48 protein-coding genes (2 of these 48 cut by a window edge) are annotated in these 57,449 nt (G+C 61.3%); 24 read left to right on the top strand and 24 right to left on the bottom strand.

The window, feature by feature from the left end:
* Both cysS and JWU58_RS10525 read right to left on the bottom strand, forming a co-directional pair.
* Positions 1-1,097, bottom strand: the 5' portion of a protein-coding gene (cysS, locus tag JWU58_RS10530) for a cysteine--tRNA ligase (RefSeq protein ID WP_122612129.1). The gene continues 286 nt to the left of window position 1, outside the view; only the first 1,097 of its 1,383 coding nucleotides appear in the window; it begins with the start codon at positions 1,095-1,097; the stop codon falls past the left edge of the window.
* 18 nt (positions 1,098-1,115) lie between these two features.
* The gene (locus tag JWU58_RS10525) at positions 1,116-2,813 is read right to left on the bottom strand and encodes a glutamine--tRNA ligase/YqeY domain fusion protein (RefSeq protein WP_024013424.1); all 1,698 of its coding nucleotides are present in this window, start codon (positions 2,811-2,813) and stop codon (positions 1,116-1,118) included.
* Between the two features lie 251 nt (positions 2,814-3,064).
* On the opposite strand from JWU58_RS10525, the gene JWU58_RS10520 reads away from it, so the two are divergent.
* Together JWU58_RS10520 and lpxH are read left to right on the top strand one after the other, a co-directional pair.
* The gene (locus JWU58_RS10520; protein ID WP_038862220.1) at positions 3,065-3,571 is read left to right on the top strand and encodes a peptidylprolyl isomerase; all 507 of its coding nucleotides are present in this window, start codon (positions 3,065-3,067) and stop codon (positions 3,569-3,571) included.
* Positions 3,568-4,320 (top strand): UDP-2,3-diacylglucosamine diphosphatase, encoded by a 753-nt coding sequence (lpxH, locus tag JWU58_RS10515; protein ID WP_024013425.1) that lies wholly within the window; start codon positions 3,568-3,570, stop codon positions 4,318-4,320. Before JWU58_RS10520 ends, lpxH begins: the two co-directional genes overlap by 4 nt.
* Positions 4,321-4,437: 117 nt before the next feature.
* Here lpxH and JWU58_RS10510 read toward each other — a convergent pair whose 3' ends face one another.
* The 7 genes from JWU58_RS10510 to JWU58_RS10480 form a co-directional block, all read right to left on the bottom strand.
* Positions 4,438-5,967, bottom strand: a complete 1,530-nt coding sequence (locus tag JWU58_RS10510; RefSeq protein WP_206421885.1) for a DHA2 family efflux MFS transporter permease subunit — start codon at positions 5,965-5,967, stop codon at positions 4,438-4,440.
* Between the two features lie 219 nt (positions 5,968-6,186).
* Positions 6,187-7,389 (bottom strand): HlyD/EmrA/EmrK family protein, encoded by a 1,203-nt coding sequence (locus JWU58_RS10505; protein ID WP_016775298.1) that lies wholly within the window; start codon positions 7,387-7,389, stop codon positions 6,187-6,189.
* A 15-nt stretch (positions 7,390-7,404) separates the two neighbouring features.
* Positions 7,405-8,874 carry an efflux transporter outer membrane subunit gene (locus JWU58_RS10500; protein ID WP_206421884.1) on the bottom strand — a complete coding sequence of 490 codons (1,470 nt, stop codon included), beginning with the start codon at positions 8,872-8,874 and terminating at the stop codon, positions 7,405-7,407.
* Positions 8,864-9,346: a MarR family winged helix-turn-helix transcriptional regulator gene (locus JWU58_RS10495; RefSeq protein ID WP_016775300.1), complete on the bottom strand. Its 483-nt coding sequence runs from the start codon at positions 9,344-9,346 to the stop codon at positions 8,864-8,866. The genes JWU58_RS10500 and JWU58_RS10495 overlap by 11 nt, the downstream gene beginning before the upstream one ends.
* A 248-nt stretch (positions 9,347-9,594) precedes the next feature.
* On the bottom strand, positions 9,595-13,269 hold the full coding sequence (locus JWU58_RS10490; RefSeq protein WP_206421883.1) for a translocation/assembly module TamB domain-containing protein: 3,675 nt from the start codon (positions 13,267-13,269) through the stop codon (positions 9,595-9,597).
* Positions 13,266-14,993, bottom strand: a complete 1,728-nt coding sequence (locus JWU58_RS10485) for an autotransporter assembly complex protein TamA (protein WP_122703744.1) — start codon at positions 14,991-14,993, stop codon at positions 13,266-13,268. Before JWU58_RS10485 ends, JWU58_RS10490 begins: the two co-directional genes overlap by 4 nt.
* Positions 14,994-15,059: 66 nt before the next feature.
* A complete protein-coding gene (locus JWU58_RS10480; RefSeq protein WP_016775303.1) occupies positions 15,060-15,710 on the bottom strand; it encodes a GNAT family N-acetyltransferase in 651 nt (216 codons plus the stop codon).
* A gap of 322 nt (positions 15,711-16,032) precedes the next feature.
* On the opposite strand from JWU58_RS10480, the gene xthA reads away from it, so the two are divergent.
* Positions 16,033-16,845 (top strand): exodeoxyribonuclease III, encoded by an 813-nt coding sequence (xthA, locus tag JWU58_RS10475; protein ID WP_024013433.1) that lies wholly within the window; start codon positions 16,033-16,035, stop codon positions 16,843-16,845.
* 204 nt (positions 16,846-17,049) lie between these two features.
* Positions 17,050-18,384, top strand: a complete 1,335-nt coding sequence (locus JWU58_RS10470) for a substrate-binding domain-containing protein (RefSeq protein ID WP_206421882.1) — start codon at positions 17,050-17,052, stop codon at positions 18,382-18,384.
* Positions 18,385-18,522: 138 nt separating this feature from the next.
* On the opposite strand, the gene JWU58_RS10465 is transcribed toward JWU58_RS10470, so the two are convergent.
* The gene (locus tag JWU58_RS10465) at positions 18,523-19,752 is read right to left on the bottom strand and encodes an acyl-CoA dehydrogenase (RefSeq protein WP_016775307.1); all 1,230 of its coding nucleotides are present in this window, start codon (positions 19,750-19,752) and stop codon (positions 18,523-18,525) included.
* Between the two features lie 171 nt (positions 19,753-19,923).
* On the opposite strand from JWU58_RS10465, the gene JWU58_RS10460 reads away from it, so the two are divergent.
* From JWU58_RS10460 to JWU58_RS10450, 3 genes are all read left to right on the top strand, one after another.
* Complete coding sequence (locus JWU58_RS10460; protein ID WP_016775308.1) at positions 19,924-20,853, top strand: LysR family transcriptional regulator; 930 nt, start codon at positions 19,924-19,926, stop codon at positions 20,851-20,853.
* 199 nt (positions 20,854-21,052) lie between these two features.
* Positions 21,053-21,451, top strand: coding sequence for a MerR family transcriptional regulator (locus JWU58_RS10455; protein WP_039763349.1), 399 nt, complete (start codon positions 21,053-21,055; stop codon positions 21,449-21,451).
* A 145-nt stretch (positions 21,452-21,596) separates the two neighbouring features.
* On the top strand, positions 21,597-22,496 hold the full coding sequence (locus tag JWU58_RS10450; RefSeq protein WP_123442110.1) for a hydroxymethylglutaryl-CoA lyase: 900 nt from the start codon (positions 21,597-21,599) through the stop codon (positions 22,494-22,496).
* A 652-nt stretch (positions 22,497-23,148) separates the two neighbouring features.
* Here the strand turns inward: JWU58_RS10450 and JWU58_RS10445 are convergent.
* Complete coding sequence (locus JWU58_RS10445; protein ID WP_206421881.1) at positions 23,149-24,846, bottom strand: AMP-binding protein; 1,698 nt, start codon at positions 24,844-24,846, stop codon at positions 23,149-23,151.
* Positions 24,847-25,145: 299 nt separating this feature from the next.
* Here JWU58_RS10445 and JWU58_RS10440 point away from each other — a divergent pair, with 299 nt between their 5' ends.
* The 4 genes from JWU58_RS10440 to JWU58_RS10425 all read left to right on the top strand — a co-directional run bounded on the left by JWU58_RS10440 (position 25,146) and on the right by JWU58_RS10425 (position 30,796).
* The gene (locus tag JWU58_RS10440; protein ID WP_024013438.1) at positions 25,146-26,309 is read left to right on the top strand and encodes an isovaleryl-CoA dehydrogenase; all 1,164 of its coding nucleotides are present in this window, start codon (positions 25,146-25,148) and stop codon (positions 26,307-26,309) included.
* Between the two features lie 107 nt (positions 26,310-26,416).
* Positions 26,417-28,021, top strand: a complete 1,605-nt coding sequence (locus JWU58_RS10435; protein WP_024013439.1) for a carboxyl transferase domain-containing protein — start codon at positions 26,417-26,419, stop codon at positions 28,019-28,021.
* Between the two features lie 13 nt (positions 28,022-28,034).
* Positions 28,035-28,847 carry a gamma-carboxygeranoyl-CoA hydratase gene (locus JWU58_RS10430; RefSeq protein ID WP_123442106.1) on the top strand — a complete coding sequence of 271 codons (813 nt, stop codon included), beginning with the start codon at positions 28,035-28,037 and terminating at the stop codon, positions 28,845-28,847.
* Positions 28,847-30,796, top strand: coding sequence for an acetyl/propionyl/methylcrotonyl-CoA carboxylase subunit alpha (locus tag JWU58_RS10425; RefSeq protein WP_123442105.1), 1,950 nt, complete (start codon positions 28,847-28,849; stop codon positions 30,794-30,796). The genes JWU58_RS10430 and JWU58_RS10425 overlap by 1 nt, the downstream gene beginning before the upstream one ends.
* A gap of 42 nt (positions 30,797-30,838) precedes the next feature.
* Here the strand turns inward: JWU58_RS10425 and JWU58_RS10420 are convergent, their stop codons facing one another.
* Complete coding sequence (locus tag JWU58_RS10420; protein WP_038861876.1) at positions 30,839-31,498, bottom strand: LexA family protein; 660 nt, start codon at positions 31,496-31,498, stop codon at positions 30,839-30,841.
* A 130-nt stretch (positions 31,499-31,628) separates the two neighbouring features.
* Between JWU58_RS10420 and JWU58_RS10415 the strand changes: the two genes are divergently transcribed.
* On the top strand, positions 31,629-32,027 hold the full coding sequence (locus JWU58_RS10415; RefSeq protein WP_125927407.1) for a DUF6124 family protein: 399 nt from the start codon (positions 31,629-31,631) through the stop codon (positions 32,025-32,027).
* 104 nt (positions 32,028-32,131) lie between these two features.
* Here the strand turns inward: JWU58_RS10415 and JWU58_RS10410 are convergent, their stop codons facing one another.
* Entirely contained in the window at positions 32,132-32,308 is a 177-nt protein-coding gene (locus tag JWU58_RS10410; protein WP_206421880.1) for a hypothetical protein, read from the bottom strand.
* 137 nt (positions 32,309-32,445) lie between these two features.
* Between JWU58_RS10410 and JWU58_RS10405 the strand changes: the two genes are divergently transcribed.
* Complete coding sequence (locus JWU58_RS10405; protein WP_073471325.1) at positions 32,446-33,597, top strand: M14 family metallopeptidase; 1,152 nt, start codon at positions 32,446-32,448, stop codon at positions 33,595-33,597.
* 59 nt (positions 33,598-33,656) lie between these two features.
* Here JWU58_RS10405 and JWU58_RS10400 read toward each other — a convergent pair whose 3' ends face one another.
* On the bottom strand, positions 33,657-34,202 hold the full coding sequence (locus JWU58_RS10400) for a cytochrome b (protein ID WP_024013443.1): 546 nt from the start codon (positions 34,200-34,202) through the stop codon (positions 33,657-33,659).
* On the bottom strand, positions 34,199-35,305 hold the full coding sequence (locus tag JWU58_RS10395; protein WP_123442103.1) for a catalase family peroxidase: 1,107 nt from the start codon (positions 35,303-35,305) through the stop codon (positions 34,199-34,201). Before JWU58_RS10395 ends, JWU58_RS10400 begins: the two co-directional genes overlap by 4 nt.
* 156 nt (positions 35,306-35,461) lie before the next feature.
* Between JWU58_RS10395 and JWU58_RS10390 the strand changes: the two genes are divergently transcribed.
* From JWU58_RS10390 to JWU58_RS10375, 4 genes are all read left to right on the top strand, one after another.
* Complete coding sequence (locus tag JWU58_RS10390) at positions 35,462-35,968, top strand: RNA polymerase sigma factor (protein WP_016775320.1); 507 nt, start codon at positions 35,462-35,464, stop codon at positions 35,966-35,968.
* Positions 35,965-36,720 (top strand): anti-sigma factor family protein, encoded by a 756-nt coding sequence (locus tag JWU58_RS10385; RefSeq protein ID WP_206421879.1) that lies wholly within the window; start codon positions 35,965-35,967, stop codon positions 36,718-36,720. Before JWU58_RS10390 ends, JWU58_RS10385 begins: the two co-directional genes overlap by 4 nt.
* A gap of 97 nt (positions 36,721-36,817) precedes the next feature.
* Complete coding sequence (gene zapE / locus JWU58_RS10380) at positions 36,818-37,948, top strand: cell division protein ZapE (protein ID WP_206421878.1); 1,131 nt, start codon at positions 36,818-36,820, stop codon at positions 37,946-37,948.
* A 158-nt stretch (positions 37,949-38,106) separates the two neighbouring features.
* Positions 38,107-39,420: a protein kinase gene (locus tag JWU58_RS10375; protein ID WP_206421877.1), complete on the top strand. Its 1,314-nt coding sequence runs from the start codon at positions 38,107-38,109 to the stop codon at positions 39,418-39,420.
* A 102-nt stretch (positions 39,421-39,522) separates the two neighbouring features.
* On the opposite strand, the gene JWU58_RS10370 is transcribed toward JWU58_RS10375, so the two are convergent.
* Positions 39,523-40,227 (bottom strand): YebC/PmpR family DNA-binding transcriptional regulator, encoded by a 705-nt coding sequence (locus JWU58_RS10370; RefSeq protein ID WP_073471330.1) that lies wholly within the window; start codon positions 40,225-40,227, stop codon positions 39,523-39,525.
* Positions 40,228-40,448: 221 nt separating this feature from the next.
* Between JWU58_RS10370 and JWU58_RS10365 the strand changes: the two genes are divergently transcribed.
* Complete coding sequence (locus JWU58_RS10365) at positions 40,449-41,837, top strand: type VI secretion system Vgr family protein (protein ID WP_206421876.1); 1,389 nt, start codon at positions 40,449-40,451, stop codon at positions 41,835-41,837.
* 8 nt (positions 41,838-41,845) lie between these two features.
* On the opposite strand, the gene JWU58_RS10360 is transcribed toward JWU58_RS10365, so the two are convergent.
* The gene (locus JWU58_RS10360) at positions 41,846-43,237 is read right to left on the bottom strand and encodes an FAD-dependent oxidoreductase (protein ID WP_206421875.1); all 1,392 of its coding nucleotides are present in this window, start codon (positions 43,235-43,237) and stop codon (positions 41,846-41,848) included.
* A gap of 71 nt (positions 43,238-43,308) precedes the next feature.
* Positions 43,309-44,634: an MFS transporter gene (locus tag JWU58_RS10355; protein ID WP_016775327.1), complete on the bottom strand. Its 1,326-nt coding sequence runs from the start codon at positions 44,632-44,634 to the stop codon at positions 43,309-43,311.
* A gap of 271 nt (positions 44,635-44,905) precedes the next feature.
* Here JWU58_RS10355 and JWU58_RS10350 point away from each other — a divergent pair, with 271 nt between their 5' ends.
* Positions 44,906-45,778 carry a LysR family transcriptional regulator gene (locus tag JWU58_RS10350; protein WP_024013451.1) on the top strand — a complete coding sequence of 291 codons (873 nt, stop codon included), beginning with the start codon at positions 44,906-44,908 and terminating at the stop codon, positions 45,776-45,778.
* Between the two features lie 125 nt (positions 45,779-45,903).
* Here JWU58_RS10350 and JWU58_RS10345 read toward each other — a convergent pair whose 3' ends face one another.
* On the bottom strand, positions 45,904-46,770 hold the full coding sequence (locus JWU58_RS10345; protein ID WP_123442097.1) for a LysR substrate-binding domain-containing protein: 867 nt from the start codon (positions 46,768-46,770) through the stop codon (positions 45,904-45,906).
* 113 nt (positions 46,771-46,883) lie between these two features.
* Here JWU58_RS10345 and JWU58_RS10340 point away from each other — a divergent pair, with 113 nt between their 5' ends.
* Both JWU58_RS10340 and phnX read left to right on the top strand, forming a co-directional pair.
* The gene (locus JWU58_RS10340; protein ID WP_206421874.1) at positions 46,884-47,993 is read left to right on the top strand and encodes a 2-aminoethylphosphonate--pyruvate transaminase; all 1,110 of its coding nucleotides are present in this window, start codon (positions 46,884-46,886) and stop codon (positions 47,991-47,993) included.
* 141 nt (positions 47,994-48,134) lie between these two features.
* Positions 48,135-48,962: a phosphonoacetaldehyde hydrolase gene (phnX, locus tag JWU58_RS10335; protein ID WP_016770551.1), complete on the top strand. Its 828-nt coding sequence runs from the start codon at positions 48,135-48,137 to the stop codon at positions 48,960-48,962.
* Positions 48,963-49,046: 84 nt separating this feature from the next.
* On the opposite strand, the gene JWU58_RS10330 is transcribed toward phnX, so the two are convergent.
* Positions 49,047-49,388, bottom strand: a complete 342-nt coding sequence (locus tag JWU58_RS10330) for a hypothetical protein (RefSeq protein WP_016770552.1) — start codon at positions 49,386-49,388, stop codon at positions 49,047-49,049.
* On the opposite strand from JWU58_RS10330, the gene JWU58_RS27390 reads away from it, so the two are divergent.
* Positions 49,366-49,800, top strand: coding sequence for a collagen-like protein (locus JWU58_RS27390; protein WP_277425670.1), 435 nt, complete (start codon positions 49,366-49,368; stop codon positions 49,798-49,800). The two genes, JWU58_RS10330 and JWU58_RS27390, sit on opposite strands and share 23 nt — an antisense overlap.
* 141 nt (positions 49,801-49,941) lie before the next feature.
* Here the strand turns inward: JWU58_RS27390 and JWU58_RS10320 are convergent, their stop codons facing one another.
* Both JWU58_RS10320 and JWU58_RS10315 read right to left on the bottom strand, forming a co-directional pair.
* A complete protein-coding gene (locus JWU58_RS10320) occupies positions 49,942-50,865 on the bottom strand; it encodes a 1-aminocyclopropane-1-carboxylate deaminase/D-cysteine desulfhydrase (RefSeq protein ID WP_206421872.1) in 924 nt (307 codons plus the stop codon).
* Positions 50,866-50,990: 125 nt separating this feature from the next.
* Complete coding sequence (locus tag JWU58_RS10315; RefSeq protein WP_206421871.1) at positions 50,991-53,030, bottom strand: NADPH-dependent 2,4-dienoyl-CoA reductase; 2,040 nt, start codon at positions 53,028-53,030, stop codon at positions 50,991-50,993.
* A 207-nt stretch (positions 53,031-53,237) separates the two neighbouring features.
* Here JWU58_RS10315 and JWU58_RS10310 point away from each other — a divergent pair, with 207 nt between their 5' ends.
* Entirely contained in the window at positions 53,238-54,368 is a 1,131-nt protein-coding gene (locus JWU58_RS10310; RefSeq protein WP_206421870.1) for a nitrilase-related carbon-nitrogen hydrolase, read from the top strand.
* A gap of 3 nt (positions 54,369-54,371) precedes the next feature.
* A complete protein-coding gene (locus JWU58_RS10305; RefSeq protein WP_206421869.1) occupies positions 54,372-55,412 on the top strand; it encodes an AraC family transcriptional regulator in 1,041 nt (346 codons plus the stop codon).
* A gap of 387 nt (positions 55,413-55,799) precedes the next feature.
* On the opposite strand, the gene JWU58_RS10300 is transcribed toward JWU58_RS10305, so the two are convergent.
* Together JWU58_RS10300 and JWU58_RS10295 are read right to left on the bottom strand one after the other, a co-directional pair.
* The gene (locus JWU58_RS10300) at positions 55,800-56,654 is read right to left on the bottom strand and encodes a DUF2242 domain-containing protein (protein WP_206421868.1); all 855 of its coding nucleotides are present in this window, start codon (positions 56,652-56,654) and stop codon (positions 55,800-55,802) included.
* A gap of 746 nt (positions 56,655-57,400) precedes the next feature.
* Positions 57,401-57,449, bottom strand: the final stretch of a protein-coding gene (locus JWU58_RS10295; protein ID WP_110646902.1) for a SurA N-terminal domain-containing protein. Its footprint extends 1,823 nt past the window's final position; only the last 49 of its 1,872 coding nucleotides appear in the window; its start codon lies beyond the right edge, outside the window; its stop codon occupies positions 57,401-57,403.

Below are 57,449 nucleotides of genomic sequence, written 5' to 3'. Positions count from 1 at the left end.
TTGATCTCGCGCACCATCTCGAACAGCACGGCGCAGGCTTCAGGGGTGCCGAAGTCGTCGTTCATCACCGTGGTGAAACGCTCGACAAACGCTTCGCCGCCCGCCGGCGCCACGCTCGGCAGGCCTTTCAGCGCATGGTAGAAACGCTCCAGTGCGCCCTTGGCGTCCTTGAGGTTATCTTCCGAATAGTTGATCGCGCTGCGGTAGTGGCTCGATACCAGCAGGTAACGCACCACTTCCGGGTGGTACTTGTCGAGCACGTCGCGGATGGTGAAGAAGTTGTTCAAGGACTTGGACATCTTCTCGCCATTGATGCGAATCATCCCGCAATGCATCCACGCGTTGGCGTAGGTCTTGCCGGTGGCCGCTTCGCTCTGGGCGATTTCGTTTTCGTGGTGCGGGAACTCCAGGTCGCTGCCGCCGCCATGAATGTCGAAGGTCTCACCGAGGCAGCAGGTCGACATCACCGAGCACTCGATGTGCCAGCCCGGACGCCCGGCGCCCCATGGCGATTCCCAGCTCGGCTCGCCCGGCTTGGCAGCTTTCCACAGGACGAAGTCGAGCGGGTCTTGTTTCGACTCGTCGACTTCGATGCGCGCGCCAATGCGCAAATCTTCGATCTTCTTGCGCGACAGCTTGCCGTAGCCCATGAACTTGGCGACGCGGTAGTACACGTCGCCATTGCCCGGCGCATAGGCGTAGCCCTTGTCGATCAGGGTCTGGATCATTGCGTGCATGCCGGCGATATGATCGGTGGCGCGCGGTTCCATGTCCGGCTTCTGGATGTTCAGGCGCGCTTCGTCTTCGTGCATCGCGGCGATCATGCGCTCGGTCAGCGCTTCGAACGACTCACCGTTCTCGCGGGCACGATTGATGATCTTGTCGTCGATGTCGGTGATGTTGCGCACGTAGGTCAGGTCATAACCGCTGAAGCGCAGCCAGCGCGTCACCAGGTCAAACGCGACCATGCTGCGGCCGTGGCCGAGGTGGCAGTAGTCGTACACGGTCATCCCGCAGACGTACATGCGCACCTTGTTGCCATCCAGCGGCTTGAAGACTTCTTTGCTCTTGCTGAGCGTGTTGTAGATCGTTAGCACGTTAGTTCCTTGACTCACTCACTGGCCCCACGAATCACGCAGGGTCACGGTACGGTTGAATACCGGCTGACCGGGTTTCGAGTCCTTCAGGTCTGCGACGAAGTAGCCTTCGCGCTCGAACTGGAAACGGTCTTCCGGCTGGGCGTTGCCGAGCGATGGCTCAGCGCGACAACCGGTCAGCACTTGCAGCGAGTCAGGGTTGATGTTGTCGAGGAAGCTGGCGCTGTCTTCGGCCTTCTCCGGGTTCGGCGAACGGAACAGGCGATCGTACAGACGCACTTCGCACTCGACGCTGGCGGCGGCCGGCACCCAGTGGATCACGCCTTTGACCTTGCGCCCTTCCGGGTTCTTGCCGAGGGTGTCCGGGTCGTACGAGCAACGCAGTTCGACGATGTTGCCGTCGGCGTCCTTGATCGCTTCGTCGGCGCGGATCACGTAGCTGCCGCGCAGACGCACTTCACCGGCCGGTTCCAGGCGCTTGTAGCCCTTCGGCGGCTCTTCCATGAAGTCTTCACGGTCGATGTAGATTTCCCGGGCAAACGGCAGCGCGCGCACGCCCATGTCTTCTTTCGGGTGGCGTGGCAGTTCGAGGTTTTCGACTTGGCCTTCCGGGTAGTTGGTGATGACCACTTTCAGCGGACGCAGCACGCACATCGCGCGCGGGGCGCTGTGGTCGAGGTCGTCACGGATGCTGAATTCGAGCATGCCGAAATCGACCACGCCGTCGGAACGGTTGGTGCCGATCATTTCGCAGAAGTTGCGGATCGATTTCGGCGTGTAGCCACGGCGGCGGAAGCCCGACAGCGTGGACATCCGCGGATCGTCCCAGCCATTGACGTGCTTCTCGTCAACCAGTTGCTTGAGCTTGCGCTTGCTGGTGATCGTGTAGTTCAGGTTCAGACGGCTGAACTCGTACTGGCGCGGGTTCGCCGGCACCGGCAGGTTCTCCAGGAACCACTCGTACAGCGGGCGATGGCTTTCGAACTCGAGGGTGCAGATCGAATGGGTGATGCCTTCGATGGCGTCCGACTGCCCATGGGTGAAGTCGTAGTTCGGGTAGATGCACCACTTGTCGCCGGTCTGGTGGTGATGGGCGTGGCGGATGCGATACATGATCGGGTCGCGCAGGTTCATGTTCGGCGAGGCCATGTCGATCTTCGCCCGCAGCACGCGCGCGCCGTCCGGGAATTCACCGGCCTTCATGCGCGCGAACAGGTCGAGGTTTTCCTCAACCGAACGGTCACGGAACGGGCTGTTCTTGCCCGGCTCGGTCAGGCTGCCACGGTATTCCTTGGCCTGCTCCGGAGTGAGGTCGTCAACGTAGGCCTTGCCGGCCTTGATCAGCTCGACCGCCCAGTCGTGCAACTGGTCGAAATACTGCGAGGCGTAGCGCACTTCACCGGACCATTCGAAGCCCAGCCATTTGACGTCGCTTTCGATCGCGTCGATGTATTCCTGATCTTCCTTGGCCGGGTTGGTGTCGTCGAAACGCAGGTGCGTGACGCCACCGAACTCCTGGGCCAGGCCGAAGTTGACGCAGATCGACTTGGCGTGGCCGATGTGCAGGTAGCCGTTGGGCTCCGGCGGGAAGCGAGTCACGATCTGGGTGTGCTTGCCCGAGTCCAGGTCTGCCTGGATGATCGGCCGCAGGAAGTTGACCGGCACGGCAGGGCCGGACTTGGCATTCGAGGTAGGGTCGACAGTGGGCTTGCTCATAGGATCCTTGACGTACAGGTGCGCGGCCGCAAAGAGGGGCCAGACAAAACAAAGCCGCTATCATAGCCGATGCTGTCAAGGGCCTGACAGAGCAGCTCTTATAAAGGCACGCATTTAATCGCCGGGAAATGAAAAACCGCCTCGAAATTCGCGCCTGTCACGCTAAACTGCGCACCTTGGCCGAAGCAGGCTGAACCGGTTGTGGGGCTCAATGTCCCAGAACCACGAATTCCCTATGAAGAGTAATGACCATGACTCAAGTCAAACTGACCACCAACCATGGCGACATCGTCATCGAACTGAACGCTGAAAAGGCGCCGATCACCGTTGCCAACTTCATCGAGTACGTCAACGCCGGTCACTACACCAACACCGTATTCCACCGCGTCATCGGCAACTTCATGATCCAGGGCGGCGGTTTCGAGCCAGGCATGAAAGAGAAGAAAGACAAGCGCGCAAGCATCCAGAACGAAGCGGACAACGGTCTCTCCAACGACAAATACACCGTCGCCATGGCCCGCACCATGGAGCCGCATTCGGCATCGGCGCAGTTCTTCATCAACGTCGCCGACAACACCTTCCTCAACCACAGCGGCAAGACCACTCAGGGCTGGGGCTACGCGGTATTCGGTAAAGTGACCGCCGGCACCGACGTTGTCGACAAGATCAAAGGCGTGTCGACCACTTCCAAGGCCGGCCACCAGGACGTACCAGCAGACGACGTGATCATCGAGAAAGCCGAGATCATCGCAGCGTGATATTGCTGATTTCAGACTTGCATCTGGAAGAGGAGCGCCCGGACATTACCCGGGCGTTTCTGGATTTGCTCGCCGGACGCGCCCGCTCGGCGAGTGCGTTGTACATCCTCGGCGACTTCTTCGAGGCATGGATCGGCGACGACGCCATGACGCCCTTTCAGCGTTCCATCTGCCAGGCCCTGCGCGATTTGAGCGACAGCGGCACGGCCATATTCCTGATGCACGGCAATCGCGATTTCATGCTTGGCAAGGCCTTCTGCAAACAGGCCGGCTGCACCTTGCTGAAGGATCCGAGTGTCGTGCAGTTCTACGGCGAACCGGTGCTGCTGATGCACGGCGACAGCCTGTGCACCCGCGACGTTGGCTACATGAAGCTGCGCCGCTACCTGCGCAACCCGATTACCCTGTTCATCCTCCGCCATCTGCCGCTGAGCAGCCGCCACAAACTGGCGCGCAAGCTACGCAGCGAAAGCCGTGCACAGACGCGGATGAAAGCCAATGACATTGTCGATGTCACCCCGGAAGAGATTCCGCGAGTGATGCAGGCATTCGGCGTGAAGACTCTGATCCACGGCCACACCCACCGCCCGGCAATTCACAAGTTGCAGCTTGGTGAGCAGGCGGCGAAGCGGATTGTGCTGGGGGATTGGGATCGTCAGGGTTGGGCGTTGCAGGTGGATGAGAGCGGGTATGCCTTGGCGCCGTTCGATTTCGCCCCGCCACCCGCCCTGCCTGCCCCGAGCGCATGATCGTTCCTACGCTCCGCGTGGGAATGCAGCCCGGGACGCTCCGCGTCCCATCCAGAGCCGAACGCAGAGCGTCCGTTGAGGCATTCCCACGCAGAGCGTGGGAACGATCTTGCGCGATCAGTGCCCGCTGGCAGCAGGCCCTGCCTTGGCGGCAAACGGCGGCTTAGCCAGCCACACGATCAGAATCAACCCCATGAATCCCCAGCCCAGCAACGTGAAGTAATCCACGGTGGAGAGCATGTACGCCTGGCTCGTGAGGATCTGATCCATCTGCGCATACGCCGACTGGCTCGCCCCGCCCAATTGATTCAAGGTCTCGCGGGTAGCTGGCTCGAACGTGCTGATGCTCTCGCTCATATACGCATGATGCTGATCGGCCCGGCGAATCCAGATCCAGGTGGTCAGTGAGGCTGCGAAGCTGCCGCCCAGTGTCCGCAGGAAAGTCGCCAGGCCTGCGCCGTCAGCGATCTGGCTTGGCGGCAAGTCCGACATCAGAATGCTCAAGGTCGGCATGAAGAACAGCGCCACGCCGATGCCCATGAACAACTGCACCAGCGCAATGTGCTGGAAGTCGACTTCGTTGGTGAACTCGGCACGCATGAAGCAGCTCAGGCCAATCGCCAGAAACGCAATGCCGGCAAGCAGACGCAGGTCGAACTTGTGCGCGTACTTGCCGACAAATGGCGACAGCAACACCGGCAGAATCCCGATCGGCGCCACGGCAAGTCCAGCCCAGGTCGCGGTGTAGCCCATTTGCGTCTGCAACCACTGCGGCAGGATCAGGTTGATGCCGAAGAAGCCTGCGTAACCCAAGACCAGCACCAGCGTGCCGATGCGGAAGTTGCGATAGGCGAACAGGCGCAGGTTGACCACCGGATGGCGGTCGGTCATTTCCCAGATCACGAACACCGCCAGCGCCACCACGGAGATTGCCGCGCCGATGATGATGAAGTTCGATTCGAACCAGTCCAGGTCATTGCCCTTGTCGAGGATCACCTGCAACGCGCCGACGCCAATGATCAGTGTGATCAGGCCGACGTAATCCATCGGCTGGCGACTGGTCACCACCGGCCGTTTCGCCAGTTGCGAACGCACCACCATCACCGCAAAGATGCCGATCGGCACGTTGATGAAGAAGATCCACGGCCAGCTGTAACTATCGGTGATCCAGCCGCCGAGAATCGGCCCGGCAATGGGCGCAACCACCGTGACCATCGCCAGCAGCGCCAGGGCCATCCCGCGTTTCGCCGGCGGATACACCGCGATCAAGAGCGTCTGCGTCATCGGATACAGCGGCCCGGCTACCAAGCCTTGCAGCACGCGAAAGCCGATCAGCTCGGGCATCGAAGTCGAGATACCGCAGAGAAACGACGCCAGTACAAACAGCATCGTCGCCCACAGAAACAACTTCACCTCGCCGAAGCGGCGGCTCAGCCAACCGGTCAGTGGCAGCGCAATCGCGTTGCTCACGGCGAACGAGGTGATGACCCAGGTGCCCTGCTCCGAACTCACCCCGAGGTTGCCGGAAATCGTCGGCAACGCCACGTTGGCGATGGTCGTGTCGAGCACTTGCATGAACGTCGCCAGCGACAGGCCGATGGTGCTGAGCAACAGGCTGGGCGGCGTGAAAGAAGCGTTATTGCTCATTGTGAATCCTATGAAACCTGATGGTCGCTGCGGCCTGATGAACACAGCCGGCCCTGTGGTAGCAGGCCCTTGTGGCGAGGGGATTTATCCCCGCTGGGTCGCGAAGCGGCCCCTCTTTTGGCTCAGGAAAAACGGGCCTGCTGCGCAGTCCAGCGGGGATAAATCCCCTCGCCACAGATAACCCCTCACCACAGAGCCTGCTTCTGATCCGGTGTGCTCTCAGCGCTGTGCGGTCTTGCCTGCTGCTGCGCTGTTGTCGTGAATCAACTGGGCAATCATCGCGTCCGCCTCGGCCAGTTGGCGCTCGTAGACGTTGGTGCTGAACGAGGCTTTTTGCGGCGGTTGCTGGGCCAGCACCGGGCCGCTCTGGTCGTGCAGATTGACCTCGACATTGGTCGACAGACCGACACGCAGCGGGTGCTTGGCCAGCTCTTCGGCATTGATGTGGATACGCACTGGCACGCGCTGGACGATCTTGATCCAGTTACCGGTGGCGTTCTGTGCCGGCAGCAAGGCAAATGCGCTGCCGGTACCGGCGCCGAGGCTGTCGACGGTGCCGCTGTATTTCACGTCGCTGCCGTAAATGTCGGCCTCGATATCCACTGGCTGGCCGATGCGCATGTCACGCAGTTGGGTTTCCTTGAAGTTGGCGTCGATCCACAGCTGATCCAGCGGAATCACCGCCATCAGCGCGGTGCCCGGCTGCACACGCTGACCGAGTTGCACGGTGCGCTTGGCGACGTAACCGGTGACCGGCGCGATCAAGGTGCTGCGGGCATTGGTCAGGTAGGCCTGACGCAGATCGGCAGCGGCCGACATTACGTCTGGATGCGACGAGACCACGGTGTCGTCGACCAGTGCGCTGGTGGTTTTCAGTTGCTGTTTGGCGTTGGCCAGAGCGTTCTGCGCCGAGGTCAGGTCGTCGCGGGCGTGGGACAGCTCTTCCTGGGAAATCGCCCCGCCCTGGGCGAGATTTTTCCGCCGGTTGTAGTTGTCCTGGGCTTTCTGCACTTCGGCCTGCTGCGCATTGACCTGAGCTTTCATGCCGTCGACGTTGCTATACAGGCCGCGCACCTGACGCACAGTGCGCGCCAGTTTGGCCTTGGCACTTTGCAGGCCGACTTCGGCGTCGTTGGGGTCGAAGTTGACCAGCACCTGGCCTTCCTGGACCAGATCCCCGTCATCGGCGCCGATGCTGACCACGGTGCCGGTGACCAGCGGTGTGATCTCTACCACGTTGCCGTTGACGTAGGCATCGTCGGTGCTTTCGTTAAAGCGCCCGATGAATTCGTGATAGGCCCAGACGCCGGCAATGGCGAGCAGGACGACCACGGCGAGGGCCAGCAGCATCACCTTGCGTTTGCGCGGGTTGCCGGTGTCCGGGGTGTTGTCTTGAGCTTGGGTGTTTTCGGCAGTGGCCATGACAAATACCTTGAATTAGTAGTGCGACGAGGCGGGGCTGGCGTTGGCTGCGTTCAGGTTTTCACCCTGAAAGCCGCCGCCCAGCGCTTGCATCAGTTGAATCGACAGGTCGATCTGCTCGGCATTGAGGGTCGCCAGCTGACGCTGGGCCTGGAGCAATTGCTGCTCGATGCTGAGCACGTCCAGGTAGTTGCCGATGCCGGAACCGTAACGCTGGACGACGGTGTTGTAAGAGTCCTGAGCAATGTCGGTGGCGTGTTGCTGCGCGCCGATCTGCCGGCCGATATCGCGCAGCTGATTGATCGTATCGCCGACATCGCCGAGGGCTTTCACCAGGCTTTTGTTGTACTGCGCCACCGCCAGATCGTAATCGGCGTCGCGGGCATCGAGGTTGGCGCGCAGGCGTCCGCCATCGAAGATCGGCAGCGATACGGTCGGCGCGATGTTGAAGAAGCGGCTGGCCGAACCGAACATCGCATCACCCAGCAACGACTCGGCGCCGGCCGAGGCCGACAGATTGAGGTTGGGATAGAAACGGGTTTTCGCCGCATCGATGTCTTTGCTCGCCGCCTCGACACGCCAGCGCGCCGCGACCAGATCCGGGCGGCGTCCGAGCAGTTCCGCCGGCAACACCGACGGCACCGCCACGGCGCTGGCTTGCAGGACTTTCGGTCGAGCGATTTCGTTGCCACGATCCGGGCCTTTGCCGAGCAATACGGCCAAGGCGATTTTCGCGCTGTTCAAGCGTTTTTCCGCGTCGATCAGGCTGGCCTGAGAACTGGCTTCCAGACTCTGGGTTTGCTGGAACTGGTACTGGCTGTCGATTCCCGAACTCAAGCGGCGCTGGCTGAGGTCGAGCATTTGCCGGGTGCGCTTGAGGTCTTCGCTGGCGAGGTCGTAAACGATGTGCGCCTGACCGAGATCGCTATACGCACGGGCGACGTCAGCGGCAAGTGTCAGCTGCGCGGCCTGACGGTCGACTTCAGCAGCGCGAGCCTCGCCGAGTGCGGCTTCCCAGGCATCGCGCTGACCGCCCCACAAGTCGAAGTTGTAATTGAAACCGGCGCTGACATTGCGCACCGTCGCATAGGCGCCGCCCTGCCCCAGCGGATCCTGATCACGAGCCAGCCGCGAACGGCTGATGCCGGCGCTGGCGTCGAGGGTCGGATAACGCTCGGCATCGGCGGCATAGGCGGCGGCACTGGCCTGATGGGCGCGGGCTGCGGCGATCTGCATGTCCGGGCTGTCGTGCAGGGCTTCGCGGATCAGGCCGTCGAGCTGCGGATCGCCGAGGCTGCTCCACCAATCGCTTTTCGGCCACGCCGCTGGCGACAGGGTGATGCCATCGAGAGACTGCGCTGTCTTCAGGCTCTTCGCGTCGAGGCGCTGGCCTTCGGTGTCGAGGGCGCTGTAATTGGCGCAACCGGCGAGGATCATCGCCGATAGCAACAGCGTCAGGCTGCTGCGCAAAGTGTTAGCGCTCATTGTGATCACCTAGACGCTGGATGGTGATCGGATCACCGGCGGCCAGCAGGATTTTCTTCAGGATGTATTCCAGGGTTTTCAGCTCTTCGCGGGAGATCGCGCCGGCCAGTTCATTCATCGCATCGGCACCGATGTGCGGCAGACGATCAGCCAGTTGCTGGCCCTGCTCGGTCAGTTTCAGTTGCACCTGACGCCGGTCGCCTTCGCTGCGCTGACGAAGCAGAAAAGCCTTCTGCTCGAGACGATCGAGCATGCGCGTCATCGACCCGCTGTCCAGCGACAGATGCCGGCACAGCTCGGCCGGGGTGTCGACGCCGAACTGGGCCATGATGATCAACACCTTGAACTGCGCGGCGGTGATGCCGTGCGGTTCCATGTGGGTATCGATGATACGGTCCTTGAGCAACGCGGCACGACCGAGCAACAGGCCGAGGTGGCAATGTTTGAATTCTTCCGGGGTGAAATGCTTCATGGGTCGACCTGATAACTGCCTAGGCAGTGAATGTATGTCGAGATGTTACTGCTTAGGCAGCGAATGTCAACGCAATAGTTAGGGGGCTTGGTAATCAGTCGCTGACCGGTCACGCTGAATCGTTCCCACGCTCCGCGTGGGAATCCAGCCGGGGACGCTCTACGTCGATTTTTGAGAGCGGGGACGCAGAGCGTCCCTTGAGGCATTCCCACGCAGAGCGTGGGAACGATCATTGAAGGGAGCGAGAGCTAGAAATCCCGCTTGTAGAAGATATCCAGCGAGCTCGCCACGCCGCTCGCCGCTTCGACGTAGACCTTCTTGCTCAGCTTGTAGCGCAGGGCGATGGTGCTGGCCGGTTCGAATACACCCACTCCATAGCGCAGGCTGAGTTTTTCCGAGATGTTGCCGCTGGCGACGACGCTGGTGTCGTTGCCGCTGCCTTGGGTGTCGAGTTGGAAGTCCTGAATACCCAGATCCTTGGCCAGGCCGCTGGTGATCCCGGCGCTGCCCATCAGACCCAGACCCAATGCCGCTTGCGCGAGCATGTTGTTGTCTTCGCCGCTGGTGCTCAGCGGACGGCCCAGCACCAGGTACGACAGCGCCTGTTCCTGACTCATCGCCGGTTCGGAGAAGATCTGCGTGGTTGGCTGTTCGGCGCTGCCGCTCAGGCGAATACCGGCGATGACGTCGTCGGTCTGGCGGATCGCTTCAATGTCCAGATACGGCTGGTCGATGGGACCGGCGAACAACAGACGCGCGCGACGCACCGTCAGGCGCTGGCCGTAGGCGCGATAGCGGCCGTCGTTGAGCCAGAGTTCGCCACGGGTGTCCATGTTGTCGCCGATGTGCACCTGACCTTGCAGATTCGCGGTCAGGCCGAAACCGGCAAAGCTCAGCTTGTCCTGGCCGACGATTACGTCGATGTCCATTTTCATCGCGATCGGTGGTTTGCCCTCTTCGGTCTGCGCGCCAACGATGATCGTGTCGTCGGAGACTTTCACGGTTGATGGCGGCAGCTCGCGCACGGTGATTTCGCCTTTCGGCACCAGCACCTTGCCGGCAACTTTCAGCTCATCGCCGGCCATGGAAATCTTCAGATCCGGGGCCATTTCCAGTTTGGCGTAGGGTTCGACGCTGACCGGCAATTGCGTGCCCTTGAGCGCCAGATCGACCACCAGTGCCTGACCCCAGGCGACGTTGCCGTTGAGGCTGCCCTTGCCAGTCTTGCCGCTGTCCCAGCCACCGTCCAGGCGCACCGATTCGCCGGCGATTGCCGCCGTCAGTTGCAGATTCTGCAGCTCCATCGGCAGTTCGGCGCCGGACACTTCGCCATCGCTGAGCTGCACGGTGCCGTTGACCAGCGGTGCGAGCAGGCCACCGGAAATAGTGCCGCTGCCGTTGAGCCGGCCGGTGAGTTTTTCCACCATCGGCACGAACGGCCGCGCCACCGATAGATCGAGGCCGGAAAGGCGGAACGAGCCGCTCAGCGGTTTGTTTTTCGGCAGCGGATTGAGCTGCGCCTGGACCAGCAATTCGCCGAGTTTGCCGCCGACAAAATTGAGCTCGGTGTCGACGCGCTTCGGCGTGAGCTTGCTGTTGAGTTTGAGGGTCTGGTAGGGGAAATCCAGCCACTGATCCTTGTCGCGCACGCGCAGGGTGCCGCCGCTGGCATCGACACTGACCACGCCGTTCGGGCCGCTCGCCGGCAAGTCCAGTTGCAGATCGGCGTTGAGTCGGCCCTGCCAGGCGAAGTCCTTGGGCAGCCACTGCGCAAGGCTTTCGATCGGGAATTGCTTGAGGTGATAACGCAGCTTCGGCTCGGGCATCAGGCGCTGGTCTTCGCCACACAGGCTGGCGTTGCCGGACAGCCAGCAATGCGCGCCGAAATTGATCTGGCCGTCCGCCAGGCGTTCCAGCTTGGCCGGGCTTTGCAGCTTCCAGTCCTGGCCACCGGCCTGAATGTCGCCACTGGCCAAGCGTCCGCGCCAGTTGCCCTTGTCCAGATTGCCGTCCAGCCCCAGCGCCAGTTTCAGCTTCGGTCCGATCAGGTCGAGGTTGAGTTTCTGGCTTTTGATATCGCCCTGAGCACTGGCGGTCAGGGTGCCCAACGAGGTATCGCCAGTCTGAATGCCGCTGCCTTTGAGATTGATCTTCGCCCGCTGCGCACTGTCGAGCGTGGCGTCGAGGTTGAGGCTTTGCAGGCGATTGTCCTGGAAGGCCAGTTGCGAACCTTGCAGATCGAGCTTGCCTTGCGGCGCCTTCAGCGTACCGGCGACGTTGACCTGACCGTTGACCTGCCCGCGCAATTGCGGCCACAACTGCGCGAGACGCGGCAGCTTGATGTCGATCTGTCCGCCGAGTTTGTCCTGCAGGCTGCCCTTGCCATTGATGCTGTTGTCGCCGAGGCGGATCTGCAGGGCATTGAGGTTCCAGCGTTCGCCCGCGCCGTCAGCCTTGGCTTGCAGAATCGCCGGTTGGCCGCGCAATTTGCCTTTGAGGTCGAGGTCGGCGCTGAGGCTGAGCTGATCATTCTTCATCTCGCCTTTGCTCTGCAACGGCCCGGCCAGCGTGCCCGGCAGTTCGGCGACCCAGTACGCCGGGTTGAGCGCCGACAGATCCAGCGCGGTATCCCAGGCGATGCCGTCGGCGAAGCGCACATTGACGTGCCCTTCGGCCTTGCCCTGCCCGGCCTGCATGACCAGTTGCGGCAAGGCGATCTGTTCGAGGCTGCCGCTGAACGGACTGCTCAGGGTGAACGCCCCCGCCGGGCCATCCAGCGCGGCGTCGAAATTACCGAGGTACTGGCCGTCGGTGTAGGACACTTCGCCGGTAAAGGTGCGCAACGTCACTTGCGGCTCGTCGATTTCCGGATAGAGCCGGTGCCACGGGAAGTCTTGCCAGTTGATATTGGCCTGAGCGCTGAGGCCCTTGCTCCAGTCGACGTTGCCGGTGAGCTTGAGGCTTTGCGTGTCGTTGGCATTGAGGTCGAGGCCGGCGATCTGCGCGCCATTGGCGTCGACCTTGCCCTTGAGCAGCAGCGCCACTGGCGATTTTTCGGCGGGCAGCGTGGCGTTGCCGAGCAGTTGGTAACCGTTTTTCAGGTCGCCTTCGCCCGTGAGCACAAGCTGATTGAATTGCAGGGTGTCCGGCAGATCGGCGCTCGGCTTGAACGCGTCGCTGGTGATGCGCACCTTGGCCGGCAGGTTTTCCGCCAGCGCTTGCAGTTCTCCGTTCAACTGGCCGTCGAGGTAGCCACGGCTGTCGGCGTGCAGGTTGAGGGTTTTCAGCAGATCACCTTCAACTTTCAGCGCCAGCGTCCACGGCTCGCTGCCGGGAGACGGCAAAGTCAAATCGCCCTGAATCGTCAGCGGCCAGTTGCCGCTCGGTTGCAGCAGGCCGGACAGGTTCAGGCTGAGCTCCTCGCGCTGCAATTTCACGCTGTCGATCTGCAGGCCCTGAGCGGTCCAGTGCGCCGCCAGTTGCAAGCCCTTGAGCTGTTCGCTGCCGTTGAACAACAGGCTGCCGACTTCGACATCGCCCAGTTCAATGGCCAACGGCAATTGCAGGTCCGGCAGTGTGATCGGGCCGCTCTCGGTGGTTTCTTCGCTCGGCGGGAATTGCAGGATCACCTGATCGGCCTTGAGCTGATCGATACACAAGGTCATGCGCGTCAGGCACAGTGGCGACCAGGCGAAGATCGCCTTGTTCAGCTCGACTCGGCTGGTGTCCTGCTGCCACACCAGGTGATCGGCGCTCCATTGCCCAGCGAGGCGACCGTGGAAATTCTCCACGCTCAGACCCGGCACCAGGCCCAGCGCCCAACGACTGCCGGCCTGCGTGCCAAGCAGTGCGGCCAGGCTCAAGACGATCAACAAGACCAGCGCCAACAAAGTCAGCGCTGTTATTTTCAAACCACGCTTCACAGCTCAGGCCCCATGGAAAAGTGCAGCCGGATGCCGCCGTCGTCGTCCAGCGCGTGGGCCAGGTCAAGGCGGATCGGCCCGACCGGCGAGACCCAGCGCACACCCACACCGACCCCGGTCTTGAGGTCGGGCAGTTCGAGTTTGTTGAAAGAGTTGCCTTGGTCGACGAAGGTCGCGACCCGCCATTTTTCGGCGATCGAGTATTGATACTCGACGCTGCCAGCCACCATGTAGCGACCGCCAATCCGTTTGCCATCGGAATTTTTCGGCGACAGGCTCTGATAGTCGTAACCGCGCACGCTCTGATCGCCACCGGCAAAGAAGCGCAGCGATGGCGGAATAGAGTTGTAGCCGTTGGTGGCGCTGCCGCCGACCTGCACGCGGCCGAGCAAGCGGTGCTTGTCGAACACCGTGGTCAGGCCTTTGACCAGCGCGGTGCCATATAAAAGGTTGTTGTCCGAGCCGAGGCCTTCCTTGGCCACTTTGCTTTCGAAGCTCAGGCGATAGCCGTTGCGCGGGTCGATGCGGTTGTCGCTTTTGAGGTACGAATAACTGATGCCGGGCATCAGCAACGTGCTCAGGCCGGAGTCGTCGCCGAGTTCGTATTCTTCACGTTGCCATTTCAGCGAGATCACCCGCTGCCAGCCGCTGGGCAACTTGCTGTGCCATTCCGGGCCGAAGGTCAGCAGTTTGCTCAGGGTGTCGGAGCCTTCGATGTCTTCGAACTGATAGCCGCCGGCCCAGCGCAGTTTGTCGGTCAGTGGTGGGTCGAGCGGGATGTCGTAGAACAGCCCGACGTTCTGCCGGGGCGCCGAGAGTTCGGCCTCCCAGCCATAGCTGTCGCCCTGCGGGTTGACCCAGTGGCGCGTCCAGTTGGCCTTGATCCGTGGCCCGACGTCGGTCGAATAACCGAGGCCCAGACCCATGGTGCGCGGCTTGCGCGTGTCGAGTTTGACGGCGACCGGAATCACATCGTTCTGCGCTGCCGTCGGTGCTGCATCGACGCGCACGCCTTCGAAATAGCCGCTCGATTGCAGGTCGCGGTTGAGTTCGGCGATCAGTTCCGAGTCGTATGGCTCGCCTTCCTTGAACGGCACCATGCGTTGCAGCAGGTCTTCGTCGAACGGCGTGTCGCCCTCGAAGCTGACTTTGCCCAGCGCATAACGCGGGCCGCTGTCGTAGATCAATTCGATGTCGGCCACGCCCGCGCGGGGATCGACCATGAGTTTCTGGCTGGTGAAATGACCGCTGAAGTAACCGAAGCGCGAGGCCTGGTTCTGGATCACCCGTTTGGCGTCTTCGTAACGGCCATGGTTGAGCACGGCGCCGGACTTGAGCAGGTCGCTCTTCGGTACGCGAAAGGATTTCAGCGAGGCCGCCGGGCCGTCGACGCGCACGGTGACGTTGCGCAGGCGAATCGGCTCGCCGGGATCGATGTTCAGCACCAGACGCGGTTTTTCCCCGCCCTTGACGTCACTGTCGATCTGCGGCTGGTAGTAGCCCAGCGCCTGAGCCGCTTTGCGCGCCTGCTCTTCGGCGCCGCGACTGAAGCGCAGCAAGGCTTCTTCGTCGCGATCGCCGAGGCTGCCGATATAGCCTTCTATATTGGCCTTGAGTTCATCGTTGGACGGCTTGATCCGTACATCCAATTCACTTTGCGCCAGCGCCGCGCAGCTGGATAACAGCATCAGCACGCCGCTGGTAAATCTTCGTGGAAACTTCATAGGCGCGGATGCTATCACGGGCTCGGGAGCCTGATAGAACAGGTAATTTGTGAAGAAGTTCGATCGTTATCCCGTTGCTGTTTGTAACACCTGCGGATTGGCGTGGAAAAATACGTGTTCGCGCACCGGCCCGACGGCAACCTCGCCGATCTCCTGATAACCCTGCCTTTTATAGAATTCCAGGTAGCGCGGGTTGCCGGTGTCGAGCACCACCCCTTGCGAGGTTTCATCGACCGCGCACCAGTTGTGCACGGCGGTGAGCAACTGTTCGCCGTAGTGCTTGCCCTGAAACTGCGGGTGAACGCCGAGCAGCGGCAGCATGTGCACCGAGTCACCCGGCACGCACGCGGCGACGGCATCGTGGTATTCCAGATAACGCCGGGTGCAGCGAAAACCGGTGCTGAGCACCATGCGCAAGCGCCACGCCCAGCTTTCGGTGACGCCCAGGCGCCGTTGCGGCGGTGCGATCAGGGCAATGCCGATCAGGCGATCGTTGACCAACAGGCCGATCGCCGGCAGGTCCTGGAGAAAATGCTGTTTGACCAACTCGCGAACCGTCGCGCGCACGCGTTGTTCGTAGCCGGGACGTTCGGCTTCGAACAGGTAGCCGAAGGTCGGCTCGTGGCGATAGGCCTGATACAGCAACGAGCGGGCTTCGCGTGAATAGCCGCGGTCGAGCATGTGGATGTCGGCAACGGCGGACTGGGTTTCAGGCATTGCAGTGATTCTCCCCGGGGGCGCGCTCGGAGGCTGGCGCGCTTGTTGGTACGAACCTTTTGACGGTGGCGTGGTTCCCTCACAGGTTAGACCAGCCCTGGATCTTCATCGAATGTGAGGGCCTCATCGCTGGCAAGCCAGCTCCCACAGTGTCCGCGCCGTTCACAACATTCCCACACAACACAAAAACCTGTGGGAGCTGGCTTGCCAGCGATGGGGCCGGGACAGGCACTACAAATCCCACAGGCCAAAATGATTTGTCCCACACTGGCCCATCTCCCCCATGTCAGCTAGCATCGCCCTTTTGCCAGGACTGCCGACCATGAAGATTGTTTCCTTCAACATCAACGGACTGCGTGCCCGTCCGCATCAGCTGGCAGCGCTGATCGAAAAACATCAACCCGACGTGATCGGCCTGCAGGAAACCAAGGTCCACGACGACCAGTTCCCCCACGAAGACATCCGCGCCCTCGGCTACCACGTGCACTTCCATGGCCAGAAGGGCCATTACGGTGTCGCCCTGCTCTCGCGCAACGAACCGATCGCCATCCATAAAGGCTTTGCCACTGACGAAGAAGACGCGCAGCGGCGCTTTATCTGGGGCACTTTTGCAGATGCCAACGGCGTGCCGGTGACGATCATGAACGGCTATTTCCCCCAAGGTGAAAGCCGCGACCACCCAACCAAATTCCCTGCCAAGGAACGTTTTTACAGCGATCTGCAAGCGCTGCTGGAAAGCCAGTTCCACAATGAACAGCCACTGGTGGTGATGGGTGATGTGAACATATCCCCGGAAGACTGCGACATCGGCATCGGCCCGGACAACATGAAGCGCTGGCTGAAAACCGGCAAATGCAGCTTCCTGCCGGAGGAGCGCGAGTGGATGGCGCGCCTGAAGAATTGGGGCCTGACCGACAGTTATCGTCACCTCAACCCCGAGGTGAGCGACATGTTCAGCTGGTTCGACTATCGCAGCCGTGGTTTCGAAGATGAGCCGAAGCGTGGCCTGCGCATCGATGTGATTCTGGCGTCCCATGGCCTGCTGCCACGGGTCAAGGATGCCGGCGTGGACTACGAACTGCGCGGCATGGAAAAACCATCGGACCATGCGCCGATCTGGCTTGAGCTGGCCTGATTCGCGAGTTGCCTGAGATCCCTGTGGGAGCGAGCTTGCTCGCGAAGGCGGAGTGTCAGTAATCAGATATGTTGCCGATATGCCGCCTTCGCGAGCAAGCTCGCTCCCACAATTGATATTTACACCCTTCAATCCCTGTCATATTTCGGTCACGCGCCTGACTTAATCTCCCCGGCAATCCCCTTGGCTTGATTCGGTGCCGGAATGACCCTGCGTGTTCTCTGCGTTTTCCTGTTGAGTGGCTGGCTGTCGGTGTCCGCCGCCGCCCTGCCGATCCCCGAAAACGGCCCGGCATTGCGCATTCAGGGCTCCAACACCATCGGCGCCGAACTCGGCCCGGCGCTGGTCGAAGGCCTGTTGCAGGAACAAGGCCTGCTGAAAATCCACCGCGAAACCCCGGACACCGCCAACGAACAACGCATCGTTGGCCAGACCGCACAAGGGCAACGCGTAATCATCGAAGTCGCCGCCCACGGTTCCAGCACCGGTTTCGCTGCGTTGAAAAACGCCAGCGCCGATCTGGCCGCCTCTTCCCGCGAGATCAAGGACAGCGAGCTGCTCGCCCTGCAAACCCTCGGCGATCTGAAAAGTCCGGCGGCCGAGCAAGTCATTGCCATCGACGGCCTGGCGATCATCCTCAACCCGGCCAACCCGCTTGAGCAGTTGAACACCGAGCAACTGGCGCGGATTTTTGCCGGCGAAGTGAAAACCTGGGAAGAGCTCGGTAGCCGTGGCGGCGCCATCCATTTGTATGCGCGGGATGATCAGTCCGGGACGTACGACACGTTCAAGGAACTGGTCCTGAGCCGGCGTGGGAAAAGTCTCAGCAGCGCGGCGAAGCGTTTCGAATCCAGCGAGCAGTTGTCCGACGCGGTCAGCGCCGATCCGCAAGGTATCGGCTTCATCGGCTTGCCTTACGTGCGTCAGGCCAAAGCCGTGGCGATTGCCGATGGCGCCTCGCAAGCGATGCTGCCGCTGAACAGTCTGATCGCCACCGAAGATTATCCGCTGTCGCGGCGCTTGTTCTTTTATCTGCCGCCGGACAGCCGCAATCCTTGGGCGCAGGCGTTGGCAACGTTCGCGCAAAGTCCACAGGGACAGGCGATCGTCGCGACCAGCGGTTTTGTCAGCCAGACCGTACAAGCCATGAGCGTGACGCCGAATGCGCTGATGCCCGAGGGTTACCAATCCCTCAGCCGGCATGCTCAGCGTCTGACAGTGAATTTTCGTTTTGCCGAGGGCAGCGCCAGTCTGGACAACAAGGCGCGGCAGGATCTGGCGCGGGTGCTCGACTATATAAAGCGCAATGGCAAGACCGAGCGGGCGGTGACGCTGGTGGGGTTTGGTGATTTGAAGGATGACCCGGCGCGGGCTGATCTACTGTCGAAGCTGCGAGCAATGGCGGTGCGGCGCGAGCTGGTCAAAAACGGTGTGGTCATGCGCGAAGTACGCGGCTTTGGTGCGCTGATGCCGGTGGCGACCAACAGCGCGGACGAAGGGCGGATCAAGAATCGGCGGGTTGAGGTTTGGGTGTATTGATCCTGACGCCTGATCGTTCCCACGCGCAGCAAAGGAACGCATCCCGTGACGCTCCGCGTCACAGTGGACGCAGAGCGTCCGTGGCGGCATTCCCACGCAGAGCGTGGGAACGATCAGACTGGGGGAGGCGACGCGGTGTTACTGGCCGCTGCGCAGCATCTCCTTCGGCACATACTTGCCGATCTCGAACTTGCCAATCGCCGCGCGGTGCACTTCGTCCGGGCCGTCGGCCAGACGCAGGGTGCGCTGCATCGCATACATATAGGCCAGCGGGAAATCGTTCGACACCCCTGCCCCACCGTGCATCTGGATCGCCCGGTCGATCACCCGCAGGGCCACGTTCGGTGCGACGACTTTGATCTGCGCAATCTCGCTTTTCGCCACTTTGTTGCCGACGGTGTCCATCATGTACGCCGCTTTCAACGTCAGCAGACGCGCCATGTCGATTTCCATCCGCGAGTCGGCGATCTTGTCGATGTTGCCGCCCAGACGCGCCAGCGGTTTGCCGAATGCGGTGCGGCTCACCGAGCGTTTGCACATCAGTTCCAGCGCACGCTCGGCCATGCCGATCGAACGCATGCAATGGTGAATGCGGCCTGGGCCAAGGCGACCCTGAGCGATTTCGAAGCCGCGTCCTTCACCGAGCAGGACGTTTTCGTACGGCACCCGAACGTTGTCGAACAGCACTTCGGCGTGACCGTGCGGTGCATCGTCGTAACCGAACACCGGCAGCGGCCGGACGATTTTCACCCCGGGGGTGTCGACGGGCACGAGAATCATCGAGTGCTGGGCGTGACGCGGTGCGTCGGGGTTGCTCAGGCCCATGAAGATCAGGATCTTGCAGCGTGGATCGCAGGCGCCGGAAGTCCACCATTTCTTACCGTTGATCACCCATTGATCGCCATCACGCACAGCACGGGCGGCCATGTTGGTCGCGTCGGAAGACGCCACGTCAGGCTCGGTCATGGCGAACGCCGAACGGATCTCGCCGCGCAGCAGCGGCTCGAGCCAGCGCTGTTTCTGCTCTTCGTTGGCGTAGCGCACCAATACTTCCATGTTGCCGGTGTCCGGCGCCGAGCAGTTGAACGGCTCCGGCCCCAGCAGGGAACGGCCCATGATTTCCGCCAATGGCGCATATTCGAGGTTGCTCAGGCCGGCGCCCAGCTCGGACTCAGGCAGAAACAAATTCCACAGCCCTTCAGCCTTGGCCTTGGCCTTGAGCTCTTCCATGATCGCGGTCGGCTGCCAGCGATCGCCCTCGGCGACCTGGCGTTCGAACACCGCTTCGGCCGGGTAAACGTAAGTGTCCATGAACGCAGTCACGCGCTCACGCAGTTCCTGAACCTTGGGCGAATAAGCGAAATCCATGGGTAGTTACCTTCTCGGGCAGAGGTTGTTCAAGTCATGCAATCGATGCTAGAACAGCGCTGATCATTTACCTAGCCTATTCTCGGCGTGTATAAACATTCATCACCAATATATGATCCGCTGATCGTCAGCCCCAAAACACTTGCACTTAATAACAAGAGAAGCCGCGTTATGAATCTGAGCAAGGTCGACCTGAACCTTTTCATCGTCTTCGACGCGATCTACACCGAAGCCAACCTGACCCGCGCCGGGCAGATTGTCGGGATCACCCAGCCGGCGGTGTCCAACGCGCTGGCGCGGTTGCGCGAAACCTTCAACGACCCGCTCTTCGTGCGTACCGCTCAGGGCATGGTGCCCACGCCGATGGCGCAGAACATCATCGGCCCGGTGCGCAACGCCCTGTCGCTGCTGCGCGTATCGGTGCAGGAAAGTCGCATCTTCAACCCGGCGCAGGCGGTCAAGACCTACCGCATCAGCATGACCGACCTGACGGAAGCAATCATTCTGCCGCCACTGTTCCAGCGTCTGCGCCGCCTTGCGCCAACGGTGATCATCGAAAGCTTTCTGTCCAAGCGCCGGGAAACCACCAAGGAACTCGCGGCCGGGCGTCTGGATTTCGCCGTGGATGCGCCGCTCAACACCGACCCGCAGGTGCGCCACGTCAAGCTGATGGACGACCGTTACGTCTGCGCCATGCGCAAGGGCCACCCAATGGCGGGCAAGGAAAAACTCAGCCTCGACGACTACCTGTCGCTGACTCACATCCATATTTCCAGCCGCCGCAGCGGTCTGGGTTATGTCGATCTGGCGCTGGGCAAAATGGGCATCCAGCGCAAGATCGCCCTGCGCTCGCAGCACTATTTGATGGCTTCGCAAGTGATGCAGCAGACCGACATGGTCATGACCGTGCCGGAACGCTTTGCCCGCCGCCATGATTTGCAGTCGTTCAATTTGCCGGTGAATGATGTGCCGTCGGTGGAAACGCATTTGTACTGGCACGAAAGCACCGACCAGGACCCGGCCAACCGCTGGATGCGCGAGCAGATGATCGAGTTGTGCCAGCAGGTGACGGCGCAGGAGAAGAAGCTGGAGAAGGTGTAGGGCTTTTTTACCGCGTTATCGTTCTTCGCGAGCAGGCTCGCTCCCACAATGAATTGCATTTCATCTGAAGGAACGCGGTCGAATGTGGGAGCGAGCCTGCTCGCGAAGAGGCCTGTACAGACACCCCAAAACCATCCCGCTTGACGTAAACGTAAACCACCGATTAGCTTAGCGCCATGCCCATTTTCCGAGCGCTTTCATGAGCAGTCAGACCTACAGCATTTCCGACCTCGCCCGCGAGCTGGACATCACCACCCGGGCGATCCGCTTTTATGAAGAGCAAGGCCTGCTCAGCCCCGAGCGTCGTGGCCAGGAACGGATCTATTCGCCGCGCGACAAGGTCACTCTGAAGCTGATCCTGCGCGGCAAGCGCATCGGTTTTTCCCTGGCCGAATGCCGCGAGCTGATCGAACTCTATGATCCGTCCGGCGGTAACACCAAACAGCTCAACAGCATGCTGGCGAAAATCAGCGAACGCCGCGAACAGCTCGAACAGCAGTTGCTCGATATCGAACAGATGAAGCTTGAGCTGGACACAGCCGAAGAGCGCTGCGTGCAGGCGCTGGAGCAGACGCTCAAGAGCCAGCAGGCGGTCTAGCAAATATTGGTGCCCCTGTGGGAGCGAGCCTGCTCGCGAATGCATTCTGTCATCCAACATTAACGGTGACTGATCCACCGCTTTCGCGAGCAGGCTCGCTCCCACAGGGTTCTTCGTGAACTCAAAAAACAGGCAGGTCCCACCCATGTCCCTCCCCTCCCAAGTACGCCTGATCGAAGTCGGCCCGCGCGATGGCCTGCAGAACGAAGCCCAGCAGATCAGCGTCGCCGACAAAGTGCAACTGGTCGATGCGCTGAGCGCCGCCGGGCTTGGCTACATCGAAGTCGGCAGTTTCGTCTCGCCGAAATGGGTGCCGCAGATGGCCGGATCCGCCGAAGTGTTCGCGCAGATCCAGCGCAAACCCGGCGTGACCTACGGCGCACTGGCGCCGAACCTGCGCGGCTTTGAAGACGCGCTCGCCGCCGGGGTCAAGGAAGTCGCGGTGTTCGCCGCCGCCTCCGAGGCGTTCTCGCAGCGCAACATCAATTGCTCGATCAGCGAAAGCCTGGCGCGGTTTGCGCCGATCATGGAGGCCGCCAAACAACACGGCGTTACCGTGCGCGGTTACGTTTCCTGTGTGCTGGGCTGCCCGTATGAAGGCACGGTTGCGCCGGAGCAAGTGGCGATGGTCGCGCGCGAGCTGTACGCGATGGGCTGCTATGAAGTGTCGCTGGGCGACACCATCGGCACCGGCACGGCGGGCGCGACCCGGCGCCTGTTCGAGGTGGTTTCGGCGCAGGTGCCACGGGACAGACTCGCCGGGCATTTCCACGACACCTATGGCCAGGCCATGGCCAACATCTACGCCAGCCTGCTCGAAGGCATTGCGGTGTTCGACAGCTCTATCGCCGGCCTCGGCGGCTGCCCGTACGCCAAAGGCGCGAGCGGTAACGTTGCCACCGAGGACGTGGTGTACCTGCTCGATGGCCTGGGCATCGAGACCGGTATCGACCTGGACGCCTTGATTGCCGCGGGCCAGCAGATCAGCGCAGTGCTCGGCCGTCCGAGCGGTTCGCGGGTGGCCAAGGCGCGCAGCGCGCAGTGAGGTGTTACCGCTGCGTCAGCGATGTGGGCAAAAGCGAGTAACACGGAAACAAATTGTCTGGCTTTGCCTGGAGTCGAAAAAGCCTGGAAAAGTTAAGCCATTGATTTTTAAAGGTTTTTAAAAGTTGGCACGACACCTGCTATCTCTATCGCATAACAAGAATAAAAAGCCGCAAACCAATAAAAACAAGACGAAACGACTCTGACATAACAAGAACAACACGGCAGAGACGCAGCTAACAGATTTTTTTGGAGAAGATGTGCTTTTCAGGGTGCTCTAAGGAGTGACCCGCAACCGGGCAGAGAACAATAAAACTACCTTCAGGTAGCTCCCGAATCGGTTGGATCGTTAAACGAGAAAGCAGATCAGCGCTCAAAAAAATACGTTTGCTCTTGACCCCGGATGGGGGTCGCCAAAAAGCTGTACAGGGCCACGGTTGCCAAAAACAACAACAGACCGACCCTCAATAATAAAAAGAGCACGCAACGACAAATTAAAGGGGAGCTTCGGCTCCCCTTTGTGCTTTCTGCGATTCCTGAATCCCCCCAATCCCTGTGGGAGCTGGCTTGCCAGCGATTGCGGTAGAACATTCAACATTGATGCTGGCTGACCTGACGCCATCGCTGGCAAGCCAGCTCCCACAGGGTTTAGGTTACCGCTCGGTTATTTTCAGCTCCTCGATACTGATCTCGCGCATCCTGAATTTCTGGATCTTGCCCGTCACCGTCATCGGAAACGCGTCGACGAATTTGAAGTAACGCGGTGTCTTGAAATGGGCGATGCGTTCCTTGCACCAGGTTTGCAGCTCCAGCTCCGAGGCGCTGTGGCCGGGGTGGAATTTGATCCAGGCGACGATTTCCTCACCGTAGCGCGTGCACGGAATGCCGATCACCTGCACGTCGGCCACCGCCGGATGGGTGAAGAAGAACTCCTCCAGCTCACGGGGATAAACATTCTCACCGCCACGAATGATCATGTCCTTGTTACGCCCGGCGATGTTGACGTAACCCTCCTCGTTCATGCTCGCCAGGTCGCCGGTGTGCATCCAGCCGGCCTCATCGATGGCTTCGGCGGTGGCCTGCGGGTTGTTCCAGTAACCGAGCATCACGCTGTAACCGCGCGAGCACAATTCGCCAATGGTGCCGCGCGGCACGAGGTTGCCGGCGGTGTCGATGATCTTGCTTTCCAGTTGCGGCTGGGTGCGCCCGACCGTGGTGACGCGCAATTCCAGCTCATCAGCAGGCCCGGTCTGCAACGACACCGGACTGGTTTCGGTCATGCCGTAGGCGATCTGCACTTCGCTCATGTGCATTTCGTTGATCACCCGGCGCATGACCTCGATCGGACAGGTGGCGCCGGCCATGATCCCGGTGCGCAGGGTCGACAGGTCGAAGGTCTGCCGCTGCGGCTGATCGAGCATGGCGATAAACATGGTCGGCACACCGTACAGCGCCGTGGCCTGCTCTTCGGCTACCGCTTGCAGGGTCAGCGCCGGATCGAAAGCGTCATTGGGGTAAATCATCGTACTGCCATGGGTGACGCAACCGAGGTTGCCCATGACCATGCCGAAGCAGTGATACAGCGGCACCGGAATCACCAGACGATCGGCCGCCGTCAGGCCGAGGCTTTCGCCGACCATGTAGCCGTTGTTGAGAATGTTGTAGTGACTGAGGGTCGCGCCCTTGGGGAAACCGGTAGTGCCGGAGGTGTACTGGATGTTCACCGGTTGATCGAAATGCAGACTGGCGCTGCGTTCGCGCAGCTGTTCGGACGAGACGCTGGCGGCCAGATCGCTGAGCTGCGACCACGGCAGAAAACCGGGCGGCGGATTGGCATCGAGGCTGATCACGCCGCGCAGCTCCGGCAGGCGTTCGCTGCGCAGCTGACCGATGGCGTGCTCGGTCAATTCTGGCGCCAGGCTCTGGAGCATTTCGTGGTAATTCGAGGTTTTGAACGCTCCGGCGCAGACCAGCCACTGGCAGCCGGATTGCTTGAGCACGTACTCGAGTTCGGAGCTGCGGTAGGCCGGATTGATGTTGACCAGGATCACGCCGATCTTCGCCGTGGCGAACTGGGTAATGCACCACTGCGCGCAATTCGGCGCCCAGATGCCGAGGCGATCGCCGGTCTGCAAGCCCAGTGCGAGCAAGGCCCTGGCCTGCTCATCCACCGCTTCGGCCAGTTGCCGCCAGGAGTAACGCAACTGCTGATGGCGTACCACCAAAGCCTCACCGTCCGGATGTTGTGCGACAGTCTGATCGAAGCGCTGACCGATGGTCATCGCCAGCAGGGCATGGTCCTGAGAGCCACGGGTGTAGCTGCGCTGCGGGTTTGCACTGGGTTGATCCATGACGACCCCTATTGTCTTTATTAGTGGGTTTTCCCGGTTTTGAATCCTGTGGGAGCGAGCCTGCTCGCGAATACGCTGCGTCATTCAGCCTTGGGGGCGACTGATACAGCGCTTTCGCGAGCAGGCTCGCTCCCACCAGAAACAAACCGATATCTGATCCTGAACTGCCCTTACTCTCGCCCAAGTTGACGCTTACGTAAAGCCGATTGACAGTCGAACTGTGGAAGCTTTACGTTAACGTAAAGCTGAACGCCGATTCGTCGTGCGCTCCACCCGATAAAAAAGCCAAAAGGTGCCACATGAGCTATCCATCCCTGAATTTCGCCCTCGGTGAAACCATCGACATGCTGCGCGATCAGGTGCAGTCCTTCGTCGCCGATCAGATCGCCCCGCGTGCCGCGCAGATCGACCACGACAACCTGTTCCCCGCCGACATGTGGCGCAAATTCGGTGACATGGGCCTGCTCGGCATCACCGTGCCGGAAGAGTACGGCGGCGCGGGTCTGGGTTATCTGGCGCACGTGGTGGCGATGGAAGAAATCAGCCGTGGCTCGGCGTCGGTGGCGTTGTCCTATGGCGCGCACTCCAACCTTTGCGTCAACCAGATCAACCGCAACGGCAACCACGAACAGAAAACCAAATACCTGCCGAAGCTGATCAGCGGCGAGCACGTCGGCGCCCTGGCGATGAGCGAGCCCAACGCCGGTTCCGATGTGGTCTCGATGAAGCTGCGCGCCGACAAACGCGGCGACCGCTTCGTCCTCAACGGCAGCAAAACCTGGATCACCAACGGTCCGGACGCCAATACCTACGTGATCTACGCCAAGACCGATCTGGAAAAAGGCCCCCACGGCATCACCGCGTTCATCGTCGAGCGTGACTGGAAAGGCTTCAGCCGCAGCAACAAGTTCGACAAGCTCGGCATGCGCGGCTCCAACACCTGCGAGCTGTTTTTCGATGACGTCGAAGTACCGGAAGAGAACATTCTCGGCGTGCTCAACGGTGGCGTGAAAGTGTTGATGAGCGGCCTCGATTACGAGCGAGTGGTGCTCTCGGGCGGCCCGACCGGAATCATGCAGTCGTGCATGGACCTGATCGTGCCGTACATCCACGACCGCAAGCAGTTCGGCCAGAGCATCGGCGAATTCCAGCTGATCCAGGGCAAAGTCGCCGACATGTATACCCAGCTCAACGCCAGCCGCGCTTATCTGTACGCGGTAGCCCAGGCCTGCGAGCGCGGCGAAACCACGCGCAAGGACGCGGCCGGAGTGATCCTCTACACCGCCGAACGCGCCACGCAAATGGCCCTCGACGCGATCCAGATTCTCGGCGGCAACGGCTACATCAACGAATTCCCCGCCGGCCGCCTGTTGCGCGACGCCAAGCTCTACGAAATCGGCGCCGGCACCAGCGAGATCCGCCGCATGCTGATTGGCCGTGAACTGTTCAACGAGACGAAATGAATCTCGTCAGCTGCAAGCCGCAGGCTACAAGCTGCAAGAGAACCACGCTCTCGCCCCAACTTGCAGCTTGCCGCTTGTAGCTAGAAGCTGCTTACGGAGTAAGCCCCATGATTCTGCACACTCAGCTCAACCCGCGCTCGGCGGAGTTCGCCGCCAACAGCGCGGCGATGCTCAAACAGGTCGACGCGCTGCACACCCTGCTCGCCCAAGTGGCGCAGGGTGGCGGCGTCAAAGCTCAGGAACGCCATACCTCGCGGGGCAAATTGCTGCCGCGCGAGCGCATCAATCGCTTGCTCGACCCCGGCTCGCCGTTTCTCGAAATCAGCCAACTTGCCGCCCATGCGGTTTACGGCGAAGACGTTCCGGCTGCCGGGGTGATCGCCGGCATCGGTCGCGTTGAAGGCGTTGAATGCATGATCGTCGCCAACGATGCGACGGTGAAAGGTGGCTCGTATTACCCGCTCACCGTGAAAAAACACCTGCGCGCGCAGACCATCGCCCAGCAGAATCGCCTGCCGTGCATTTATCTGGTGGATTCCGGTGGCGCCAACCTGCCGCGTCAGGACGAAGTGTTTCCGGATCGCGAGCATTTCGGGCGGATATTCTTCAACCAGGCCAACATGAGCGCCATGGGCATCCCGCAGATCGCCGTGGTCATGGGCTCGTGCACCGCCGGCGGCGCGTATGTGCCGGCGATGGCGGACGAAGCGATCATGGTGCGCAACCAGGCGACGATTTTCCTCGCCGGCCCGCCGCTGGTGAAAGCCGCGACCGGTGAAGTGGTCAGCGCCGAAGACCTCGGCGGCGCCGATGTGCATTGCAAGACTTCTGGTGTGGCCGACCATTACGCCGAGAACGATGAACACGCCCTCGCCCTCGCCCGCCGCAGCGTCGCCAACCTCAACTGGCGCAAGCTCGGCGAGGTGCAGCAGCGCACGCCGATTGCGCCGCTGTACCCCAGCGACGAGTTGTACGGCGTGGTTCCGGCTGACGCCAAGCAGCCATTCGATGTGCGCGAAGTGATCGCGCGGCTGGTCGACGGTTCGGTGTTCGATGAATTCAAAGCGCTGTTCGGCACCACGCTGGTCTGCGGTTTCGCGCACTTGCACGGCTACCCGATCGCGATTCTGGCAAACAACGGCATCCTCTTCGCCGAAGCCGCGCAGAAAGGCGCGCACTTCATCGAACTGGCCTGCCAGCGCGGCATCCCGCTGCTGTTTCTGCAGAACATTACCGGTTTCATGGTCGGCCAGAAATACGAGGCCGGCGGCATCGCCAAACACGGCGCGAAACTGGTGACCGCAGTGGCCTGCGCCAAGGTGCCGAAATTCACCGTGATCATCGGCGGCAGCTTCGGTGCCGGCAACTACGGCATGTGCGGGCGCGCTTACGATCCGCGTTTCTTGTGGATGTGGCCGAACGCGCGGATCGGCGTGATGGGCGCCGAACAGGCCGCCGGTGTGCTGGTGCAGGTCAAGCGCGAACAGGCCGAACGCAGCGGTCAGGCGTTCAGCGCCGAGCAGGAGACCGAGATCAAGCAGCCGATTCTTGATCAGTACGAAGAACAGGGTCACCCCTATTATTCCAGCGCACGGCTGTGGGACGACGGCGTCATCGACCCGGCGCAGACCCGCGATGTATTGGCCCTGGCCCTGTCCGCGTCGCTGAACGCGCCAATCGAACCGAGCCGCTTCGGCGTGTTCCGGATGTGATGGGGAGAATCTGATGAACGACTTCAATACCCTCGAACTGCAAACCGATCCACGCGGTTTCGCGACGCTGTGGCTTAACCGCGCGGAGAAAAACAACGCCTTCAACGCCGAGATGATCCGCGAACTGATCCTCGCTCTCGACAAGGTCGCCAGCGATTCGAGCCTGCGCTTCCTGCTGCTGCGCGGGCGCGGCAAGCACTTCAGTGCCGGCGCTGACCTGGCGTGGATGCAGCAATCAGCGGAACTCGATTACCACACCAACCTCGACGACGCCCGCGAGCTGGCCGAGCTGATGTACAACCTCGCCAAACTGAAAATCCCCACGCTGGCCGTGGTTCAGGGCGCGGCGTTTGGTGGCGCGCTGGGCTTGATCAGTTGCTGTGACATGGCGATCGGCGCCGATGACGCGCAGTTCTGCCTGTCGGAAGTGCGCATCGGCCTGGCGCCGGCGGTGATCAGTCCGTTCGTAGTGCAGGCGATCGGTGAGCGTGCGGCACGGCGTTATGCGCTGACTGCCGAGCGCTTCAGCGGGCAGCGGGCGCGGGAGATCGGCTTGCTCGCAGAAAGCTATCCTGCGGCGGAACTGGAGCAACAGGTCGAACAGTGGATCGACAACCTGTTGCTCAACAGCCCCGCCGCCATGCGCGCCAGCAAGGACTTGCTGCGCGAAGTCGGCAACGGCGCGCTGACCCCGGCCCTGCGCCGCTACACCGAAAATGCCATCGCGCGGATTCGCGTCAGCCCTGAAGGCCAGGAAGGCTTGCGTGCCTTCCTGCAAAAACGCCCACCGAACTGGCAAGCCGCATCCACCAAGGAGTCGCGTTGATGAGCGCACCTGTGATTACCACCCTGCTGGTGGCCAACCGCGGCGAAATCGCCTGCCGCGTGATGCGCACCGCCAAGGCTCTGGGCCTGACCACCGTCGCCGTGCACAGCGCCACCGACCGCGATGCGCGGCACAGCCGTGAAGCCGATATCCGCGTGGATCTGGGCGGCAGCAAGGCTGCCGAGAGTTATCTGCAAATCGATAAATTGATCGCCGCCGCCAAGGCCAGCGGTGCCCAGGCGATTCATCCCGGCTACGGCTTTCTATCGGAAAACGCCGGATTCGCCCGCGCCATCGAAGCCGCCGGGCTGATCTTCCTCGGCCCGCCCGCCTCGGCCATCGATGCGATGGGCAGCAAATCCGCCGCTAAGGCGCTGATGGAAAAGGCCGGCGTGCCACTGGTGCCGGGCTATCACGGCGAAGCGCAGGACCTCGACACCTTCCGCGAAGCCTGCGAACGCATCGGTTATCCGGTGCTGCTCAAGGCCACTGCGGGGGGTGGCGGCAAAGGCATGAAAGTTGTCGAAGATGTCAGCCAACTCGCTGAAGCCCTCGCCTCGGCGCAGCGCGAAGCGCAATCGTCGTTTGGCGACTCGCGGATGCTGGTGGAAAAGTATTTGCTCAAGCCGCGTCATGTCGAGATTCAGGTGTTCGCCGATCAGCACGGTAACTGCCTGTACCTCAACGAGCGCGACTGCTCGATCCAGCGTCGGCACCAGAAAGTCGTCGAAGAAGCCCCGGCGCCGGGTCTGACGCCCGAGTTGCGCCGGGCAATGGGCGAAGCGGCTGTGCGTTCGGCGCAGGCGATCGGTTATGTCGGCGCCGGCACCGTGGAGTTTTTGCTGGATGCGCGCGGCGAGTTTTTCTTCATGGAGATGAACACGCGGCTGCAAGTCGAGCACCCGGTAACCGAAGCAATCACCGGACTGGATCTGGTCGCCTGGCAGATTCGCGTCGCCCGTGGGGAAGCGCTGCCGATCACCCAAGCGCAGGTGCCACTCAATGGTCACGCGATCGAAGTGCGCTTGTATGCCGAAGATCCGGCGAATGATTTCCTGCCGGCCACCGGGCGTCTGGACTTGTACCGCGAATCGGCGCAGGGACCGGGGCGGCGGGTAGACAGCGGCGTTGAGGAAGGTGACGAGATTTCGCCGTTCTACGATCCGATGCTCGGCAAACTGATTGCCTGGGGTGAAGATCGCGAACAGGCGCGCTTGCGTCTGTTGAGCATGCTCGACGAGTTTGCGATCGGCGGGCTGAAGACCAACATCAATTTCCTGCGCCGGATCATCGCGCATCCGGCGTTTGCGGCGGCAGAGCTGGATACCGGGTTCATTCCGCGCTATCAGGAGCAATTGCTGCCAGCGCCGGGCGCGTTGAGCGATGAGTTCTGGCAAGCGGCGGCGCAGGCGTTTGCGCAGAGTCTGCCGAAGCATGCGCGGGCGGATGATCCCGCCTCCCCCTGGTCTTGCAGCAGTGGTTTGCGCGCAGGTTTGCCGGCGCAAATCACCTTGCACTTGAGCTGCGAGGGACAGGATCGCGCGTTGACCTTGAGAACTGCGGCCCATGCAAAACTGCTGGGCGAGGCGCTGACCATCGAGCATGACGGCGTGCGCCGCACGTTGCGGGCGATTCGTCAGGGCGGCGCGTTGTATCTGGAATGGGACGGCGAATTGCGGCGCATCGAAGCGTTCGATCCGATCAGTGCCGTTGAAGCCAGCCACAGCCATCAGGGCGGTCTGACCGCGCCAATGAACGGCAGCATCGTGCGCGTGCTGGTCGAAACGGGACAGTCGGTTGAGGCCGGGGCGCAACTGGTGGTGCTGGAAGCCATGAAGATGGAACACAGCATCCGTGCGCCGCACGCCGGTGTGATCAAAGCGCTGTATTGCCAGGAAGGCGATATGGTCAGTGAAGGCAGTGCTTTGGTTGAACTGGACGAAGGATGAAATAAAAGGATCGATCCTGGCGTTGAGCGAGGATCGATCCGTTCAGTAACGCGCCGTTGCCTGAACCACCACGCCGATAATCCGGCATTCATCGGTGAGCAGGGTTTTCGGCCAGGTTGGATTGAGCGGCACCAAGTAACGCTGGCCGGCCTGCTCGTCGAGTTTGCGGAAAATCGCTTCTTCGCTGTCTGGCCACTGGGCGATCACCAGTTTGCCAGGCACTGCCTCCAACTCTGGGTCAACCAGAATCAGCATGCCCTCGGCAATGCTCTGGCCGCTCGGCGCGGTCATCGAATCCCCCGTCACCGTCAGCCAGAACGCCGCACCGCCGCGAGCGTGGTAATCCGTCAGTTCGAAGCGCTGCTTCGCTGATGCTCCGGGATAGCTCGCCGCAGTGTCACGCACTTCGCACGGTGCACGCCAATCGCAGACCGGATAACGGAAGTACGGGTTGTACTTCTGCGCCAGCGGCATCTCGTCTTCCGGCGTCGGCTGCGGTTCGCGAATCACCAGAACGACTTCCAGGAAGTCCATTCCCAGCGCCTTGAGCACGCGGTTCATTTCGGTAACACCGGGTTCGCGACGCTTGTTCAGCCAATGACCGATCCCGCCCTGGGACATGCCGACGCGCTCTCCGAGCTCTGTTTGAGTGACTTTGAGTTCACTCATCTTGGCCTTGACCAACTCAATCCATTTATCCATGTGCCGCACCTTACGCGGACGTCTTCGACCGGCAAAACACATATTGTAGTATTTAAATTCTCGTCACAAATACAGGCGGTACTATCCTAAGGAAACGGACTTTCAATCGAACATGGAGTGACGTTTCATGATGAACATCAGCAGCAAAGACCTGCCCGATCTGCAAATCGACACCAGCTTCACCTCCCCTCAAGGCAATGCCGCCGCACAGCGCGCGCTGGACTACTACTTGAAACCGGCTGTTTCAGAACCCGAGACGGACGAACGTTTTTTCAATGTCAAAGGCCATCTCAGCGGCGAGGAAGCGCTAGTGCATGCCTCGGATCTGTTGCGATGTGCAGCCGCCACCGCGTTCAAGGCCGCAGAAAACCTTCAAGGCACCAATCGCGATCTGGCCTTTTCGGTGGTGCACATGGTGGATATGGCGCGGGCGATGGTCGACCATTCGATCGACAACGACGAAGTCACGGCGGACAAGGTACGGGCGGGCAGGAAAGAATTTTCCCATCGCGCAGATAAAAACATTTGACTTGCAAATGATAATGATTATTATTGCAAGCAGCTGGTCGCGAGATCAGTCGATGGACCAGAGACCTTAGGTCGGTCTTCTGGACTATCTCCTCATCAGGCTAATCACGGTTTTTGACCCGGCTTTTTGCCGGGTCTTTTTTTGCCCGTTTTTCGGGCTTGTGTCTTCAGGCTAATGAAGTCTTTAGGTGCTGCAAATTCGATGGCGCGGATAATATCAAAAGAATATTGATTGGCAAGCCGAGCCCGGCCACATTGGGCAAAACTAATGGCAATCAGCACTTGAGAATCAATCGCATAGCCTCTAAGCTGCCGGCGCGTCACGGAAGACGCCCCCCGCTCCACCCGCAATTCCCCTCGGTTTCAGCCCTGCCTGCGTGTAAAGTACCGGTCATAAAAATCCTGCTCTGGAAGCGATTATGACCGTGGCCAAATCTTCGTTCGACATCAGCGCCAATTTCGACAGCGGCAATATCCAAGTCATCGACATCAGCAACCCGCTCAATCCGGTTCTGGCCATCCGCCCGGACACCCGCAGCGCTCATTTTCAGTGGTTCCATTTCAAGGCCAGCGGCTTGCATGTGCATCAGGAACACTGGTTTCGTCTGGTCAACGCCAGCCAGTCCTCCTATAACAAGGCCTGGACCGGCTATCAGGCAGTCGCTTCCTACGACCACGTCAACTGGTTCCGCATCCCCACCAGCTTCGAAGGCGACAGCCTGCGCTTTTGCCTCGAAGCCGAACAGACCCACGCCTGGTTCGCCTACTTCGAGCCCTACAGCCGCGGCCGCCACGACTGGTTGATCGAACAGGCGCTGAGCAAGGCTGGCACCGAATTGCTGGCGACCGGTAAAAGTGTCGAGGGCCGGGACATTCAGCTGCTGCGCAAAGGCACCGGTGCCGAAGGCCAGCGCAAGATCTGGATCATTGCCCAGCAGCATCCGGGCGAGCACATGGCGGAATGGTTCATGGAAGGTGTGATTGAGCGTCTGGAGCGCCAGGATGATCCGGTACTGAACAAATTATTGGCCAGCGCCGATCTGTATCTGGTGCCGAACATGAACCCGGACGGCGCCTTCCACGGCCACCTGCGCACCAATGCCATGGGTCAGGACTTGAACCGGGCCTGGCAGAACGCCAGCCAGGACATCAGTCCGGAAGTGCTTTTCGTCCAGCAGCAGATGGAAAAATATGGCGTCGATGCGTTTATCGACGTGCACGGCGACGAGGAAATCCCCCACGTCTTTACCGCCGGCTGTGAAGGCAATCCTGGCTTCACACCGCGCATCGAAAAGCTTGAAGAGCATTTCCGCAGCCATCTGAAGCACACCACCAAAGACTTCCAGACCACCTACGGCTACACCCGCGACGAACCGGGACAGGCCAACATGACCTTGGCCTGCAACAGCGTCGGGCAGAAATACGATTGCCTGTCGCTGACCCTGGAGATGCCCTTCAAGGACCACGACGACCACCCGGACAAGATCACCGGCTGGTCGGGCAAACGTTCCAAGCAATTGGGCAAGGATGTGCTGACCACACTCGCCGACATGGTCGACACCCTGCGCTGATTCCCTCCTCTGTAACGACAAAAGATCGCAGCCGACCTGCGATCTTTTGCGTTACAGGGTCAGCCGCGATCACGCCCGCGCAACATGCTGTCGAGCACTTCGTCACGACGCACCCAGCCATGGAACAGCGCCGCCGCCAGATGCAGCAGCACCGTCAGAAACAGCAGATACGCCAGATAACCATGGGACTTGCGCAGCACCGCAAACAGTTGCGCGTCGGCCGGCACAATCGACGGCAGATGCAGCGACGCCGTCAGCATCACCGGCTCGCCCGAGGCACTGATCATCGCCCAGCCGAGCAACGGCAACACCAGCATCAACGCATACAACAAGACGTGGGAAGCCTTGGCTGCCAGTACCTGCCAGCCCGGCAGATCATCCGGCAGCGGCGGTTGGCGGGTGGTGAAGCGCACCAGCAGGCGCACGATCACCAGCGCCAGAATCGCGATGCCCAGCGGCTTGTGCAAATGAATCAGCCATTCATGGCGAGACGACACCGAAGTGACCATGCCCGCGCCGATAAACAGCATGGCGATGATCATCAGCGCCATCAGCCAGTGCAGCAGGCGCGCCAGCAAAACGAAATGCGTCGGTTGCTTGCTCATGGACGAGCCTCCTGTTTGGCGGCGGGCAACTGGCTGACTTCGCTGGTGCGACGCAGGTAGGAATCGGCGTAGCCGGCCGAACGCGCGGCCAGCAGTGGATCTTCCGAGCCTTGAATCCCGGCCGGCAGCACCAGCGGGTCGTAGTTGATGTCACGGCATTCGCCACTCAGCTGCGGCTGGGTTTTCTCCAGCACCAGAGTCCCGGCATTCAGCACTTTGCGATTTGCGGGCCAGGTCTTGCTGGCATCGTTGACCGGGTCGTCGGCGTTGGCCAGGGTGATGTTCAACTGGAAGCGCAAGGGTGCGGCGGCCAGGCGTTGCACCAGGTCCTTCTCGAGAAAATCGGCGCCTTCAGGGGCTGTGGCACCTGCCGCGTCCTGCGCCAACGGGGTCATGCTCCAGCGTACGGCCTGTTTTTTACCGTTGCCATCGACCAGATAGAACGCATTGATGCTGTTATAGGTTTCGGTCGCGTAGCTGGCCGAAGGCTTGGCGGTCTTCACCCACGTCAAGAACGGCAAGGCTTCCGGGTGTGCAGCGAAGAACGCCGGCACCTTCGTCGGGTCGGGCTTGCCAGTGGCTGGATCCGGCGACTGCGCCTGCTGCAATTGGTAGAACGCTTCAGGCGTGCCCACCGGAAACACCGGCATGCTGTTCATGCCGGTGCGCCATTGCTGACCGTTCGCCTGGGTGAAGCGCAGCGCCAGACTGCGGATCGGTACGGCGCTGTCCGGCGCATAGGGATTGCCCGCCGGCAAGGCAAAACGCCCCACCACCGGTGTCTGCGGCAGGTTGAACACCTGTGCCGTGGAGAACGCGCGCGCCTCGCCGCTGCTTTCGAAATGGCCGATCACGCAAACACCCTTGGCATGATTGCGACGAAAGCCGGGATGCACGCCGTTGTTCTTTTCCAGCACATCGACCAACGCTTTTGGCGTCAATCGTTGTGGGTCAAGGTTGCCATGCACGTAGGCAAACGCCCCGGCCACGGCGGCGACAATCACGGCAATGCCGCCCAGACGTAAAACCAGGCTCGCGGCGCTCAGTGGCTGGCGCGGCGGCCTGCCGGGCGGTGCAGCGTTGGGGGACGAGCGATCAACCATGAATATCTCCAGGCCATCGGCCACAAGTGGAAAGAGTCAGCAAGACGCACCCCGTCCGGGTTTATTCCACGGCGCGGTATTTATTTTTGCGCACGGGGAATAACCTGCGCTGACGGGCGTCTTCCTAGTCCACAGCGTAGCGACCAGCAGACATTCATGAGCGAATTCGACGAACAGTTGAGAGAAATCATTCCCAGATTGCGCCGCTTCGCCGTGTCGTTGACGCGCAACAGCAGCAGCGCTGACGATCTGGTCCAGGCCAGCCTCGAGCGGGCGCTGTCGGCGTGGGGGGAAAAACGCGCCGAAGGCGACTTGCGCGCCTGGCTGTTCGCAATTCTCTATCGGCAATTTCTCGATGCGCACCGTCGCTCGCGGCGCTATGCGCGCATGCTGGAATTTTTCACCGGTCGCGACGATGCCGAGCCGTCGGTGGAACGCACCGTGATTGCCCAGTCGACCCTGCAAGCCTTCGAACGCCTGCCCACCGAACAGCGCGCTTTGCTGCTGATGGTCTCGGTGGAAGGCCTGTCCTATAAAGAGGTCGCCGAGATCCTCGGCGCCCCGATCGGCACCGTGATGTCGCGCCTGTCCCGCGCCCGCCAGGCCTTGCGCCAACTCAGCGACGGCGAAATCAGCAGCCCTTCCTTACGGATACTCAAATGATCAGCCTGCCTCCCAGCGAACGTGATTTGCACGCCTACGTCGACCACCAGCTCAGCGACGCCGATCGGCGCGTACTCGAGACCTGGCTCGCCAGCCACCCTGAAGAAGCGGCTCAGGTGCGCGCCTGGCAACGCGACGCCCAGCAGTTGCGCGCAGCGCTGAGTGGCGCCTTGCAGCAACCGGCCAATCCGGCGCTCGACCCGATGATGATTCGCCAGCGCCGCCGCCAGCAGTCCCGTCGGCACCTGGCCAGCGCGGCGGTGCTGCTGATTGCCGTGAGCATTGGCGGTTTCAGTGGCTGGCAGGCCCGGGAAATGACCCTGGCGCGCCCTGCGCCATTGCCGATGACTGACGCGTTGCAAGCCTATCGCCTGATCGCCCAGCAAGGCGTACTGCCCGCCGATTACAAGGTCGACAGCGACGGCGACATGCAGCGTTGGCTCGACCGCTACTTCAGCGGTGCCGGGCGCTTGCCGGACTTGAAAGCTGCCGGATTCGAGCCGGTCAGCGGGCGCTTGCTCAGCACCGATGAAGGCGTGGCGGCGATGGTGATGTATGAGGATGGCGGCGGTCACAAGGTCAGTTTCTACCTGCGTCCACCAGGGCCGAAAAACACCCTGCTGCCGCGTGGCTCGCGCAGCGATGGCGATCTGCAGGCCGATTACTGGTCAGGGCCGGGCTACAACTATGCGGTGGTCAGCCCGACCGACTCGCCGGCGGCAGAGTTGCTCAAGCAATCGCCACCGTTCTGATGGTGATATTTCATGGAGCCGACGCCCGGGCTCTGGTTACACTTGGGCCACCGCGCTCGCTGTGGAGCCGGTCTGAGAAACCAGGAGCCTGTCCCGCGTGCCCGCCCGAACGCCGAAACGATCACGACTGAGCCAACGCTGGCCGTTGCTGCGCCGCCTGTTCGGCAAAGGCCTGCCCGCCAGCGCCGGGCACGATGCTCATGCCGCGACCATCCGCGATTATTTCCGCGACAAGGCCAAAAGCCAGGGCTACACCCTCAGCCGCAGTCAGCAGCAAGTCATCGACTGCATGGCGCAGCAAGCCAGCGTGCTGCTCGGCGACAGCGGCCACACCCCGCCGAGTCTGTACCTGTACGGCGCCGTCGGGCGCGGCAAGAGCTGGTTGCTCGACGGTTTTTTCCAGGCGCTGCCGATCACGCGCAAACGCCGCCTGCATTTCCATCAGTTTTTTGCCCGGTTGCACGACGGCATGTTCCGTCATCGCCAGGAGGAAGACGCGCTGGAAATCACCTTGGATGAGTTGCTGGAAGATTGCCAGGTGCTGTGTTTCGACGAATTCCATGTGCACGACATCGGCGACGCGATGCTGATCACGCGGCTGTTCAAGGCCCTGTTCAAACGGCAGATCATGCTGCTGGTGACCTCCAACTATGCACCCGAGGGCCTGCTGCCCAATCCGCTGTATCACGCGCGCTTCAAACCGGTGATCGAGCTGATCAACACGCGCATGCAAGTGATGGAAGTCGGCGGCGCCCACGACTACCGCGCACTCAACCGCCAACACACGCATCAAGTGTTTACCCAAGGACATTACGTATGGCCGGCGACGGCAGCTCAACGTCAGACACTGGACCTGCCACCAGCCGACGCGCCTGCCCTTGCCCTCGAAGTTGGCAAGCGCCAGCTTCAGGCCCGTTTTTGCCAAGGCCGGCGAGTCGCTTTCACCTTCAACGATCTGTGTGAACAGCCAACGGCAGTGATGGATTATCTGCAACTGTGCCAGCGTTTCGACCAGTGGATCATCGATGACCTGCCGCAGCTCGGCGAGTGTCCGATCGCCGTGCAACAGCGCTTCATCAATCTGATCGACGTGCTCTACGATCAGGACAAACACCTGACCCTGCTCGGCCAGTTGCCGCTGGGCCAGAGCCTGGAAGGTCAGGCCATTGACCTGGCGCGCACGCGCAGCCGGTTGGGGCAATTGCAGGAAATCCACGAACCCAACTGACTCCCTACCCTGTGAGAGCAAGCCCTGTGGGAGCGAGCCTGCTCGCTCCCACCAGGTCCCGGGACAACTCAAAACCGTTCAGCATCCGCTTTACCGCTATCATGTCGCCCATTCCAGCGCCCCCCGCGTCGCTCCACCGATCAATAGCGAAACCAGACATGCACACCCTTGCTCAACTACGCGCCGGCGAGCTGTCCGGCATCACCCGCCTCGACCTGTCCTGCGGGCTGACCGAATTCCCCAACGAGATTTTCCAACTGGCCGAGACGCTGGAAGTGCTCAACCTCAGCGGCAACGCGCTGAGCAGCCTGCCGGACGACCTGCATCGCCTGACCCGCCTGCGCGTGCTGTTCTGCTCCGACAACCAGTTCAGCGAACTGCCGGCCTGCCTCGGCCAGTGCACCGCGCTGACCATGGTCGGCTTCAAGGCCAACCGCATCGTCAATGTGCCCGGTGCCGCCCTGCCGCCGCAGCTGCGCTGGCTGATCCTCACCGATAACCGCATCGAAAGCCTGCCCAGCGAACTCGGTGAACGCCCCGCTCTGCAGAAGCTCATGCTCGCAGGCAATCGGCTGCAAACGCTGCCAGACTCCCTGCGCCACTGCCATCGGCTGGAATTGCTGCGCATCGCTGCCAACCAACTCAGGGAACTGCCGCAGTGGTTGCTGACCTTGCCGAGCCTGACCTGGCTGGCCTACGCCGGCAATCCGCTGGAGACCGAAGCCGATGCCGCTGCCCTTGAGGCCACGCCGCTGATCGACTGGTCGGCGCTGCGCCTGGAGCAGCAACTGGGCGAAGGCGCTTCCGGGGTGATTTCCAAGGCAGTCTGGCAGCGCGACGACGGCACGGCGCAGGCGGTTGCAGTGAAGCTCTACAAAGGCGAGATGACCAGCGACGGCTCGCCGTTGCATGAGATGAACGCTTGCATCACCGCAGGCCTGCACCCGAACCTGATCCGCGTCGAAGGGCGCATCAGCGGCCATCCCGATCAACAGCAGGGGCTGGTAATGCAACTGATTGATCCGAGCTTCGGCAATCTCGCCGGTTTGCCCAGCCTGGACTCGTGCTCGCGGGATGTTTACGCCGAAGATCGCCAGTTCTCCGCCGACGTTGCCCTGCGCGTCGCCAAAGGCATCGCCTCAGCGGCCGAGCACCTGCACCGCCAAGGCATCACCCACGGCGATCTGTATGGCCACAACATTCTGTTGAACGATCGCGGCGATTGTCTGCTGGGGGATTTCGGCGCGGCCTCGTTTCATGCCACCGGCGATGATGTGCAGACGCGCGCATTGCAGCGCCTGGAAGTCCGTGCGTTCGGTGTGTTGCTGGGGGAGTTGCTGGAGCGTGTCGACTCAGGATTGAGTACGGAGCGCCGCGCGCAACTGCAGGCGCTGGAGCGACGTTGCTGTCAGGCCGATGTGCTGGGGCGGCCGGGGTTCAGTGAAGTCATCGAGGTGCTGGAGAATCTTTGACCGCTGCTCGGTCAATCGCCAGCAGGCTCGCTCCCACAGTTGCAATACATTCCAGTGTGGGAGCGAGCCTGCTCGCGAAGAGGTCATTACTGACGCGAAAGATCAGCCAGCCAGACCAACAAACATGTCCTGCACGTCATCGTGGTTGTCGAGGCCTTCGAGGAACGCTTCGACTTCAGCCATCTGCTCGTCGCTCAAGCCGCTGACAGGGTTCTTCGGCTGGTAGCCGAGCTTGGCCGAGAGCACGGTGAAACCTTGTTCGGGCAGGGCTTTCTGCACAGCGTCGAGGTCGGTCGGGTCGGTGAGGAACAACGTCGCGCCCTCTTCACCCGGCTCGAAATCCTGGGCACCGGCTTCGATCGCAGCCATTTCCGGATCGGCATCCGGGCTGTCCGGCGAGGCTTCGATCATGCCGACGTGGTTGAACATCCACGCCACCGAACCGGAAGCGCCCAACTGGCCCTTGCGGAACGCCACGCGGATTTCCGCGACGGTGCGGTTGATGTTGTCGGTGACGCATTCGACGATCAGCGGCACCTGATGCGGGGCGAAGCCTTCGTAGGTCACGCGATGGTATTGCACGGTTTCACCCAGCAGACCGGCGCCTTTCTTGATCGCGCGATCGAGGGTTTCTTTTGGCATCGAGGCTTTCTTCGCCTGCTCGACCACCAGACGCAGGTGTGCGTTGGTGGCGGTATCGGCACCGTTGCGTGCAGCAATGGTGATTTCCTTCACCAGTTTGCCGAAGATCTTCCCTTTGGCGTTGGCTGCCGCTTCTTTGTGTTTAACCTTCCACTGTGCGCCCATTACTCACTCTCTTGATCTGTGGCGCCGAGACATCTATTGGCCGACGCGTGGCGGCAAGTTTATACGGCCTAAAGTCGGCAATCGACCAAAAAAACAGCCGACGGAATCGACATCTTCACCAAAGCATGTAGGGGGATTCTGAAAAGCGCCTTTGACATGACCATTCAGGCCGACGGTTTCGTACCCTTGAAACCCCGTATCGCCTGACAGGGCCTGCTCGAATGCTCAATGACAAGGAAAGTCCCTTCACCCTTACGCTGACCGACAGCGGATTGCGCCTGCCGGTGGTGCGTTTTCGCGGCGAGGAAGCGCTGAACCAGCCTTACCGTTTCGACATCGAACTGCTCGCACTGGCCCCGGCCATCGTCCCGGGATCCTTCCTGCAAAGGCCAGCCTTTTTGCGGCTCAGTGAGCAGCACGGGTTCCACGGCGTCATTTCCAGCGCCAGTTGCGAACATCGCGGGACCCATCGCGTCGGCTATCGACTGATTCTGGTGCCGCATCTGCAGCAACTGGCGCAAACGCACAAGCGCCGCGTGTTTACTCACCTGAGTGTGCCGCAGATCATTCAACAACTGCTCGAGGAACATGCCCTGCCAGCGCACAGCTACCGCATTGAAATGAGCGTCGGTCACTACCCGGCAAGAGCGTTTTGCATTCAGTACGAAGAAAGCGATCTGGCCCTGCTGCAGCGGCTATGCGAAGAAGAAGGCATCCACTATCACTTCGAACACGGGCCGGACGGACACGTCGTGGTGTTCGCCGACGACAGCCTGAGCCTGCCCCAGCAACCGATCGAAATTCCCTTCAATGTCGATGAGCAACCCCCATCGCCCTGCGTCAGCGCACTCTATCAACAACATCGCGCGGCGCCCGTGCCGATGCTGCATGCGGTGCGCAATCGTGGCCGACCAACCGGCAACGCCGAAGCCGCCAACGAGGTCTCGACCGAGTTGCCGATGCCCGCGCGATCGCCGGAACGTCTGCACGCCGAACAGCGCAGCCGGCGCCATCTGCAACGCCAGCGCTGCCAGTTGCGCTCCATTCACGGGCGCAGTGATTGCAGCGATTTGCTCAGTGGCCGACTGCTGCTTGTGGCCGACCATCCGATTCATCATTTCAACGAACAATGGCTGATATGCGCCGTGCGCCACCAAGGGCAGCACCCTTCGATCCTTGATCCGGCGCCAAGCGTTCAGCGTTATCACAACGACTTCACTGCACAGCCCTGGTCGGCCGACTTCCGTCCGCCACTCAAACAAGCTCGCCCGAATATTGCCGGTTATCACTTGGCGAAAGTCGCGGGTGCGCCTGGGCAACCTGCGCAAGTGGACGAAAACGGCTGCCTCGCTGTAAGCCTGTGGCCGTCTGCGGATAAATCCGCCAGCGACGCCCTGTGGCTGCCGATCGCCATGAGCCGGTTCAGCGGCCCCGTCGCGGTCGATCAATTACCGCGTGCCGGCAGTGAAGTGTGGGTGAGTTTCCTCGACAGTGATCCGGACCGACCGATCCTGTGCCTCAGCCACGCACGCCAGCCGCCGGAGCGCGAATCAGAACCCGCGCGCGACAGCCTGTTGCTCGACTGGCTGAGCCACCGCGCCGAGCATTGATCGGCGCCTCAGCCTTTGTCCGCCTTGCCCGCCGCCGCCGCGAATTTCGCCAGGCGCACGTCCAGATGCCGAGGCCGACGCCCGTGATCTTCGGCGCGCTCCTTGCGGCGGATGGCGTTGCGCACCATCAGCGAGCCGAGGTAGCGAATCGGTTCCGGCGGGAAATAACCCAGCGGCCCGTTGACCAGCGGCGAACGGGTCCACGGGTTATCCAGGCCCTGCACCAGCGCGGCGAGAATCTGCCCGCCCATGTGACACGGGCCGACGCCGCTGCCGGAATAACCGAAGCCGTAAAACACATTGCCCGCCGAGCTCATCTGGCCGAAGAACGGCAAACCGGTCACCGAACGATCCGATGGGCCGTTCCACGTCGCGTCGATTTTGACCTCGGCGAAGGCCGGAAAAAAATCCGCGAGACTGCGCTTGAGCAATCCGGCATAAGGTGACGGCTGATCGAACACCGGCAGCATCCGCCCGCCATAGGCGAAGGTGTTGCCGCCCTTGCCGAGCATGATCCGACCGTCCGGGGTGTTGTGGTAGTAATGCACGAAAATCCGCGAATCGAGGACGCTGACGCCGCTGGTCAAACCGATTTGCTGCAGCAGGTCCGGGCGCGGTTCGGTGATCAGCATGTCACTGGAAACAATCGCCACACTGCGCTCGAACTGAGGAAACGCGCGGGCCATCCACGCATTCATCGCCAGTACCACCCGGTCGGCGATGACCTTGCCGCCGGGCGTGTGGATGCGTGCCGGGCGGCCCTCTTCCAGCCCGGTCATCGCCGTGCCTTCATGTATCTTCACGCCCAATTGCAGCGCCACCCGGCGCAGACCGCGCACCAGTTTGCCCGGTTGCACGCTGGCAGCCGCCGGGGAAAACCAGCCCTCCAGATGTTTTGCCGAACCGGCCATACGCTGCACATCGGCAAGCGGGCGCTGGCTGAACGAGTTGATGCCGTTACGCTCCAGCGCCGCGATCACCGCGTCAGTTGCGCCGACCTGGGCGCGATTGGTCGCGGTGTACAGCGTGCCGTCGAGGCGATAGTCGGCATCGACGCCATACTGCTCGCAGAACTCGCCGATCGCATGGATGCTGCGCTCCGACTCCCTGACCAGACGCACCGCCTCGTCGACGCCGAACAAGCGCTCCAGGGTGAAATACTTGGCCGACCATGACAGTGCGCAACCACCATTACGGCCACTGGCGCCGGCACCGCAGATGTCTGCTTCGATCAGCAGCACCTCCAGCTCCGGGTTTTGCTCCTTGAGCATGATCGCCGTCCACAATCCGGTGTAACCACCGCCAACGATGCACACATCCGTGCGCACCTCGCCTTGCAGTGGTGGACACTGCTCGGCTGGGTCGGCCTGCAAGGCTTGCTCGAGCCAGAACGGTCGCATGGAAAATCTCCAGTCAGATAGCCACGACGCAGCCGCCGCGCACCGCGCAGCAGGCCACGGGGCGAAGGGTTTCAGGAACGCAGCGGTTTGACGCTCAGCGGGCAGTTGGGGATCGCCGCGCGCGGCTCCATTACGCCGACCGGCCGGCTGTTCCAGTGCGGAATCAGCACCAGCGCCGAGAACAGCGCGCATCCGGCGAAGACAATAAACACCGTCACCGAGTCGAAGTAGCCCGGCAGCAAACCGCCGAGCACCGCGCCAACGGAGCCGCAGCCGTTGACGAAACCGGCGGCGGTGGCGCCGGCCTTGGCCTTGCCGAAATCGATGGCCGCTGCACCGCTGATCATCGAGTCCGGGCCGTACAACGTCAGGCCCATGACGAACAGCAACGCGACGACCAACAACACGCTGCCGGTGTTCAGCGCGGCCATGAACAACGCCAGCGTCACGGTCAGCGCCAGCAGACTCAGCACGCAGGCCGGCATGCGTCGGGCGCCGAAGAGTTTGTCCGAGGCCAGGCCGATCATGATCGGTCCGAGCAATCCGGCCAGTTCAAACGCGGTGGGAATGATCGCCGCGCCGACCTTGCCGACACTGGGCATCTGCTCGAAAACAATCACTGGCCCCCACAACAGAATCGCGTAGCGCGCCGGTTTCAGCAGGAAATACGCCAGGCCCAGCACCAGCACCGTGCGGTTGCGCAGGATTTCCTTCAGTGGCTCCCAGACGCTGAGTTTGCTGTTGGCTGCGGTTTCTTCGGCGGTCAGTTCCGGCTCGGGCTCCACCGCCGGCAAGCCGACGTCTTCCGGTTTGTTGCGCTGGAAGATAAAGAACAGCACGGCGACCACCGCGACCACCGCCGCGCTGGAAATGAATGCCGCGTGCCAGGTGCCGACCAGGGTGTAGGCCCACCAGCCGGCGAACGGCGAGGCGACCAGGCCACCAAACGCGTAACAGGAACTCCATAAGCCGAGCACCCGCCCGCGCTGCTCAGACGGGAAGAAGCTGCCAAGATTTTTACACAGCCCGGACCAGCCAGTGGACTGCGCCAAACCTTGAATCAACATGCACGTGGCGAAGATCGGCAATGTAGCGAAACTGCCCATCACCAGCGCCGCAGCGGCGGATATCAGCAAACCGCCAAGCACTACGACTCGCGGGCCAAAGCGATCGGCCAGCATGCCCCAGGTGAACTGTCCGAGGGCATACGCCGCCAGATAGATCGCGTCGAGGTTGGCCATGGCCATTTTGTCGAGGGTGAAATCAGGGTCTTCGGCGATGCCCAGTTTGGCTACCGAAAATGCTTTGCGGGTGAAATAGAACGCGGCGTACGCGAGCCAGGTAATAGCGAAGATCTGCACGCGCCAACGCGCCAGGGTGCCGATGTGCTTGTTCATGGTGGTTCTGACCTCAGGGTGTGAGTGTGCCGGCAGAATCGATTAAGAAAAACGCCTGTGTTTTTTATTGTTAAGCACTGCGTTACCGCCCCTTCCCTTCGGCGATAGCGGTCAGATGAGTCTGCTGTTGCACGCACAGGCTCATGGGCCAGCGCTGCTGTTCGACCGAGCAGTCAGCGATGGCGTGAGCCGATCAAAGCAATTACTGTTTAATAAATAAAATCGATTTATCGTATTTCACAAATAAGCCGAGCTTGTTACTGGAGCCACCATGTCCGTCTCTCATGCCCAACTCAAAGCGTTCCACGCGGTGGCCGTCCATGGCAGCTTCACCCGCGCCGCCGAGCGGCTTTATCTGACGCAACCGGCGATTTCCGACCAGGTACGCAAACTCGAAGAACGCTTCGGCGTGCTGCTGTTTCATCGCAATAAACGTTCCGTACGCCTGACCGATCTTGGCGAGCGCCTGCTGGCGATCACCCAGCGCCTGTTCGTGATCGAAGCCGAAGCGCAGGAATTGCTGCAGGAATCCCAGGCCCTGCAGACCGGCAGCCTGATTCTCGCAGTGGATGCGCCGATCCACGTGTTGCCGCAGATCGCACGGTTCTGCGAACGCTACCCGGGCATCAGCGTGAAAATCGAAACCGGCAATACCGATGAATCGCTGTTTCGCCTGTTCAACTATCAGGCCGATCTGGCGCTGCTCGGCCGCGACGTGACCGATGAACGCTTGCTGTGCGTGCCGTTGCGCAACGATCCGATGGTGGCGTTCGTTTCGCGCAATCATCCGTGGGCAGAGCGCGAATCGATCTGTCTGGCCGATCTGGATGACACGCCACTGGTGCTGCGTGAGATCGGTTCAGTAACCCGGCAGACCCTGGAAGAGGAAATGGCCCGAGCGGGCTTGCGCATTCGCCCGGCGATTCAGGTTGAAGGTCGGGAAGCGGCGCGCGAAGCCGTCGTGGTGGGGATCGGGGTTGGTGTGGTTTCAGCGGCGGAGTTCGGCGCCGACTCACGGGTCTGCGCGTTGCCGATCACCGACTGCACGAGGCGCCTGACCGAAACCCTGGTGTGCTTGCGCGAACAGAGTTCGCGGCGGGTGGTGGCGACGTTTCTCGATATGGTTCGCGAGAGCCTGACCTGACTCACTCCCTGTCCTGATCGTTCCCACGCTCTGCGTGGGAATGCCTCAACGGACGCTCCGCGTTCGGCTATTGGATGGGACGCAGAGCGCCCCGGGCTGCGTTCCCACGCAGAGCGTGGGAACGATCACGGTGCGGCTAGCGCCAGATCAAAAAACGCCTGAATCAAGCGCAACTCGCGCCGGCGCTCCATGCAGCCAATCATGTGCCGGTTCACCAGCCCTTCCCCGGCAATCGGGATCGCCACCACGCGCGGGTCATGACTGACCTCCACCGATGACACCACACCGACCCCCAACTCGGCCGCGACCGCTTCGGTCACCGCCTCGCGACTGTCCAGCTCCAGCAACACCCGCGGCTGAATCGACGCCTGCATACACGCCTGGTCAAACGTGCGCCGGGTAATCGAAGTCGGCTCGCGCAGAACCATGATCACTTGGTCCAGCTCCTTGAGTTTTACGTCAGCGGAGCGATTCGCCCAGCGATGCCCCGCCGGCACCAGCGCGCAGATCCGCGATTCGCTCAGCGCTTGCAGATGCAGGCCCTTGCGCGGCTCGACCTCGGTCAGCACCGCTACATCGGCGTGTTCCGACAACAGCGCCGCCAGGGTTTCCTGCGCGTTGCCCAGACGCAGGTTGACGGTAATGCCCGGATAGCGTGCGCGCAGGCTTGCCAGCATCGGCATGACCATGTGCGGCCCATCCGCCGCCACCTCCAGACGCCCGGTCAGTAACTGCCGATTGGCCTCGAGCAGCGTCTGCGCTTCTTCCGCCAGGCCGAACATGGCGCGGGTGATCGCTGCCAGTTTGGTGCCCTCCTCGGTCAGTTCCACCCGTCGCGCGGTACGCCGCAACAAAGTGATCTGGTAGTGCTCTTCCAGTGCCTTGATGTGTCCGGTGACCGCCGGCTGGCTGATGAACAACCGCGCAGCCGCGCGGGTGAAGCTGCCTTCGCGGGCCACGGCATCGAAGGCGCGCAGCTGAAACAGATTCATGGATAACCCTCACTGATGGCTGGCATAACAACAAACAATTTGATTGATGCAGCGGCGAATTGCAACGTAGGCCCCGTAGCTTCACCCCACAGCGTTTTCGCGAGGACACACGAATGAGTACCGCCGCACCGATTCTGCTCACTCCCGGCCCGTTGACCACTTCGGCCCGCACCCGTCAGGCCATGATGGTCGACTGGGGTTCGTGGGATGACCGCTTCAACCAGCTGACCGCCAGCCTGTGCGAGCAATTGCTGGCCATCCTAAACGGCGCCGCCAGCCACCATTGCATACCGTTACAGGGCAGCGGCACTTTTGCCGTCGAAGCGGCGATCGGCACGCTGGTGCCGCGCGACGGCAAAATCCTCGTGCTGATCAATGGCGCGTACGGCAAGCGCCTGGCGAAAATCTGCGAAGTGCTCGGCCGCTCGTTCAGCACCTTCGAAACCGCCGAAGACGAACCGACCACCGCCGCTGACGTCGACCGCTTGCTGCGCGCCGACGCTGACATCACCCACGTGGCGCTGATCCACTGCGAAACCAGCACCGGCATTCTCAATCCGCTGGCCGAAATCGCCGAGGTCGTTGCGCAACACGGCAAACGCCTGATCATCGACGCCATGAGCTCCTTCGGCGCATTGCCCGTGGATGCGCAAAAAGTACCGTTCGACGCGCTGATTGCCGCTTCCGGAAAATGCCTGGAAGGCGTACCGGGGATGGGTTTTGTCTTCGCCCGCAAGGAATCGCTGGCCGCCGCGGCTGGCAACTCGCACTCGCTGGCGATGGACCTGTACGACCAGCACGTCTACATGATGAAAACCGGGCAATGGCGCTTCACCCCGCCCACCCATGTGGTCGCGGCGCTGCACGAAGCGCTACTGCAATACAGCGAAGAAGGCGGCCTGCCGGCGCGGCATGCGCGTTATGCGGCCAACTGTCAGGCGCTGATGGAAGAGATGAACAAGCTCGGCTTGCGCAGCTTCCTGCCGGCGGCAATTCAGGCGCCGATCATCGCGACTTTCCATGCGCCGCAGGATCCGCGTTACCAGTTCAAGGAGTTCTATGAGCGGGTCAAGGCCAAGGGTTACATCCTCTACCCCGGCAAGCTGACCCAGGTCGAAACTTTCCGCGTCGGCTGCATCGGCCACGTCACCCCGGACGAAATGCGCCAGGCCGTGGCAGCAGTGGGTGAAGTGCTGCGCGAGATGGAAGTGCTCGACATTTAAGCCCCACCACAAATCCCCTGTGGGAGCGAGCCTGCCCGCGAAAGCGTCGTCCCAAGCGACACATAGGCTGATGTCAGACCGCTTTCGCGAGCAGGCTCGCTCCCACATTTTGATCTCATATTCAAATCAGGAATTCACGCCATGAACTACACCAATCCAAGCAAGCTGCAAGCCGCGATCCTCGACTGGGCCGGTACCGTGGTCGATTTCGGCTCGTTCGCGCCGACGCAGATCTTCGTCGAAGCCTTCGCCGAGTTCGATGTGCAGGTGTCGATTGAAGAGGCCCGTGGGCCGATGGGCATGGGCAAGTGGGACCACATCCGCACCCTCTGTGATCAGCCGCAAGTGGCCGAGCGTTATCGCAAGGTGTTCGGTCGCACGCCGACCGACGATGACGTCACCGCTATCTACAATCGCTTCATGCCGTTGCAGATCGAGAAAATCGCCGAGCACTCGGCCCTGATTCCCGGCGCGCTGGACGCCATCGCCCAACTGCGCGCGCAAGGCATCAAGATCGGTTCCTGCTCCGGTTACCCGAAAGCGGTCATGGACAAAGTCGTCGAACTCGCCGCCAGCAACGGCTACGTCGCCGACCACGTGGTCGCCACCGACGAAGTGCCAAACGGTCGTCCATGGCCGGCGCAAGCGTTGGCCAATGTCATCGCTCTGGGCATCGACGATGTTGCAGCGTGCGTGAAGATCGACGACACCGTGCCGGGCATTCTCGAAGGCCGCCGGGCCGGCATGTGGACGGTTGCGCTGATTTGCTCGGGCAACGCGCTGGGTCTGGATTATGAGGGTTTCCGCGCGCTGGGCAGCGATGAACTCGCCAGTGAGCGCAAGCGCATCCACGCGCTGTTCGCAGATTCGCGGCCGCATTACATGATCGACACCATCAGCGATCTGCCGGAAGTGATCGCCGACATCAACAAGCGTCTGGCCAACGGTGAGATGCCGCAAAACGCTTGAGGCTGGAAAACTAAAACACCGCTGATTGCAATCAGCGGTGTTTTTTTTGCACTGTCTTGAGTAAAGACATCGCTTGATTATGACTTATTCGGAAATAAGGTTACCTTGCGCATCGTACGCAAGACCATCGGGATGTTTAACACTTCCGTCCGGCAATTGTTCAGTTCCATCTTCCCAGACAATACGCCCATCCGGATATTCAACGGTATTATCCGGCCAGACGATTCGCCCGTCCGGATACTCTACCCGGCCGTCTTCATATTGAATGATGCCGTCGGGACGCTTGATCGAAGTTTTATCTACAGCGACTACGCTGCCGTCAGGCAGTGTGGTGGAGCCATCGACATTGACTTTCGCACCAATTGTTTGAATCAGCGTTATCAAGGCCACAGGATCGATGTTGATGTTAAGGGTCGGCCATGGCATTGGCGGACGCTTGGTGTCAACCGGGGTCACTGGTTTGGTTGGCGCTACCGGTTTGGTCGGCGCCACTGGTTTGGTCGGTGCTACTGGCTTGGTTGGCGCCACTGGCTTGGTCGGCGCCACTGGCTTGGTCGGCGCTACTGGCTTGGTCGGCGCCACTGGTTTGGTTGGCGCTACTGGCTTGGTTGGCGCAACTGGTCTGGTTGGGACAACTGGCTTGGTTGGCGCAACTGGCTTTGTTGGTGTTACCGGCTTTGACGTCGTGGTAGTAGGGCGAGGCTTCGAGATCGGACTTTTCATATTCACACTCAAATTGATAAATATAATTTTGATCTTTAATAACAAACTAAAGAGCCGAGCCGACAATAATCACGCACAACCAACTATTCAAACCAAAAGAAACCACAAGATATAAACAACATAGAGTTACGCTGCACAGACCAACGTACAACAATAACTTTCAATAAACAGAAGTCATAAACCGTAAAACTTGCATTTCGATTGATTGCAAATGTCATCACGCCGCAGGTTGGCATGTATTGATCGCGACCATCGGCTACATCGCTGCAAATCCGCGCCGTCCCTGCAGGCCACCCGTGTGGGCAAAGACCAGACGCGTGCCGACCGCGAATTCGCCTGACTCGACATGCTGCTTGAGCGCCAGCAAGGCCTTGCCGGTGTACAGCGGTTCCAAAGGGATGCCGCTGGTTTGCTCGGTCTGATCGATGAAGGTCAGCAACGCCTGGTCAACTTTGGCGAAACCACCACGGCTGGCATCGATCAGTTGATAGTCCGCCGCAGGCTCGGTGGCGTGCGCGAGGATCGACTCGATGTTCGGCGCTACGCCGTGATCATCCGGCACTGCCAGAGCACCGTACACCACGCGCTTGCCTTGCTCGGCGAGCGCCAGTCCGGCCAGTGTCGTGCCGGTGCCACAGGCCAGCCACCAGGCGTCGAAATCATTCCAGCCCAGCTTGGCCAATTGCTTTTCGGCCTGCTGCCTGATCGCTGCGCAACCCAAGGCGCCGGCCAGTCCACCACCGCCCTCGGGCACCGCATGCAGCGTCGGAAATTGCGCTTGCCATGGCACCCAGAATCCCGCTTCGTGCCGCGCGCGGTAGCCGGCGTAACCGAGCCAATGCAACTGCATGCCGAACGCTTGCAAATCCCGCACTGTCGGCGTGTCCTGCGGGTGCCCGCGCAGCAGCCCCACGGTTTTGAATCCCAGCCGCTTGCCCGCCGCCGCCAGCGCGTGCAGGTGATTGGAATGCGCACCGCCAAGGCTGATGATGCCCTCGGCGCCGGCACGCTCGGCGGCTTTGAGATGTTCAACGAGTTTGAACCACTTGTTGCCGCTGATCAGCGGGTCGATGCGGTCCAGGCGCAGCATCGCAACCTCGATGCCGGCGTCTGCCAGCCAGCCTAGACGGAGCGGTTCGAGGGGGGCTTGGGTTAGCCAGTCGGGGGGAGGCAAAAGCATGGGCACTGCACAATCTGGAAAAGACCACATACTAGTAGGAGCTGCCGCAGGCTGCGATCTTTTGATCTTGCTTTTGAAATCAGGATCAACAGATCGCAGCCTTCGGCAGCTCCTACAGAATGTGTTTACAACTCAGCCGCCAGCCGCGAACCCTGATTAATCGCGCGCTTGGCATCCAGCTCCGCAGCCACATCCGCGCCGCCGATCAAGTGCACGTTCTGCCCGGCTTCAACCAGAGCATCGTGCAACTCACGCAACGGATCCTGACCCGCACAGATCACGATGTTGTCCACCGCCAGCAGTTGCGGCTCACCGCTTTCGCCGATGCGAATGTGCAAGCCTTGGTCATCGATGCTCAGGTATTCGACGCTGTTGAGCATCTGCACCTGCTTGTTCTTCAGACCGGTGCGATGAATCCAGCCGGTGGTTTTGCCCAGACCGTCGCCGACCTTGGTTTTCTTGCGCTGCAACAGGAACACCTCGCGGGCCGGCGCATGCGGCGCCGATTTGATTCCCGCCACACCACCACGGGCCTCCAGTTGCGTGTCGATGCCCCATTCCTTCCAGAACGCCGCGCGATCCAGACTGGTGGCCACGCCTTGATGAACGAGAAATTCCGAGACATCGAAACCGATCCCGCCCGCACCGATCACCGCGACACGCTTGCCGACCGGCTTGCGCTCGAGGATCACATCCAGATAACTCAGGACCTTGGCATTCTCGACGCCCGGAATCGCCGGCACGCGCGGGGCGATACCGGTGGCTAGGATGATCTCGTCGTAACCGCCCTCAACCAACTTGGCCACGTCGACACGGGTGTTCAGGCACACCTCGACATTCGTCGTTTGCAGCTTGCGGTTGAAGTAGCGCAGGGTTTCGAAAAACTCTTCCTTGCCCGGTACGCGCTTGGCGATGTTGAACTGGCCACCGATCTCGCTGGCCGAATCGAACAGCGTCACCTGATGACCGCGCTCGGCGGCCACGGTGGCGGCGGACAAACCGGCAGGGCCGGCACCGACCACGGCGATTTTCTTGATCTGCTGCACCGGCAGGTAATTGAGTTCGGTTTCGTGGCAGGCACGCGGGTTGACCAGGCAACTGGTGAGCTTGCCGCCAAAGGTGTGGTCGAGGCACGCCTGGTTGCAGCCGATGCAGGTGTTGATTTCGTCGGCACGCCCTGCGGCGGCCTTGTTGACGAAGTCCGGATCGGCGAGGAATGGTCGGGCCATGGAGACCATGTCGGCATCGCCTTCAGCAAGAATCTGCTCGGCAATTTCCGGGGTATTGATGCGGTTGGTGGTGATCAGCGGAATACTCACAGAGCCGCGCAACTTGGCCGTGACCTTGCTGAACGCTGCACGCGGAACCTTGGTGGCGATGGTCGGAATCCGCGCTTCGTGCCAGCCGATACCGGTGTTGATGATGGTCGCGCCCGCCTGTTCGATGGCTTTGGCCAGCATGACGATTTCATCCCAGGTGCTGCCACCTTCGACCAGATCGAGCATCGACAGGCGGAAGATGATGATGAAATTCGGCCCGACCGCTTCGCGCACACGACGGACAATTTCTACCGGCAGGCGCATGCGGTTTTCGTAGCTGCCACCCCAGCGGTCGGTGCGGTGATTCGTGTGCGCGGCGAGGAACTGGTTAATGAAGTAACCTTCCGAGCCCATGATCTCGACGCCGTCGTATTCGGCGGTTTGCGCCAATACCGAGCAGGTGACGAAATCGCTGATCTGCTTTTCGATGCCCTCTTCGTCCAGCTCTTTGGGCTTGAACGGGTTGATCGGCGCCTGAATCGCGCTCGGTGCTACTTGTTTCGGGCTGTAGGCGTAACGCCCGGCGTGAAGAATCTGCATGCAGATCTTGCCACCCGCCTCGTGCACCGCGCGGGTGACGATGCGGTGCTTGAGCGCCTCTTCTTCAGTTGTGAGCTTGGCCGCGCCGGAATACACGCCGCCCTCGTCATTCGGGCCGATGCCGCCGGTGACCATCAGGCCGACACCGCCACGGGCACGTTCGGCGAAGTACGCCGCCATGCGCTCGAAGCCACCCGGCTTTTCTTCCAGGCCGGTGTGCATCGAGCCCATCAGGGTACGGTTGCGCAGCGTGGTGAATCCCAGGTCCAGCGGGGCCAGCAAATGCGGGTAATGAGCGGCGGTCATCGGTAACTCCACAACGAGCGATCACGGAAAGTTGCGGGAGCTCTGCGTCCCCCGTCAGTCATGTTCGACAGACTAAGAGTCGCACCGCTGTCACTCAATGACCGTAACTGACAAGTTATTGATCCAAATGCGCAGCGCCCCTTGGCAATCAGGGCCATGGGCCCTACCCTAGGCGCCACACTCTGTACCCGGCTGTTGTTGGTTTTCATGCGCAAACTTCTGTATCTGTTTTTCTCCATGGCCCTCGTTGCCGCCCTGACCACCTACGCCATGTGGGCGGCAGACCGGCCGGCGGGACATTACCTGTCGGACCTGCGCATCAAGCTCGCCGTCAATCAGGGCACGCCCGGCGACCGTGGCAATCTGCTCGGCATTCAGCCCGAACTGTTCCCCACCGATTACCAAAGCTCCGCACGCCTGCACCGCAAACTCGCGGCGTATCTGCAGCAGGCCCGCGATCAGGGCTTGCTCAACGAAAAAACCGTGGTGGTGTTGCCCGAGCAGGTCGGCACCTGGCTGATGATCAGCGGCGAGAAAGACGAGTTGTATCAGGCGCCGACCCTGGCGGAGGCAATGAACTGGCTGGCGGCGAGCAATCCGCTGTTGTTTGCCCGAGCGTGGCTGCGGGCCAAGGGCGAGCAACGGCTGGATGATGCTTATCTGCGGATGAAAGCCAAGGCCATGGCCAAGGATTACCAGGCGCTGTTCGGCGGTCTGGCCAAGGAGTTCCAGGTCACTCTGGTCGCCGGGTCCATCGTGCTGCCGGAGCCAAGCATCCGCGACGGCCGGCTCAGGCCCGGCAGCGGCGCCCTGTTCAACAGCAGCGTGGTGTTTGGTCGCGACGGCGTGCCATTGGGCCAGCCGCAGCGGCAGATGCATCCAATCTTCGATCAGCAAGGTGTGATTCAGGCCGAAGACAAACACGCCATCCAGGTCGTCGACACACCGGCCGGACGCTTGGGCATCCTGATCGGCAGTGACAGCTGGTACCCCGGCAACTACCGCACCCTCGATGAACAAGGCGCGCAACTGGTGGCGGTGCCGGCGCAGGTTATCGGCCAAGACGCATGGGACAAGCCATGGCGTGGCTACAAGGGTTCGAGCACGCCGGGCTCGGTCAGCCTCAAGCCCGGCGACCTCAGTGAAGGTCAAGCCTGGCATCGACTGACCCTCACCGCGCAACCGCCAAGCAGCCACGCGATTGCCGGCGTCAGTGTGTTCATGCGCGGGCAGTTCTGGGACAAGCCGAGTACCGGCACAAGCTTCCTCAGCAGCAACGGCCAGCAGTTCGCCGATGGCGAGGCCCGTGGTGCGCGCTTGCTGAACGTCTGGCTATAAACCATGAAGCCGCAGCCGATGCGCCTCGGGGATCTGTCGGTGGGCTTCGTCCATAGTCTGGCCGACGCCGTGCGCAGCCACGACGCCGATCCGCTGCCTCTGCTTGAACAATATGGCCTCGATGCCGCGCGACTGGCCGAGGTCGGGGCACGCTTGTCGATCCCGCGTTACATGCGCCTGGGCCATGCGGCGATTCAACTGACCGGCGATCCGGCCCTGGGCCTGCGCATGGGCCGGATGATCCGCTTGAATCAGGCTGGGCTGGCCGGCATCACCGCCGCGCAAGCGCCGACCGTGCGCGAGGCGGCCCGCTGCCTGACGCGCTTCGAACCGCTATACGGTTCCAACTATCGCGGGCAGTCCAGTTTTCACGAAGATGCCAACGGTGCGTGGCTGCGCTTCTACTCGATCAGCCCTTACAACGCCTATAACCGCTTCGTGGTCGACTCGATCCTCGCCGGCTGGCTGCATCAGTTGTCGAGCCTGTGCGGCGAAACGTTGCGCGCCGAGCGAATCGAAATCGAATTCGAAGCGCCGGATTACCGCGACGCCTACACAATGCTTGGCGACTGCCCGATCCAGTTCAGCGCCGAACGCAATCAGCTGCGCCTGAGCCTGAACAGCCTTGCCCTGCGCAACCCTGAACATTGCCCGAGCACCTGGCGACATCTGCTGCAATTGTGCGAGCGGGAGCTGGAACAACTGACCCGCACCCGCAGCCTGCGCGAGCGCATCACTCAGTTGCTCGGCCCGCTGCTCAACGGCGGCCGCGAGCCGGATCTCGAGGAAGTCGCGGCACGCCTGAAATTGCCGACCTGGACCCTGCGGCGCAAACTAGCAGAGGAAGGCACGCAATTTCGCGCGATCCTCAATGACACACGCCGCGACCTGGCAATGACCTACATCCGCGACACCGAACTGGCGTTCGGCGAGATCGCTTACCTGCTGGGCTTTGCCTCAGCTGAAGCCTTCCAGCGTGCATTCAAACGCTGGAGCGGGCAGACGCCCGGCGAATCCCGACGAAATTACCGCTCGGGAGCCTGAAGCTCAGAGCTCCGTCGCGTCGTCTGCAGGCTCTGGTTGATCCAGCTCAAAGGCCTGGTATTCGAGCAGTTCTTCCTGATACTCATCCATCGTATGAATCCCCCGACTACTCGCTATGAAAATGGCCTGATCAATCGACCTGTGCCCCGAGCATAAAGTGCCCGTGTGAAGGAAAAGTGAAACGCAGCCTTCATGAATAAAACGTAGCAGGTGGCTGGGGATTTATCGCGGCGATGGTGTCGCAGGTGTGTAACCAGATCTTAAGCCAACCCGAAAACCACTGTGGGAGCGACCCTGCTCGCGAAGGCGGTGTGTCAGTCTGATCATCTGTCGACTGATACACCGCTTCGCGAGCAGGCTCGCTCCCACAGGGTCTCGCTTGGTTTCTTATTGGCCCGACGCAGGCATCGCCGGAATCGGCTCGGACGGTGGCGGAATATCCGGGTTGGTCGGTGGCGTGATGGTTTCGCTGCCCGGCGCGGGCTCTTCCACGGGAGCTGGCGCAGGCGTAATCGGCGTCGACTCCGCTGGCGGTACCACCGGCTCGGAACTCACTGGTGCGGTTTCAGCCGGGGCTGGTGCAGGTTCTGCAGCCGGCGCAGGGACCGGTTCTGCTGCCGGTGTCGGCACCAGAGGCGCAGGTGCAGGTGCCGCTTTTGGTTCTGGCACACCAAGATCGGTTTTCGGCTTTTCTTCGATGTGTGCAGCTTTCTTCGCATCGGCGGGCAGGAACTGCTCCACCAGCGTGAAGAAGCGCTCGTAGAACTTCTGCGCCGTGACCGTCTCACTGGCGACCTTGACCATCGAATCATCCGAGGAGCCGATCGGCATCGACACCGAGCCCAACACACCAACCCCGAGGCTGGCGGAATTGTTGGTCTTCTTCAACGCATAACGATCCTGCAAGGCGTTGGCGAACACCGTCGCATGATGCCCGGCGCTGCCGTCTTCGGCGCAGACCACGTTGAAGCTGATCTCGAGATGGGTCTCGCCGGTCTGCTGGAAGCTCTTGTGACCGCTGACCAGCTTCGGATCACTGCTGGTAATGATGTAGCCCTGACTGAGCAACGCGCGCCGGGCCGCTTCGCAACTGGCGGTGTCGGTTACCGGATAATTGCGCGAAAAGGTGCCGGAGTCATCGAAGTTCTCATGCTCATAGATCGGCTTGTCCTTCGAACAACCGGCCACCGCAGTCAACAAAAGCGCCAGCCCGACAACACGCATGGGAGTGGAAATCAACATTGAACATCCTGAGGGAAAACAGTCCGGGGCGTATTGTGCAACAGATCGCCGCCCCATGGCGCATGGAATAGTGTCAAGAATCGGTTACAACTTTACCGGTCATGGCCATCAGGAAAAAGCCGCGTGGACAAATGATCGATCAACGCGCGCAATTTCGCTGTCGCTTGTTGACTCGACGGCCACAACACCCTAGCCGCCCGACGTGTTCTAAACGCCAAGGGACGGTGTATATCCAAGAATCAGGTCGGCTGTCAGGCCGCCTTCGCGAGCAGGCTCGCTCCCACAGAAAAGCAAAGCAGCGCAGCTGCCCGCGGCAAAGCCGCCCCACTCAACAATGAGCGCAAGCTCGAGTGCTTCTGATCTTGCTTTTGATCCACCGGCGACGTCGGAAGGCTGAGCGGAGGGATTGATCCGGGTGTGGGAGCGTAGCGACCGTCTGGCGCAGCCAGACACAGCGGAAGGAGGTGCAGCGAAGCAAACCGGAGCCGCTGCGCCCGGCTCGATCCCGCAGCGAAGGAACCCGAGCCTGCGAGGGCCGAACGTAGGAGCAAGCCTTTTTGGGTACTTTTTCGGCGTCTGGAAAAAGTGCCTCGCCGTAAGGGCGAAACCACCAGCTGCCGCACCCGAAGAAACGGATATTCACCCAAACCACCCAGAGCATGGCCGGCCCAAAGGCCGCCAAGCCACCAAAAACAAAAAAGCCCCGACCAACCAGGCCGGGGCTCCTTCAAACGTCAGTCAAAAGATCAGAACCGCTCGATCTCCGCCTCAGCTTCCAACTGCTTGCGATACGCC

The organism is Pseudomonas atacamensis, assembly GCF_017167965.1.
Classification (GTDB): domain Bacteria; phylum Pseudomonadota; class Gammaproteobacteria; order Pseudomonadales; family Pseudomonadaceae; genus Aquipseudomonas; species Aquipseudomonas atacamensis.
This window is presented reverse-complemented; position numbering and strand designations above follow the sequence as displayed.

What these genes read in the sequence shown, in the direction of transcription:
- JWU58_RS10525 (WP_024013424.1), bottom strand. Translation starts at nt 2,813, where the DNA reads ATGAGCAAGCCCACTGTCGACCCTACCTCGAATGCCAAGTCCGGCCCT.
- JWU58_RS10520 (WP_038862220.1), top strand. Translation starts at nt 3,065, where the DNA reads ATGACTCAAGTCAAACTGACCACCAACCATGGCGACATCGTCATCGAA.
- JWU58_RS10510 (WP_206421885.1), bottom strand. Translation starts at nt 5,967, where the DNA reads ATGAGCAATAACGCTTCTTTCACGCCGCCCAGCCTGTTGCTCAGCACC.
- JWU58_RS10505 (WP_016775298.1), bottom strand. Translation starts at nt 7,389, where the DNA reads ATGGCCACTGCCGAAAACACCCAAGCTCAAGACAACACCCCGGACACC.
- JWU58_RS10500 (WP_206421884.1), bottom strand. Translation starts at nt 8,874, where the DNA reads ATGAGCGCTAACACTTTGCGCAGCAGCCTGACGCTGTTGCTATCGGCG.
- JWU58_RS10495 (WP_016775300.1), bottom strand. Translation starts at nt 9,346, where the DNA reads ATGAAGCATTTCACCCCGGAAGAATTCAAACATTGCCACCTCGGCCTG.
- JWU58_RS10485 (WP_122703744.1), bottom strand. Translation starts at nt 14,993, where the DNA reads ATGAAGTTTCCACGAAGATTTACCAGCGGCGTGCTGATGCTGTTATCC.
- JWU58_RS10480 (WP_016775303.1), bottom strand. Translation starts at nt 15,710, where the DNA reads ATGCCTGAAACCCAGTCCGCCGTTGCCGACATCCACATGCTCGACCGC.
- xthA (WP_024013433.1), top strand. Translation starts at nt 16,033, where the DNA reads ATGAAGATTGTTTCCTTCAACATCAACGGACTGCGTGCCCGTCCGCAT.
- JWU58_RS10470 (WP_206421882.1), top strand. Translation starts at nt 17,050, where the DNA reads ATGACCCTGCGTGTTCTCTGCGTTTTCCTGTTGAGTGGCTGGCTGTCG.
- JWU58_RS10465 (WP_016775307.1), bottom strand. Translation starts at nt 19,752, where the DNA reads ATGGATTTCGCTTATTCGCCCAAGGTTCAGGAACTGCGTGAGCGCGTG.
- JWU58_RS10460 (WP_016775308.1), top strand. Translation starts at nt 19,924, where the DNA reads ATGAATCTGAGCAAGGTCGACCTGAACCTTTTCATCGTCTTCGACGCG.
- JWU58_RS10455 (WP_039763349.1), top strand. Translation starts at nt 21,053, where the DNA reads ATGAGCAGTCAGACCTACAGCATTTCCGACCTCGCCCGCGAGCTGGAC.
- JWU58_RS10450 (WP_123442110.1), top strand. Translation starts at nt 21,597, where the DNA reads ATGTCCCTCCCCTCCCAAGTACGCCTGATCGAAGTCGGCCCGCGCGAT.
- JWU58_RS10445 (WP_206421881.1), bottom strand. Translation starts at nt 24,846, where the DNA reads ATGGATCAACCCAGTGCAAACCCGCAGCGCAGCTACACCCGTGGCTCT.
- JWU58_RS10440 (WP_024013438.1), top strand. Translation starts at nt 25,146, where the DNA reads ATGAGCTATCCATCCCTGAATTTCGCCCTCGGTGAAACCATCGACATG.
- JWU58_RS10435 (WP_024013439.1), top strand. Translation starts at nt 26,417, where the DNA reads ATGATTCTGCACACTCAGCTCAACCCGCGCTCGGCGGAGTTCGCCGCC.
- JWU58_RS10430 (WP_123442106.1), top strand. Translation starts at nt 28,035, where the DNA reads ATGAACGACTTCAATACCCTCGAACTGCAAACCGATCCACGCGGTTTC.
- JWU58_RS10425 (WP_123442105.1), top strand. Translation starts at nt 28,847, where the DNA reads ATGAGCGCACCTGTGATTACCACCCTGCTGGTGGCCAACCGCGGCGAA.
- JWU58_RS10420 (WP_038861876.1), bottom strand. Translation starts at nt 31,498, where the DNA reads ATGGATAAATGGATTGAGTTGGTCAAGGCCAAGATGAGTGAACTCAAA.
- JWU58_RS10415 (WP_125927407.1), top strand. Translation starts at nt 31,629, where the DNA reads ATGAACATCAGCAGCAAAGACCTGCCCGATCTGCAAATCGACACCAGC.
- JWU58_RS10405 (WP_073471325.1), top strand. Translation starts at nt 32,446, where the DNA reads ATGACCGTGGCCAAATCTTCGTTCGACATCAGCGCCAATTTCGACAGC.
- JWU58_RS10400 (WP_024013443.1), bottom strand. Translation starts at nt 34,202, where the DNA reads ATGAGCAAGCAACCGACGCATTTCGTTTTGCTGGCGCGCCTGCTGCAC.
- JWU58_RS10395 (WP_123442103.1), bottom strand. Translation starts at nt 35,305, where the DNA reads ATGGTTGATCGCTCGTCCCCCAACGCTGCACCGCCCGGCAGGCCGCCG.
- JWU58_RS10390 (WP_016775320.1), top strand. Translation starts at nt 35,462, where the DNA reads ATGAGCGAATTCGACGAACAGTTGAGAGAAATCATTCCCAGATTGCGC.
- JWU58_RS10385 (WP_206421879.1), top strand. Translation starts at nt 35,965, where the DNA reads ATGATCAGCCTGCCTCCCAGCGAACGTGATTTGCACGCCTACGTCGAC.
- JWU58_RS10375 (WP_206421877.1), top strand. Translation starts at nt 38,107, where the DNA reads ATGCACACCCTTGCTCAACTACGCGCCGGCGAGCTGTCCGGCATCACC.
- JWU58_RS10370 (WP_073471330.1), bottom strand. Translation starts at nt 40,227, where the DNA reads ATGGGCGCACAGTGGAAGGTTAAACACAAAGAAGCGGCAGCCAACGCC.
- JWU58_RS10365 (WP_206421876.1), top strand. Translation starts at nt 40,449, where the DNA reads ATGCTCAATGACAAGGAAAGTCCCTTCACCCTTACGCTGACCGACAGC.
- JWU58_RS10360 (WP_206421875.1), bottom strand. Translation starts at nt 43,237, where the DNA reads ATGCGACCGTTCTGGCTCGAGCAAGCCTTGCAGGCCGACCCAGCCGAG.
- JWU58_RS10355 (WP_016775327.1), bottom strand. Translation starts at nt 44,634, where the DNA reads ATGAACAAGCACATCGGCACCCTGGCGCGTTGGCGCGTGCAGATCTTC.
- JWU58_RS10350 (WP_024013451.1), top strand. Translation starts at nt 44,906, where the DNA reads ATGTCCGTCTCTCATGCCCAACTCAAAGCGTTCCACGCGGTGGCCGTC.
- JWU58_RS10345 (WP_123442097.1), bottom strand. Translation starts at nt 46,770, where the DNA reads ATGAATCTGTTTCAGCTGCGCGCCTTCGATGCCGTGGCCCGCGAAGGC.
- JWU58_RS10340 (WP_206421874.1), top strand. Translation starts at nt 46,884, where the DNA reads ATGAGTACCGCCGCACCGATTCTGCTCACTCCCGGCCCGTTGACCACT.
- phnX (WP_016770551.1), top strand. Translation starts at nt 48,135, where the DNA reads ATGAACTACACCAATCCAAGCAAGCTGCAAGCCGCGATCCTCGACTGG.
- JWU58_RS27390 (WP_277425670.1), top strand. Translation starts at nt 49,366, where the DNA reads ATGTTAAGGGTCGGCCATGGCATTGGCGGACGCTTGGTGTCAACCGGG.
- JWU58_RS10330 (WP_016770552.1), bottom strand. Translation starts at nt 49,388, where the DNA reads ATGCCATGGCCGACCCTTAACATCAACATCGATCCTGTGGCCTTGATA.
- JWU58_RS10320 (WP_206421872.1), bottom strand. Translation starts at nt 50,865, where the DNA reads ATGCTTTTGCCTCCCCCCGACTGGCTAACCCAAGCCCCCCTCGAACCG.
- JWU58_RS10315 (WP_206421871.1), bottom strand. Translation starts at nt 53,030, where the DNA reads ATGACCGCCGCTCATTACCCGCATTTGCTGGCCCCGCTGGACCTGGGA.
- JWU58_RS10310 (WP_206421870.1), top strand. Translation starts at nt 53,238, where the DNA reads ATGCGCAAACTTCTGTATCTGTTTTTCTCCATGGCCCTCGTTGCCGCC.
- JWU58_RS10305 (WP_206421869.1), top strand. Translation starts at nt 54,372, where the DNA reads ATGAAGCCGCAGCCGATGCGCCTCGGGGATCTGTCGGTGGGCTTCGTC.
- JWU58_RS10300 (WP_206421868.1), bottom strand. Translation starts at nt 56,654, where the DNA reads ATGTTGATTTCCACTCCCATGCGTGTTGTCGGGCTGGCGCTTTTGTTG.